This is a genomic window from Flavobacterium ginsengiterrae (assembly GCF_039539785.1).
In the GTDB taxonomy this organism is placed as follows: domain Bacteria; phylum Bacteroidota; class Bacteroidia; order Flavobacteriales; family Flavobacteriaceae; genus Flavobacterium; species Flavobacterium ginsengiterrae.
Genome location: NZ_BAABDU010000002.1, coordinates 57,672 through 114,178, shown reverse-complemented (window position 1 = coordinate 114,178; position 56,507 = coordinate 57,672). Strand labels below are relative to the sequence as shown.

Genomic DNA, 56,507 nt, shown 5'->3' with positions numbered 1-56,507 from the left:
GTTTGAATCTTAAATACGTATTTTTAATTCCTTTTATATTAGCGCTTAAAATTAATAATCTGGCACTATCTATTAAAGGCATTAAAGCGCGGGTTTTAATATCAAATTTATCTTTATGCGGACCTTCTTCTTCAACAATAAACTTTTTGAAGAAACTCAAAGGAGAATTTCTTTTTAAAGCATCATTTCCTAAGAAATCAAAAAATAAAGTATTGTTGACAGCATTTTTGAAAACTACATTTTCAATAACTTCTTCAATTTTTGGTTCGCCAATAACGATCTCATAATCAAAGAAAATACTGCTTAAGTCATTGCTGTTTTCACCTGGAGTATTCATCCAGCTGTTGTATTGTTTTGTCCAGTCACTCAATGACTTACACCAAAGCATATTGCTTCCCATGTGTCCGTTAGGACAGTATTCGTAACCCACTTTTTCCAGAATGGCAGTTGTTCTTTTTGCCAGTCTTAAAAAATAATCTTTTACTTCACGATATTTTTCAGGAGCAACATCTTCAAAAACTAAAATACTATCCTGATCAGTCAATAAAAGCTGTTCCTTACGCCCTTGACTTCCAATGCTTAACCATGCAAATCTGGCAGGAGGGGAGCCTAAATCTAAAATAGATAATTCGACAGCACGTTTAATGATAGCCAGATTAATTTCGCTGGCAATATTGCTGACGTGAGAGATTGGGATATTTTTCTGAATTGAATTTTGAATCAAATCAGATAAACGATCACGTATTTGTTTTAAGTCTTTTGGTAATTGCGAACGCTTAATTTCTTTAATTAAAACACCAGGGTTACTAGCTTGAGCCACAACAAGATCGTGTTCTGAAATAATTCCTTTTACAGATGACTTGCTTGTGCCGTCTTTAGTAACACAAAGGTGAGACACATTATGTTTTAGCATTAAAAGCTGCGCTTCGGCAAGTGAAACATTTTCTATTACAGTTACAACCGGAGAAGACATAATCTTATCTATAGTTTCAGTAATAGGATAACGTCCTGTAGCAATTTTAGAAGCTAAATCGGCATGAGTTACAATACCAATTGGATGATTTTTTTCGCAAACCACGATATTATCAACCATTGATTCAGTCATTAAAAGAGCAACGTCTTTTACAATATGATGTGATTCTGTCGTTAAAGGAGAATTATTATAGGTAAGCGACTGAATGAATTGTATTTCAGACTGTTGGTCAATAAATACATTATCTACATCTAATTTACCATTAGAACGTGCATTATCTTTTGTGTGTCTTGAATTTATGGCAAAACTTTCCAGTAAAAAGTTTAATACATCAGAATTATTGGCTACAAAAGGTCTAAAAACCGCGATAGGAATAGCATAGATAATACTTTCTTCACGAGCTTTAGCCGTCATCATATAGTTATTTTTGGCAAAAAACGGACGCAGACCAAAAATATCTCCTTCATGGCATTTATTAATAATCGTTTCCTCGGCATCGGCAATAGTAGTTAAATTAATAACACCAGAAGCCACAACATAAAAACTGTCGTGCAAAGGATCGTTATTTTGAAACAATACTGCATGTTTTTCTAAATTGATAACACGAATATTTGTAGCAATATCTGATAATTCCTGAAAGGTTAAATTATCAAACGGCGGGTATTCTTTTAAAAAATCAGCAATATGCTCAGCAATTGTATTCATATATGTGGATAATATTTTAAAAATATTCAATGTAAAAATAGTAAAATAATGTCTTACAATGAAAGCATCTTGATTAGAATCTGATTATTTTAAAGAAATGTTAAGAATTACTGAATTCAAGGCTTTAAAATGCTTTTTGAAGTTTTATTTTTGAATAATTATTTGATTTAGTTTAATTTACAAAATCAGTTTTACGAATTGATTTAATTCAAAATATTTATTCTCAAGAACATTCTTATCAGTTTTTTGATAAGAGAAGTATGAGTGTAATTTATTGCAGATTGATTTAGTGGAAGGGAAATTCTAATAATTTCTATTTTACATAATATAAATTATAGGTCAAAAGTGTGTATGTTATGATAGAGGTCGCCATGACGGATTATCCGTTTGTAAACGTTTAATTAGATCTTTCTCTTTCTTAATCGTATTGTTTCATATTTATCATAATTCAGAAAAATATTTTAATTTTTTAAATAACTAATTCTCATCTCTATTATCGCGTTTGCTTTTTTATAAAATTCAACTTATGTACGTTTGTTCAATTTTGCTGTATTTGAAAAAATAAAATTATTTTTCTCAAATATTGAATTTTCAGCTTACCAGTATATAACATAATTTTAATCTGAAATAATCTTAAGAATTTAAAATGATTCAAATTCCCATATTTGACCATTTGCTCATTTTGCCGTATTTGAAAAAATTAATTTATTTTTCTTGAATATTGAATTTTCAGCTTGGCCGTATATCAAACAATTATATTCTGAAATAATCTGAATCTTTATAGTGTGTCAAATTTCTCATATTTGAAAAAAAATAAAATAATTTTCAAATAACGGATTTTTGGCTTAGTGATATATTGGATGTTTTTGGTAGAATTAAATAAAAAATGAAAAAATATGTCTTAATTATTTTAAGTAAAAATCCTATATTTGACATTTATCATACATATCAATATGACAGACAAGAAAATACATCAAGGTCGAAATATAAAGCGATTCCGTGAAATGTTAGGAATTAAGCAAGAAGTACTTGCTTATGAATTAGGTGAAGATTGGAATCAGAAGAAAATTTCTCTTTTGGAGCAAAAAGAATTGATTGAAAATGATATTTTAGACCAAGTTGCTAAAATTCTTAAAGTGCCTGTTCAAGCTATTGAGAATTTTGATGAAGATTCTGCAATTAATATTATTGCAAGTACTTTTCACGATAGCGCTGTTGCAAATACTTTTAAAGATGGTGCACAAGCAAACTTCAATTGTACATTTAATCCTTTAGATAAAATGGTAGAACTTTATGAGCGAATGTTGCAGCAGCAACAGGAAATGATTGATAAGTTAGAAAAGCTTATTCAGGCAAAATAAAAACTTACTAAATAAAAAAAGCATCACAATAGTGATGCTTTAAATTTCTCATATTTGAAAAATTATTTTAATTTTTTCAAATAAACGGATTTTCCGTTAAGTGAAACTTCAATTTGATCTGTTTTTTCAGAAAACGTTGTTCGCAGAACATTTCCTTTAAAAATTGAAACGTCGCCGTAAACTTTTCCAGTTTCTGGAGATACGTATTCAAATAACAATTTTTTGTTTCCTGGTTCGATTCCTAATTTATAACTTGAAAATTTTGAACCAGATAAATCAAATTCCTGCTGAGAATCAATAATATTTCCGTCAGCATAAAAATTAGTTATCGTTTTGTTTAATGTAATGTCTGGATAAAGTTTGTTTACTTTTTCCAATAATTGATACTGCTCAACGCTAACGTCTTCTTTTTTTGATGTAATAGTTTGAGCAAATGAAACCGATGTAAAAATAAAGGCTAATAACAAAATACAATTCTTCATAATTTTTTAATTTTTAGATTAATTAAGTTCTGTTCTAGATATTAAATGTATTCAATACTATATCAAGGTACGAAATCTTTATCTTTGCAGAAAATTATAAGCCCATTTTTAAGAAAATGACAACAAAAAAATATATTAAACTTATTCTCATTTTAGGTTCATTAACCGCTCTTGGTCCATTTTCAATTGATATGTATCTGCCTGGTTTCTCTGGTATTGCAAAAGATTTGAATACTTCGGTTGCCAAAGTTTCGATGAGTTTATCAAGCTATTTTATCGGAATTTCTGCCGGTCAATTACTTTATGGCCCTTTATTAGATCGTTTTGGACGTAAAAAGCCTTTATTTATTGGATTACTGGTTTACATTTTAGCTTCTTTAGGTTGTGTATATGTAGTTGATATTGATATGTTTATCCTTTTAAGATTTATTCAGGCTATTGGAAGCTGTGCTGCCACAGTTGCTTCTGTAGCAATGGTTCGTGATTTATTTCCTGTAAAAGATATTCCAAAAGTGTTTTCGCTTTTAATGCTTGTTCTTGGGCTTTCGCCAATGCTGGCGCCAACTATTGGCGGTTATGTTACAGAAGATTATGGCTGGCATACTGTGTTCTTTATTTTAATGTGTATGGGAATTGCGATTTTATTAGCAGCTCAAATTGGTTTGCCAAATAGTTACAAACCAGATACTTCAATATCTTTAAAACCAAAACCAATTATTTCGAACTTTTTAAAGGTTCTTAAAGAGCCTCAGTTCTATACTTATGCATTTACAGGTGCAATTGCCTTTTCGGGATTATTTACTTATGTAGCGGCCTCTCCTATTATTTTTATGGATATTTACCATGTTGATGCTAAAACATACGGATGGATTTTTGCTTTTATGTCAGTTAGTTTTATAGGTTCGAGTCAGTTAAATTCAGTTTTACTAAAGAAATTTTCGAGTGAACAGATGATTTTTGGAGCATTGATTTTACAATCTGTTGTTGCTGTAATTTTCCTTGTGCTTTCATTAAATAATCTTTTAGGATTGTATGAAACTATCGCAATTCTTTTTGTGTTTTTAGGCTGTTTAGGAATTTCAAATCCAAATACTGCCGGACTTACAATGGCTCCATTTGCAAAAAATGCTGGAAGTGCTTCTGCGTTAATGGGTGCTATTCAGTTAGGATTAGGATCTTTGGCTTCATTTGCTGTTGGAATCTTTGTAAAGGATTCTGTTGCGCCAATGGTTTTTATTATGACTGTTACAACCATTATAGCTTTTATAGTTTTGAATATCGGGAAGAAATTCATTAAAAATAAAGTTGAAATATCTGATGATAGTGATAATGTCATTGCTCATTAATTGATTTTAAATTCCGATTTTTGAAATTCCAATTTTTGAAATTCCAATTTTTGAAATTCCAAATTCCAATAAAAAAGCCAGAATCTTTGATTCTGGCTTTTTTGTATTATCTCAATCCATCGGAATGGGAATTTGGAATTTAAATATTTTAGAATTTTTATTTCTCCTGAGATCTTTTATCTGGTCTAATGATCATTCTAAGAGATTGATCTCTTGCGAAATATGCGACCATCCAGTTCCAAAATGTGTTTAATCTGTTTCTGTATGTAATTAAGGAAATCAGGTGGATAAACAACCAGATAATCCATGCAAAAAATCCTTTGAAATGCCATTTCGGACTTGGTAAATCAACCACAGCTTTTGCTTTTCCAATAATAGCCATAGAACCTTTGTCTTTATACATAAATGGTGTTAAAGGCTTATTTTTTGTCATTGCTTTGAAATTCTTAGCCAGATTTAATCCTTGTTGTATTGCAACCTGTGCAACCTGCGGATGTCCGTTAGGGAAATTTTTATCTCCGGCTAAAATAGCGGTATCACCAATGGCGTAAACATTTTCGAGTCCGTTCACTTTATTGTATTGGTCTGTTGCCATTCTTCGGCCGCGACCGTAACTTTCCTGTGGAATTCCTTCGAAAATTTTAGCCGAAACTCCGGCAGCCCAAATTAAATTTTTGGTTTTAATGGTTTCTCCGCCTTCAAAAAATACAGTATCATCTACATAATCAACAACTTTGGTGTTTAGTTTTACTACAACTCCTAATTTTGTTAAAGCATCATACGTATCTTTTTGAGATTCTTTGCTCATTGGAGCCAAAAGTGCATCGCCTCCATCAACCAAATAAACGTTGCTGGCAGAAGTATCCAGTTCAGGATATTCTTTTAGCAGAATGCTTTTTCTCATTTCAGCAAACATTCCGGAAACTTCAACTCCAGTTGGACCTCCTCCGGCTACAACAATCGTAAGTAATTTGCGTCGTTTGCGCATATCTTTACAAATGGCGGCTTTTTCAAGATTTTTAAGTAATGTGTTACGCATTTCGATGGCATCATTTAAGGTCTTCATCGGAATGGCATTTTTCATTACGTTTTCCATACCAAAATAGCTTGTTTCTGCTCCTGTGGCAAAAACAAGATGGTCGTATGATAATTCGCCATTGTTTAAAACAATTTTATTTTCGGCAGGAATAACAGACTGAAGTTCGCCTAAACGAAACTGCAGATTTTTTTTGCCTGCGAAAAATTTTCTATAAGGATAACTGATGCTTGACGGCTCTAAAAAAGCGGTAGCAACCTGGTATATTAGCGGCGGAAAAAAGTTATAATTGTTCTTATCTACAAGCGTAACTTGTATATCTGGGTGGTTAACAAGCTCTTTTGCAAGATTTATTCCGGCAAAACCACCTCCTATTATGACTATGTTCATATATGTTGTTTATTAAGTAGGATTATGAAATAATTCCTTATAAATATACAACTTTAATATGCAATGACAATTGTCATTTTTATTTGTTTTTGAATTTTTTAACAGGTTTTTCAACTATATCGATTTTGTTTTGCAAAATATAATTTGCCAGCAATTTCTCGATTAGTTCATCTTTAGTTAAATGATGAAAGACTGTTTTTACTTTAGTTTTTAGATCATTTGAAACATCATGATTGGGTTTTGTTTTGAAGATTTGTTTGGCCCATAAAAGGGTGTTATTTTCTTCAATACTTAATGCAGAAGGTTTTTGGAACTTAGAAAATGTAAGTCCAAGTTCTCTTTCAAAATCGGCAATTTCAAAAACTTCTTCTTCTTGTAAAACAGTTAACGAAAGTCCTTTTGCTCCTGCTCTAGCTGTTCTTCCGCTCCTGTGAACATAAGTTTCGTAAGCGTCTGGTAAATGGTAGTTTACAACATACGAGATTTCTTTTACGTCGATTCCTCTTGCTGCTAAATCGGTTGCAACCAAAATATTAATATGACCTTCTCTAAACTGCTCCATAATTCTGTCGCGTATTCCCTGCGTTAAACTTCCATGAATTGCTCCGGATGAAAAACGGTTTATAGCCAGATTTTTAGCTAATTTGTTTACGGCAGCTTTTGTTTTACAGAAAATAATACCTCTTTCGCCTTCTCTTGAGTTTAAAAAATGCATTAAAACATCGAGCTTTTCAATAGGATCTACCACAATATATTCGTGGTCAATTCCTTGATTTCCTACCACTTCCATATTAGCACTTACCTGAACTACATTTTTATTCAAATAGTTTTGAACCAGTTGTTTTATAGTTCCGGGCAAAGTGGCTGAAAATAATAAAGTACGACGTTTTTTAGGAATTTCTGCTAGAATTTCATCCAGACTTTCTTTAAGAATTGAAACCATTTCATCTGCCTCGTCTAAAACTAAATATTGGGTCTGTTTTAAATCGACTGCATTTCTTTGAATCAAATCAACTAATCGTCCCGGAGTGGCAACAATAATATGTGTTGGCGAAGTAAGGCGTTCAATTTGAGGTTTTATCGGGATTCCGCCGCAGGTTGCTGCGATTGAAATATTGGGAATATATTTTGAAAAATCTTCTAAATTTCTAAAAATCTGATGTCCTAATTCTCTTGTTGGTACAAGAATAACGGCCTGTACTGCTGTTGATTTGGTATTAATTAACTGCAATAACGGAAGTCCGAAAGCGGCTGTTTTTCCGGTTCCGGTTTTGGCTAAACCTACAACATCATGTGATTCAGATAATAAAAGCGAAATTGTTTTTTGCTGAATTTCAGTAGGTTCAACAATATTTAATTCGCTTAAAGCTTTTAAAATTGGTTCTGAAAGTCCTAATGCTGCAAATTGTTTAGACATAGTTTTTGTTTTTTTGTTTGAGGTTTCATGTTTCAAGTTGCACAGAAACTCCATTAAGTTTAAAAGGAGAAATTACATTAGATTTAATTATTCTCAATGTAATTCCTCCTTGTAATTATATTATTCAGATTTCAATAACTTGAAACATGAAATCTGAAACTTTTAAACCTTTTTATCAATCTGGTTCGTTCATGATTTTTTCGCGGTACTTTTTACCTATTAATAAGGTTAGTCTTTGCTTATAATCATCTAAAAGCCATTCTCGATAGTTTTTACTGCATTGGCTTAAGCATTTTGCAAAACGTTTAATACGATCTTCAATATCGTCTTCAAGTTCTCTTGAAAGTGCTTTTGCTTCCGGCAGCAATTCGGCATTGTCAACGCACATTGCCGCATGCTGTTCTAATGATTTATCTAAAACAATTTTAGAACGTAAATTTTGTTTTATAGCCAGCTTGTGTTCTTCATCTACATCAAAAGTAACATCGGCAGTTTTACTGAATTTCGCTCGTAATTCTGGCGGCATGCTGTATTTAAAATACATTTCGATTTCGGTATCATCTCTAAGATTTTCAAGATAAAACTCAGGAGATTTAAAAATGTGCTGCCAGTTTACCGGATCGCTCCATAAACCAAAACGTGCGGCATTGTTACCTAAATCAATAACTGTAAACTCGTCTTTACCAGGTAATTTACGTGATCCACGACCAATCATCTGGAAATATAAAGTTAACGATTTTGTTGCTCTGTTTAAGATGATAGTCTCAACGGTAGGCTCATCAAAACCTGTCGTTAAGATTCCCACAGAAGTTAAAATTGCATCAGGCGTTTTCTTAAACCATTGCAAAATATCTTTACGCTCTTCAGAACTACTTGTGTTATCAAGGTGTCTGATATCGTAACCTGCTTCTCTAAACGTATCGTAAACGTATAACGACGTATGAATACCGTTATTAAAAATCAAGGTCTTTTTTCCTAAAGAACGTTCTGTGTATGCATGAAGCAGTTTTTCCTGCATCATGGTATTGGTATATAAATCATCTGAAGATTTAACAGTATAATCTCCATTGATACCTACTTTTAATGAAGTCAGACCAACATCATAACTATATGTTGTTGCTCTGGCCAAAAATCCTTTGTCTATTAATGAACCAATAGTATCTCCTACGATAAGTTCATCGTAACTCTGGTGCATTGGTAATTTGATATTAGAACTCAGCGGCGTTGCTGTAACTCCTAAAATGAAAGCATTTTTAAAAGAGTTCAATAATTTTCTGAATGAATTGTAATGCGCCTCATCAATAATCACTAAACCAATATTGTCCAGATGAAGTTTTTCATCATTAATACGGTTTTTTAAAGTCTCGACCATTGCCACAAAACAAGAATAATCGTTTTGATCAGGAAGTTCTTTTACCTTACTATTGATTATTTTATTGCTTACGCCAAAGCCTTTCAGCATTTTTGATGTTTGTTTGCAAAGCTCGATTCGGTGTGTTAAAACCACCACTTTTTTATCGTTATTTGATAAATAACGACGCACAATTTCTGAGAAAATTACAGTTTTCCCGCCACCAGTAGGTAATTGATACAATAAGTGATGTTTTTGAGGAGCATTGTCTAAGCGGTCAAAAATGGCATCAATATCGCCTTTTTGGTATGCATAAAGTTCTTTTTTCTCTTCTCTTTCTATTTCTAAAGTGTTTTGAGACATTGTTTGTTTTTGGATTTTTGCAAAAATACACACAAAAAACAGTTATTCATCGTAATTTAACCTAAAATAAATGTTTTTTTTAAAATAAGATTTTTTATAGGAAGTGTTTTTAAAAGTCTATTTTATCTAAAATTGCTTCAAAATCATACCTGTTTTTCCATTTTTGCTGCAAAGTCTGCTCATAAACTGCTTCAATTCTTGCTTTAAATTCAGTTAAAATTCCATTAGAAATGACAAAATTTACTGCTTGTTCAAACGAATTAAACATGCTTTTGTAGAATAATTCCTGCTTAATAAAGTTATTTGACGAATACGTTTGCGCTATTTCGATGTTATAAAACATCAAATCAGCAATAATAAACGAGTCAACACCTAAAGAAATAAAATGTTTAATGATTTTTTGCGCTACAGAACGACGCATTTTTGCTCTCGGACGCCATTTTGCATTGGGCTTTTTTACCGGAAAATATTCGTGCGAAATTTTCACTTTAGATTCCTGCAGCAGTTTGTCTTCTTTTGGGTTAAAAACAAAGTCATAATACACTTTTACAGGGCTGAATTTTTCGTACAGTTCAATAAGCTGTTCTTCGAGCTGTTCCTTACTTAATTGGGCCAAATATTTTTTTAAATCGCGTTTGCTCATTATCAAAGATTAAGAATACAAAAATAAATTACTTTCCTGACACATAACTTAAAAACCAACCATAATACTTAATTTTGCCGGCAATAATCTCAAAAATCATTTACATGCTTAAGATTTTCAAAGTTACCGCTATTTTAGAAGGAATTTCGTATTTAGTTTTATTTGCTAATATGCTTATTATTAAAACTAACAATCCTGAACTTTATCATACATTATTACGACCATTAGGAATGACACACGGGGTTCTTTTTATAGGTTATATTCTTTTGGCTTTTTTGCTTAAAAAATCTCAAAACTGGGATTTTAAAACTTTTGCTATCATACTAATTGCTTCTTTAATTCCGTTTGGAACTTTCTACATCGAGAAAAAGTATTTAGAAACTAAAGCAAATGCATAAACTTTTGGATAAAATATTTAATTTTTTATATCCGCTTTTTAGAGACTGGGGTATGAATCGCAATTTTGCGTCATACATCAGTCTTGTTATTAATATTGCCGTTATGCTGGTTTTGGCGTACGCAATTTATTATGTCGCTAAATTTGTTCTGGTTACGCTTACGGCAGTTTTTGCCCAGCGTACCAAAACTAAATTTGATGATTATTTAATTCACAACAAAACCACAAAATACACAGCCTATTTAATTCCGTTTTTCTTTATATATAAGGCCGTTCCGGTAATTCTTGATAAATATGAATACTGGGAATTACTCTTTGGAAAAATCGTAGGTATTTATATCGTCCTGATTAGTTTATGGATTATCAGAACCATTTTTAATGCTCTGCGTGATTATTTAAAACAAAAACCGGAATACAGCGATAAACCAATCGACAGTTTTGTTCAGGTTATTATGATCGTGCTCTGGATTTTTGGAGTAGCTATGATTATTTCAACTTTGTTCGGAATTAAAAAAGGCGAATTATTAACCATTTTAGGAACACTTTCGGCAATTATTATCTTGATTTTCAGAGATACTATTCTTGGATTTGTTTCGAGTGTTCAGGTTGCTATAAACGACATGGTGCGTATTGGCGACTGGATTACGATGGATAAATTTGGTGCCGATGGTGATGTAATAGAAATTAACCTTACGACGGTAAAAGTTCGAAATTTTGATAATACCATTACCACCATCCCTACTTATGCTTTAAGTTCTGATTCTTTTCAGAACTGGCGCGGTATGCAAAAATCAGACGGAAGACGTATTAAAAGACACGTTTTAATAAAAAGCAGCAGTATTCGTTTTCTGAACAATGATGATTTAAATCACATGAAAGGTATTCAATTGATTACTTCTTATATTGAAACTAGACAAGCGGAAATTGAGAAGTATAATGAAGTTCGGGGAATTGATAAATCGTTATTGCTTAACGGTCGTAATATGACCAATTTAGGTATGTTTAGAAAATACATTATGCAGTATTTATTAGATCATCCTGGATTAAATAAAAATATGCATATTATGTGCCGTCAGCTGCAGTCTACAGCACACGGAGTTCCGTTAGAAATTTATGTTTTCTCAAGCGATAAACGCTGGGCGAATTACGAATATATAATGTCGGATATTTTCGATCATGTTATGGCTTCTGTTATTTATTTCGATCTGGAAATATTCGAACTGCCATCGCAGATTGGGCGTTTTGACAGGTAAGTTTTTTTTGTTTCAAGTTTCAAGTTTCAGGTTTTTGAAGTACGCATAACCTGAAACTTGAAACCTGAAACGTGAAACAATTTTTTAAAACTACTTCGTTTCTTCAAAAACGAACTTTGGTTCTTTATAAGAAAGCGTGCCGGGAAGAAAACATGGCAGACTCATATAAGTACCTATAATACCGCTGCCCTGAATAAGCTTGTCATCTTTTTTTAGTAATGCTAATGGAATCCTTTTCCAGCTTCCTCCATTTGAAATATAATGAAAATCACCTCTTAAAGTGTCGCCTTTTATATCGCCGCGAACATCGCCGGAATCTTTCCCGAATTTATAATAAGAGATTTCATAACGTCCGTAAAAACGTTTATCGCTGATTTTTAAAGCTATAACAGCGGTGTCATTTCCATTTACAGCCTGATATTGTACTTCTTTATACGAATTATTCTCTTTTGAATTGCAGGAAATAATCAATATCAAAACAGTTAAAAGAAAAATAAAAGATAATTTGTTCATTTATAAGGTTTTAAAAATATGTAAAAGTCATAAGATAATCTGGTATTCAATTAATAGACTTATATAAGGTATATAGTTTAATTTTTTTTTGGATAGTAAAACAAAAATAGATTTTTTTCTATTTTATTTTTTCTTAAATTTAAATAAAAAACATGGCAGATAGAGACACTTTTTTAAAAGAATTCAGAGGCGAAACTTTAGGAACCGTAAGTGCTCAATCTTCCCCAGATGAGATCTTTCAAAATCAAACGATTAGACCTATATTAAAACTTCAAAATGATTTGTTTATTGCAGTTTTTATTAACTACGTAAGCAAAAATAAACCCGATTTTTATTTTTATTCAGTTGAAAAGAAACTTCAGACTATCGAAAATTCTATACAAAAGGATATTAAATTTAGAAATTCCCTAAAAGGAATCGTTATGGCACTTTTTACTGTAGAAGAATACAATATGTATATCAAAAAATCATCTGACTTAAATAAACGTATGATGAATTTATTGATTGAAAGATTGAAAAATCAGGTGCAGTTGTTTGAAAAGGAACTGAATTAAATTTATAAAAGTTAATAATTATAGTACAATGAAATTTGATCTCAATTTTACAACAGATTATGGACAATTTTATCTAAATGACAAAGATGAAGGAGATACAGGAACTGAAAACTTCTGGACTAATGAAGCTTTTAATGATAGACTGGCTGTAGAAAAAGGTATTTTAGGAATTTCTATTGCAAATAGCGAAGGAATGGTAAAATGTGAATTGGAGATTTTAAATTCTAAAAGTTTAATTACTGATTTTAGTATTTTTGATCATGTCGTAGAAGCAAGTTTAGAAATAAGAAATGGTTTTTTACAAATAAATGATTGTCCGTTTTCAAGTATTATTCTAGAAGAAAAAATTGAAAATGGAGATTATAGAGTTAGGGTATATTTTAATAATCTGAAATCTGCCTATTCTGAAAATCCAAAGGATTATTATAAAATTGAAATGTGGAAAGATATTTTTTCAGATAGAAATGTTTTGAAAAGATTCAATGAATTTTCTGAATGATAGATTAAATAAAAATGCTAAGGTTCTAAGCTAAAAAAAACTTAGAACCTTAGTATCTCAGTAACTTAGAATCTTTAATATTTCAAAAGCTCTAATAAAGTTTCTTCAAACCTGTCTCTAGGTAAAAACTGATCTTCAAGTGCTTTTGTAAACGGAATTGGCGAATCTAAACTTGCCACTCTTTTTACCGGAGCATCCAGATATTCAAAACAATTTTCCATAATTAAAGCCGAAATATCGCTGGCAATTCCGCCAAACATAGTATCTTCCTGATATATTATGGCTTTTCCTGTTTTTTTAACCGAAGCAAAAATTGTGTCGATATCAAGCGGCTGTAAAGTTCTTAAATCGATTAAGTCAGCCTCAATTTCAGGATGTTTTCCTAATGTGTCTAATGCCCAGTGAACTGGAGCTCCAAAAGCAATAATGGTAACATCTTTACCTTCTTTTATTAAAGCAGCTTTTCCAAACGGAATCGTGTAATAATCTGTTGGAACATCCTGATAAATACTTCTGTACAATAATTTATGTTCGAAAAATAACACCGGATTCGGGTCATTAACTGCTGTATTTAATAAACCTTTTGCATCATAAGGAAATGCCGGATAAACAACTTTTAATCCCGGAGTTTTGGTAAACCAGGCTTCGTTTGTCTGCGAATGGAAAGGTCCTGCTTGTGTACCGCCGCCACAAGGCATACGAACTACAACATCGGCATTTTCGCCCCAACGATAGTGTGATTTTGCCAATAAATTGACAATTGGATTAAAACCTGTTGAAACGAAATCAGCAAACTGCATTTCTACAATTGCTTTGTATCCGTTTATAGATAATCCCATTCCTGTCGAAACAACAGCGCTTTCGCAGATTGGTGTATTTCGTACTCTGCCTTTTCCAAAAGCATCTACAAAACCCTCAGTAATTTTAAAAGCACCGCCATATTCAGCAATATCCTGCCCCATAATTACCAGATTTTTATGACGCCACATAGATTGTTCTAAACCGTTGCGAATGGCATCAATAAATCGAATATTTTTTAAATCAGAATTATGTGTATATTCTTCATACTGAAATGGTTTGTAAACATCATCTAATTCACCGCTGTAAGTTGGTTCGATTTCTGGTTCGGCATTTGCCATTGCCCAGTTTTCATCGATTTCCTGTTTTATTTCAGAACGAAATTTCTCGTCAAGTTCTTCGGTAAGAATTCCAATTTCGGTTAAATATTTTTTGTAATTGGCAACAGGATCTCTAAGTTCCCACTGATCCATTAATTCCTGAGGAACGTATTTAGTACCGCTCGCCTCTTCGTGTCCGCGCATTCTGAATGTTTTAAATTCTAGTAAAACAGGATGCGGATCAGCAATCATTTCTTCTTTTAACTGAGATAATTTATTATAAACTTCTACAATATTATTTCCGTCTATAATCCAGCTTTCAATACCGTACCCAATTCCTTTATCTGCCAGATTTTCGCATAAATACTGCTCATTTGTTGGTGTAGAAAGTCCGTAGCCATTATTTTCAATAATAAACATTACCGGAAGTTTCCAAACAGCAGCAATATTCAGCGCTTCATGAAAATCACCTTCGCTGGTCGCTCCTTCTCCTGTAAAAACGGCTGTAACTTTTTTATTATCCTGTAATTTATCGGCTAAGGCAATTCCGTCAGCAATTCCTAACTGCGGACCCAAATGCGAAATCATACCAATAATATTGTACTCCTGAGTTCCAAAATGAAAACTTCTGTCGCGTCCTTTGGTAAAACCATTGGCTTTTCCCTGCCATTGCGAAAAAAGTCGGTGCAGTGGAATGTTTCTGGTCGTAAAAACGCCCAGGTTTCGGTGCATTGGCAATACATATTCAGAATCATCCAAAACAGAAGTAACGCCCACTGCAATGGCTTCCTGTCCTATTCCGGAGAACCATTTTGAAACTTTTCCCTGTCGAATTAAAATAAGCATTTTCTCTTCGATAAGGCGCGGTTTAAGTATCTTTTTATATAAGTCTAATAATTTTTCATCAGTAAGATTCTGTCTGTAAAAGATCATTGGTTAAGTGAGTTTAGTTTTTATCAAAGATAAAAAAATGAAACAATTTTGATAGTTTTAGTTTTATTTTTTCAATTTTCCTGTAAGATTTAAAATTCAAATCTAAAATATTATTTACCTTTGTTTTGAAGGGTTATACCTTTTTCTTAAATAAAAATGTAAAGTATGCAAAACATTCCTAGTGTAGACTTACGTGATTTCCTTTCGGACGACCCGAAACGTAAACAAAAATTTGTAAATGAAATCGGCAGTGCATTTGAAAACATTGGCTTCGTTGCCTTAAAAGGTCATTTCTTAGATGATCAGTTGGTAGACGAACTTTATGGTGAAATTAGAAAATTTTTCGCCTTGCCAATAGAAACTAAGCATAATTATGAAATTCCCGGAATTGGCGGACAAAGAGGTTATGTATCTTTTGGAAAAGAACATGCTAAAGGCCGTAAAGAGGGAGATTTAAAAGAATTCTGGCATTTTGGACAGTATGTTGACAAGGATTCAAAATGGGCTTCAGAATATCCTGATAACGTAGAAGTTAAAGAACTTCCTCGTTTTAATGCGGTTGGAAAAGAAGCTTATCAAATGCTTGAAAAAACCGGAGTTTATGTATTAAGAGCTTTGGCTTTACATCTAGGTTTAGATGAGTTTTATTTTGATGAATATGCAAAAGAAGGAAACTCAATTTTAAGACCAATTCACTACCCTCCTATTACTTCTGAACCAGAAAACGCAATTCGTGCAGCAGCACACGGCGATATCAATTTAATTACTTTATTGATGGGTGCTCAGGGTAAAGGTCTTCAGGTTCAAAACCATAACGGCGACTGGATTGATGCTATTGCAGCTGATGATGAATTAGTAATTAATGTTGGTGATATGTTATCCAGACATACTAACAACAAGCTTAAATCAACAATTCATCAGGTTGTAAACCCGCCAAGAGAATTATGGGGAACTTCTCGTTATTCGATTCCTTTTTTCATGCACCCTGTAAGCGATATGCGTTTAGACTGCCTTGAAAACTGTATTGATGAAGAAAATCCTAAAAAATATGAAGATATTTCGGCTGGAGAGTTTTTACATGAACGTTTAGTAGAATTAGGATTAATTAAAAAATAAATACTTAATTCTCAATTAATAAAAATTCCAAATTCCAAATAACTTAATTTTTGGGATTTGGAATTTAATTTTTATGTATTTTTAAATATTGGAATTTAATAAAAATATGGACTTAAAAGATCAATTAAAAAACTTGTTTCCTGATCATGAAGAATCAAATGAACCTGAGGAAATTCAGGAACAAGATCACGTTTTGTATGTACAGAAAGAACCTATGATCTGTAAATTTGAAAAACGAAAAGGAAAACCAACTACTATAATTGAAGGTTACGAAGGAAGCGACGAAGATTTTAAAGTTTTAGCCAAAGAAATAAAAACAAAACTAAGCGTTGGCGGTACTTTTAAAGATGATTCTATTATAATTCAGGGTGATTACCGTGATAAAATAATGGCTATTTTAAAAGAAAAAGGATTTAAAACCAAACGTGTAGGTGGATAAAAACTTAAAAATCAAGTTCTAAATTCCAATTTCCAATTTGGGATGTGAAAAACGTACAAAAAACTTTGAACCTTAGTTCCTTAGAAACTTAGCAACTTAAAAAAATGATAAAAGAATCAGAATTAATACTTAATCCGGATGGAAGTGTTTACCACTTAAACCTTCGTCCTGAACATATTGCACACGATATAATTTTTGTTGGAGACCAAAACAGAGTAGAAAAAATCACTCAGTTTTTTGATTCCATCGAATATTCGACACAAAAAAGAGAATTTAAAACCCAAACCGGAATTTACAAAGGCAAAAGAATCTCTGTAATGTCAACCGGAATTGGTCCTGACAATATTGATATTGTTATAAACGAATTAGATGCACTGGTAAATATTGATTTACAAACACGTCAGCCAAAAGAAAAATTAACTTCTCTAAACATTATCAGAATTGGAACTTCGGGCTCGCTTCAGGAAGATATTCCGGTAGACAGCTTTGTAATGTCAAAATTCGGACTTGGATTAGATAATATGCTTCGCTCCTATTTAATCGACAAAGTTTCGAATACTGCCCTTGAGGATGCTTTTGTAACGCACACAAACTGGGATATAAGAAAAGGAAAACCGTATGTAATTGCCTGCTCTGAAAAACTTGAAAAATTAATCGAATCCGATAAAATTTTTAAAGGAATTACTGCTACAGCCGGAGGATTTTACGGTCCGCAGGGACGTGTTTTACGATTAAACATTCAGGATGAAGAATTAAACAGCAAAATGGATAATTTTGATTTTAATGGTAATCGTATCACGAACTTAGAAATGGAAACAGCTGCTATTTACGGACTTTCATCCCTTTTAGGTCATAACGCATTGTCATTAAATGCCATTATTGCCAATCGTGCTTCCGGAACATTCAGTGAAGATCCTTATAAAGCCGTTGACGAATTAATAAGTTATACATTAAACAAACTGGCAGGTAATTAAGTAATGCAGGATTCTATTCTTAAATTTGAACAGTTAGTGAATGAAAATGCTTCTTCTATTCCAAAAATGAGTAAAGAAGCATTAGAATTTAAACCTTTGGGAAAATGGTCTAAAAAAGAGATTTTAGGACATTTAACAGATTCTGCCATTCATAATCTGGTTCGGTTTACAGAAATTCATTATCTTGAAAAACCCTATCATCACAGGCCGTATAATCAAATAGATTTAGTAAATTTAAATCAATATCAGCAAATGGATATTGAGCAGCTTACTCAGTTATGGTTTTCTGTAAATAAGCAGATTATGCGAATTATGGAATCTGTTGATGAGAAAGCTTTAGAATATAAAATCATTTTGAGTGATTCATCTGTAATAGAATTAAAATTTCTAATGACAGATTATGTAGAACATTTAGAGCATCATATCAACCAGATAAAATCCTAGATTATGTTTTTGAGAGTGGCACGACATACCGATGATTTAGAAAAAATAGAAGCCTTTTATGTCGATATTCTTGGTTTTGAACGATTGGGAGATTTTCAGAACCATAATAATTACGACGGCATATTTATTGGCAAATCAGGTTTAGACTGGCATTTTGAATTTACAAAATCAAATACAAAAGCGAATCATTCTTTTGACGAAGATGATGTAATTGTGCTTTACCCAAAATCAATTACAGATTATAATGAACTAATAAATAAGCTTATACATAAAAATATTTCAACCATAACTGCAGCCAATCCTTTTTGGAATGAAAACGGAAAAATGATTCAGGACCCTGACGGTTATCGTATAGTAATATCACCTTTAAAAGCAGTAATAAACGAAATAGAATAATGCAGGAAACACACAAAAAAATATTATTTAAATATTATAGCGATTATCTCGAAGAAACGGTTTCAGAAACCATGTGGGCAGAAATTGTAAACCTGGAAAAAGGGCTGTTTAAATTAGATAATATTCCGTTTTTTGGTCCCTTAATTGCCACAGATGATTTGTTTTATGCCGAATTTGATGAAGATGAAAAACGTTTGGTGTACAAAGAAACAATTGAAAATTCCGGAAATTCAATTGTTCAGGTCATCATATTAGAAAAAGGATTTGATAAAGAAATCATTAGAGAAAAACTAAAAGCAATTAACTGCTTATCTGAAGGCTTAAATGATAATTTTATTTCTGTAGAAGTGGTGCGCGATGTTGATTATTCGATTGTGCGAAGTGTTTTAAACGAATATGAAGCTCAGGAAATTATTCAATATGCAGAACCATGTTTGTCTGATAAACACCGGACAGATTTATTAAAAAACTAAACTTACAAACTTAAGAATACGCATACCAAACTTAACTTAAACTAAACTATAATGAAAACTGTAAAAATTGTGGGTGTTCCTGAACACTTCAATCTGCCATGGCATTTATGCATTGAAAATGGCGAATTTGAAGCAGAGAATATCGATTTGCAATGGAAAAATGTTCCTGAAGGCACCGGAAAAATGTGCCAGATGTTACGCAGCGGCGAAACAGATATGGCGGTTATTTTAACGGAAGGAATCGTAAAAGACATAACAGAAGGAAATCCCAGCAAAATTGTTCAGATTTACGTGCAGTCACCATTAATTTGGGGAATTCACGTTGCCGCAAAATCTAATTATGAAACCGTAAAAGACCTGCATAATACAAAAGCAGCTATTTCGCGCATTGGTTCGGGATCGCAGTTAATGGCTTATGTAAATGCAAACGAACAAGGCTGGAAAACAGATGATCTTCAGTTTGAAATTATTAATACGATTGACGGCGCTGTAGAAGCTTTGACAAACGGAACTGCAGATTATTTTATGTGGGAACGTTTTATGACAAAACCTCTTGTTGATCAGGGAATTTTCAGACGCATTGGCGACTGTCCTACTCCTTGGCCTTCATTTGTAATTGTAGTTCGCGATGAATTCCTGAAAAAGAATCCAAAAGTGATCGAAAAAGTATTAGAAGTTATTAATAAAACAACGCAGGATTTTGCGCAGATTCCTAATATCGATAAGACATTAGCGGAGCTTTTTAACCAAAAAGCCGAAGATATTAGAGAATGGCTTAAATTAACGCAATGGTCGCAAAAACATTTAAATGAAAAAGCATTTATCAAAATTCAAAATCAATTATTTGATCTGGGAATTATTGATAAAAAAAGTACTTTTGTTGAAACGGTAAAAGCGCTGTAAAAACTGCTTTTTGACTCTTATGATAAATTTTCCTAAAATTGACTTTCCACAATTAAAATCCAAATTACAGGTGAAATCGCCTTGGGATAGGATTATTATTTCTGTGTTGAGTCTTTTTATTACAATTCCAATATTTATCATACTGCATCAAAACCTGATTGATCTCGAATGGGCTTTTAATCTCGACAGAGTTATTATTTTCATTTTTGTATTTGCCGCAATTTTCTTTTTGTTAATGTACCTGCGAACCATAATTATTTTATGTGTTGCAGTATACTTATTAATATTATTTTACGGATCGGTTATTGGCAATTACGGCTTTAGTGAGATATCTGAAGATTATAATTCGATGATTTACACCATGTCAGACAATCCGTATCCGCAGGATATCATTGTGGCAAAACTGCTGCCTTTTCCTAACCGGTCAAAAATTATAAGCGCCATAGAATATCAAAACCCAAAAGTACGCAACTTTGCCATTATGGCTGCCAACAAGCATTTTAAAGGTATTAAAGGATATTCAGACTATAGAACTATTATTCAGTGTTTTGCAGTTTTTAAAGAAATTAACGGACGCTGGAATTACGTAAACGACCCAAAAGACGGTGATTATATTGCAACCGCCAGCGAATCATTAGAATATTTCTCTGGCGATTGCGACGATCACTCAATTTTGATGGCAGCCGCAATTCGTTCTATTGGTGGTACACCTCGATTAATACACACCAAAGGTCATATTTATCCCGAAATATTAATAGGTTCTATGATCGATCTGGAAAAAGTCAATTATTTAATTAAAAACGTTCTTTTTCAAAAAGAAAGTTATGGTAAAAAACTGCATTACCATATTGATGAGCGAGGTCAGGTTTGGATGAATCTCGATTATACCGCTAAATATCCGGGCGGACCTTTTATGTATGAAGAAATTTTAGGAGCGCTGACTCTTAATTAAAACAGGCTAATTTTAAGATTTTTATTTTGTAAGTCTAGTTTTATATTATTGATTTTAAAATATTAGAAATCAGATATTTTAAAATTTATTTTGTGTTAATAAAATGTTAGAGGTAAAACTTTTTTTTGTATCTTTTCCTATCTAATTTTTAATCACATAACCATGAAAAATTCTAAAGTATTTATCTTCGGGCTTGCATTGGCAGCAGTATTAATGATTTCATGTTCTAAGGGTAGAAATAAATTGATTAACTCTTGGAAAATAACTGGAGTAGAACCGAAAATCCCCATGTCGGATTCTTTAAAAACTGTTATTTTAACCGATGGAACTCTAACATTTACAAAAGACGGACATGTTACCGGATATTTAACAAGAGAGATAACAAACGGGACTTATGCATTGACAAAAGGTGGAAAAAGTTTAGTGATTAAAGATGAAGTAGGAACACCTTACCCTTGCGAAAGTACTATTACAAGCGATCAATTAATTTTAGACAGTAAAGAGGTAAAATTGACACTCAAGAAAATAGAATAAAATAAATATAAAAAAAGCCGCTTCTTTTAAGCGGTTTTTTTATGCATTGTAAAGACTGTTATTTGTCTTGTTTTTCAATTTCTTTTACAGCTTCAACAATTAATTCTGGTTCTTGAAGCGTTACATAATGACCACTTTTTTCGGCAAAAACCTGTTTGCTCTTATTCGAAAGCTGCAGTAAATCTTTCTGCAGTGTGTTATGAATAGCTAAATACTCATTTGTTAGTTTTGGATCTGGCATATTTTCAACGCCATTTGGATATTTTGCTGTAATCACGGTCAGTGCAATATCTCCAAAATCGTTTATCTGCTCAGCTTCTGCCATCAATTTATCGTCATTTTCCATTTCCTGCATCAGCCCGTCAAATATTTTATAAAAATAGTTTTGGACATTTTTATTAAAAATATGCTCTTTTGGAACTGACTTTGTAAACGGAACAAAAGTATATAAAAGCCGTATTATTCCAGTTTCATTAAAAAAACTTAAAACCTGGCGTGAAGGTGGTGTAACGGATTTTTTTAAATTTTCAGAAGATTTTTTTAATTGCAGCGGATGCGAAACATCAACAAAAACAATTCCTTGAATATCTTTTGAATTTTCTTTTATAAATGATCTTAATGTAATTCCTGCAAAGGAATGTCCAACTAAAATATAAGGTTTTGGACAATTTGTATGCTTTAAAACTGCACTTAAATCAGCAGCATATCTTTTTAAAGAAACATCTTCGGTTGGATCGCTCCACAAAATTCCTGCTTTATCATAACTCAATGTTGTATATTCTTTTGATAATCTATTTTGAAGTTCCTGCCAATGCAGATAATCACCGCCCAAACCAGATTCGAAAACTACAGTTCCTTTTGCACTGTTTCCTACTTTCTTAAAATGTATTTTTCGATTATTAACCGTAACATATTCACTTTCATGAGGCTGTTTTTTATTAAAATATACTCTTGAAATATGTTCGTAAACAAATCCTGCAAATAACAATAAGAATAGTACTGAAATCGAATATTTAGCGGTTTTTAAAAGTATATTTTTCATTTTAGAAATATTTTAAAGGCGTTTATATCCTTCAAAAATAGATTTTAGAAGTATAAAAACAAAACTATTTAAAATTATTCTAAATAATAATCTCTTTATGATTTTTTGGGTAGTTAAAAGATTTAAAATCAATAAAAATGTAAGTTATTTCTAGTATATATTCATTAAATTAGCTACTCTCAAAAACAAATAATCAATTTTTTAAATACCATATTATGAAATTAAAACAAAGATTATCAGCAATTTTAGTTTTCGTAAGTTCCAGTTTGTTTACTCCAGAAGCCTATTCCTGTACAAGAATTGTATATGAGGGTTTAAATGGCACCATTATAACGGCACGATCTATGGACTGGCGAGGTGAAATTCCGGCCAATTTATGGCTTTTTCCAAGAGGAATTGAACGATTTGGTGAAGCAGGAAATAATTCAGTAAATTGGAAATCAAAGTATGGCAGCGTAGTGACCAGTTCGTGGGATATAGCTTCTTCTGACGGAATGAACGAAAAAGGCCTTGTTGGCAATCTTTTGTGGCTGGTAGAATCTACATATCCAAAGTTTGTAAAGAATGGCACAGAAAAAGGTTTAGCTGTTTCATTGTGGCTGCAGTATGTTTTAGACAATTACGCCACAGTTGCCGAAGCGGTAAGTGCTTTAGAAAAAAAAGATTTTGTCGTAACATCATCACACATTCCCGGCACAGATATTTTTGCAACCGTACATTTGTCGTTATCTGATTCATCAGGTGATAATGCTATTTTTGAATATATAAATGGAAATCTGGTTATTCACCACGACAGAAAATACGTTGCAATGACCAACTCCCCTATTTTTGATCAACAATTGGCTATTAATACCTATTGGAAATCAATTCCGGGAACTATAATGCTTCCAGGCACAAACCGTGCTGCTGACCGCTTTGTAAGAGCATCGTATTATATAGATGCTATTCCTAAAACAGATAATACAAGAACAGCACTTTCAAGCGTTTTTGGTGTTATTAGAAACTGCTCTGTTCCGTTGGGAATTTCTTCAGAAACAGAACCTAATATTTCTTCTACAAGATGGCGAACCGTTGCAGACCACAAGAATCTGGTATATTATTTTGATAATGTATTGAATCCGAATGTAGTCTGGGTAGAATTTAGCAAACTGGATTTTAGCGAAAAAGCCAAAGTAAAAAAACTAAGTCTGGCCAACAACGAGAATTATTCCGGAGAATCATCTATGAATTTTAAACCAACGGCGTCTTTTAAATTCGCCGGATTAGATTAAAACGTAAATTTTCAAATAAAGAAGCTCTTTAAAAACCAGTTTTTAGAGAGCTTTTTTATTCTCTCAGGATTTTTTCCATTTTTCTTCCTTTAGCTAATTCATCGACTAATTTATCCATGTAGCGAATTTTCTGCATCAGCGGATCTTCTATTTCTTCAATTCGATAACCGCAGATCATTCCGGTAATTTTTGAAGCATTTGGATTTAGGTTTGGTGCTTCTGCAAAAAAAGTTTCAAGATCAGATTTCTTTTCGATCTGTTCTTTCAGCTGTTTTTTATTATAACCCGTCAGCCAAAGAATTACAGTGTCCAGCTCTTCTGCTGTACGCTCTTTTTTCTCTACTTTTTCTTTGTATAAGCGGTAAATGCTTGCAAATGAATACTGAAAAACCTTTTTATTTTCCATTGAATATTTTTTTAGATTCTTTAAAATTATAAAAAAAAGTTCAAAAAAGTATTGCGCAGTCAAATGGCTTCATTATATTTGCAGTCAAATAACTGCATAATGGAAATACGTAGAGATGTTTTTCAGGCTATTGCCGACCCAACGAGAAGAGCGATTTTAAATTTAGTAGCCATTCAGGCCATGACGCCCGGAATGATTGCTGAAAATTTTGATTCAGCGAGACAGACTATTTCAAAACACATTAAAATCCTTACCGAATGTGAACTGCTCGATCAACAGCAAAACGGAAGGGAAATTTATTATTACATCAATGCAAAAAAAATAAAAGAAGTTGCTGATTTTATTGAACCTTTCCGCAAAATGTGGGATGATCGTTTCAATAAATTAGAAGATATCATGAAAAATTATAAACCAAAAAACTAACTATTATGGAACGCAAAACAAAAGTAAATGCTGAACAAGAGCAGCAGGAAATTGTGATTACCAGAGAATTTGATCTTCCGCTGGAATTACTGTTTAAAGCCTATGCCGAAGCCGAAATTGTAGAACAATGGATGGGAACAAAAGTTTTAAAATTAGAAAACAAAAAGTATGGCGGCTGGCAGTTTGAAACCAAAGATCCTAACGGAAATGTTGTATTTAGTGCCAACGGTGTAATTCATGATTTTGTGCCAAATGAAAGAATTGTGAGAACATTTGAAATGGAAAATGCCAATTTTGCACCTCAATTAGAGTTTTTGGAATTTGAAAAACTTACAGATCAAACCAGCAAACTGACTATGCAGATTATTTATAAATCAGTAGAACACAGAGATCAGCAGTTAAAACTGCCTTTTGCAATGGGTATAAATATGGCACACAACCGCTTAGAAGAAATCGTTAATAAATTAAAATAAATCGTGATGAGTAAAAGAAACAAAATTATTTACTGGATTGCTACGCTTTGGTTAGCACTAGGAATGGCTTCAACAGGAATTGTACAAATACTTAAAATGAAAGAAGAAACAGAAATGATGGCACATTTAGGCTATCCGTTCTACTTCCTGACAATTCTTGGAATTTGGAAAATATTAGGCGTTATCGCCATTTTAATTCCAAAATATCCTTTACTAAAAGAATGGACATACGCTGGTTTCTTTTTTGCTATGAGCGGTGCTATTTTTTCGCATTTTGCAGTTGGCGATTCTGGAATTGCGTATTTTGGGCCTGCTTTATTATTAGTTCTAACAGTAATTTCATGGTATTTTAGACCTATTGAAAGAAAGCTTAAATCTAATTAATTTTTTTATTTTGTAATAAAAAAGCTATATTTTTGTCTCTTTAACAAAATTGCATCAATAAGAAATGATTAGAAAGTTAGAAGAATTACAACAAGAGATTTATAATTATGAATTAAAAATAAACGGTGAATATTTTTTAGATTATTCACCTAAAATTTCGTTCTTTAAAATTGGGGATTACTTTGATATTACCTATTATGGAGATGGTTATGATGATAATTTTCAAACTAAGGCAAAAGAATTTGATTATGAGACTAATTTTGCTTTTTGTAGTTTATTAGATTTACTAAGCGAACAATCGATTAGTGAAAAGATAATAAAATTAAGCTTTGAAGGTCCTGATCAAGGTGCAAATGGAACGAAAAGTTGGAATTTTGATCGTCTTTTAAATGAAAATACTTATTTCCAAATTTAGAAAGTTTTCATGTTCAATTGACTGATTTAGGAGATCATAATACTAGTATTATTCAAAGAAGTAATGAGTTTGACGAAAATGGAATTATTGGGGAACTTATTTCAAGAATGCCTAAGTTAAAGTCTCTAACATTGCCATCCGCGCCTGATAAATCATTCTTTAAAATAGGAAATCATCCGCTTAAGTCTCTAAAACTGCAAGCCGGTTATGATCATCAAAATTTTATAGAAAATTTTTCTGAAAGCAGCAATTACACTTTCCTCACTCAATTTGATTATACAGATTTAATTGATTTTAATGATATTCCTAAAGAAGATTATACATCTTTTGAAAGCTATATAAAGCTTTTCAAATCTAAAGCATTTTCAACAATTCAACATTTTAAATTAAGAAATGCAATGTTGAGTAAAGAGCAATTATTTCATCTGCAAAATATAAAAGATATTCAATTTTTAAATATAAAAGTACATGGCGGGAGATATATAAGTCATCTTATGAGAGAAAAATAATTATAGTTTGAGTATTCGGTCTCAGTTTGCAGTCCTAAAACTAAAAACTGAGACCGAATAATGAGACTTAATTTATAAATGTTTTTTCCATATACTAGGATAAACATCTGATGCTTAATTTTTTTTTGATTGTTATGGTATAGGTTTTTTGTTTATTATAAAGATCATCTTCTAAAAGTGAACTATTTTTAAGATAGGATTCAAACTTACTATTATTTATTCTTACCAAATTCCCTATCATTCCCCATTGCAAAGTATTTTTTAATTAAATATGAAAGGGAAATAAAATAAGTTAATTCTAAAACTGAGAATTAATATTTTCATCAAAAAAATCCAGCAGTAACTGAAGATTATTTTCATCATGCATAGCTTCAGTCTGCTGTAATGTTACTTCGGTAATTTCAGACGTTCTGGCAACCATTCTTTTCTCAAAAAAGGCAACTGCATCTTTCAGATTTACAAATAGTTTAGACATTAATACTTCATGTAATTCTAAAGCATCTGCAAGTGCCTGATTTGCGCCTTCACCCGCATACGGAGGCATACGGTGTGCAGCATCGCCAATCATGGTTAAATTAGAAAGCGGTTCCCAATATTGATCTAAAGGAAAATGATACATAGGACGCGGTATTATTGAAATCTCATCTGATTGAAAAAGTTCCTGCCATTCTGAATTCCAGTTTGAAAATTCTTCTTTGAACCATTCGGCTACAGAAGTTTTGTTTTTAAAATCAATACCAGAATCAGAAATCCACTCCTGTTCTGTTTTTGATCCAATTAAAACCGATAAAGTTCCGTCACCTTTCGCACTCAATAAAACTGTTTTTCCTTCTTCCAGGGCAAAGATTTTTCCGTCGTTTACAAAATTCCACAATTTAGGTGCATTCTTTGGGGCATTATAAATATTGATTTCAATTGCTGTTACTCCCGAAAATATCGGTTTTATATCTGTAATATATTTTCTAACACGCGAATTAGCTCCATCAGAAGCAATTACAAAATCAGCATAAGCGGTTGTTCCGTTTTCAAAAAAAATCTGCCAGCCCTCACCTTCCCGTTTCATTTCGGTAAATTTAGAATTCCAGACTATATTTTCTTCTTTTAAAGATGCTATAAGTAAATCACGCAGAGGACCACGGTCAATTTCAGGTCTAAAATGTTCATTTCCAAAATCTTCATTTGGTTTTTCGTCATGGTCGCTAAATACAACTTCCATATTGCGATTGGTAATTTTCATTTTATCCGCTCCCGGACGATATTTTTTTTTGAATTCGTCTAATAATCCAGCTTTAATAATGGCTTTTAGCCCCGTATCATCGTGTAAATCCAGTGTTGAACCTTGCTGGCGCACATTTCGATTTTCGTCTCTTTCATATACTTTTACATCTACACCGTCTTGCTGCAATAATCTAGCAAGAGTTAATCCGCCCGGACCGCCGCCAATAATGGCAACTTTTTTATTATCTAATAACATAATTTTCTTCTTTTTAAATTCATTTAAATTTTCATTACAAAATTATATTTACCTTTACAGATAAAATATTCAGATATGATATTAAAATAGTCGTAAATGAAAATTGAAGTTGTCGATAAAAACGGTTCAGGAATTCTGTATAAGCTTGCAGAAGCAATTGGCGCTTCTGTGCGGGGTCGTTTTGTAGATATTCCTAAAAAACTGGGAGAAGGTTATATGACCGGATTTACGTGGGGAAATGATCTGCGAATGATGATCAGAAATTATTATATTAAAGAAGAAATTGTACTGGAACGCAAAAACGAATTTCCGGAAGGAAAAGAAAATATTATCTTTTTTCTAAGCGGTATCTTTGATTCGTCTTTACAGCAGCAAGAACATTTAATGGCAGAGCAGCCAAGTGTTTCTATCTTTATGCAGTCGGTTTCATCTGTAATTGCAATGCCTCAAAATACATTTTTTAGAAGTATAACTATTGCGGCATCTAGAGAATATTTACAGGAAAGATTTGGAAGTTTAAAACATCCTGTAATTTCAAATATCCTTTCACCAAACGATACTTTTATTTATGAAACCGGAATTTCACAGGCCATAATTACAACAGCAAGCGAAATGATTCACCAGCCGGTTCCTGAAAGTCTGGAAAATCACTACAACAAACTAAAATGCGAAGAACTGCTGTGTCATATTTTTGCTTTGTTATTGCAACGCGAAGAAATACCGCCCGGCAGCATTCACATAAAAGATATAAAAGCCATTTATGCCATAAAATACCATTTGCAGGCTAATCTTGATAAAGCTCCGGATATCGCTTCGCTGGCGCAGGATGCGGGAATGAGCGAACCGAAACTGCGAAAATTATTTAAACAGACTTTTGGAAAAGGTGTTTTTGAATATTACCAATTTATGCGAATGCAGGAAGCGGCGAGGCTTTTAAAGGAAAATCATTTATCGGTTTCAGAAGTGGGTTATCAGCTTGGATTTACCAATTTAAGCCACTTTTCACGAGTTTTTGAGCAGTATATCGGCTTAAAGCCAAAGAAATATTCTACTTCTAATTTTTAACTTTGCTAAAAGATCAGAGAAAATGAGTTTAATAATTCAGTCGGCTTTACCAGATTCTTCTATTTCCCACTTGGTTCACAGCTTTTGGAAGCTTGAAAACAATACGGGAAAAGAAATTCCGTCGACAATTTTGCCAAACGGAATGGTCGATCTGGCTGTAATAAATATTGACAGTTCATGGCAGATATCGATTAGAGGTTTAGACACAATGCCAAGTGCGATTAATATTCCTGTAGGCACTAAAATGTATTCTGCAGGGTTTAAACTTCTGGCTGTAGAATATTTATTTGGTGATTCGATAAAAGATGTTTTAAATGGCGGCAGGATTCTTTCAGATGAAATCTGGAAGTTTTCAAATAATGATTTAAGTAGTTTTGAAATTTTTTGCAGCAGAATAACCCAAATCATCAAAAGCATTTCAATAGAAAATATCGACAACAGAAAGAAGAAATTATTTGAACTTATTTATGCTTCAGAAGGGTCAATAACTGTAAAAGAACTATCTGAAAATGTGTTTTGGAGCAGTCGTCAAATCAATCGATACTTTAATCAGCAATTTGGAATTTCTTTAAAAACATATTGCAATATTCTTCGTTTTGGATCTTCTTTTAAACACATAAGCGAAGGGCGTCTTTTTCCTGAACACAACTTTACAGACCAAAATCATTTTATTAAAGAAATCAAGAAATATTCCGGCGTTACCCCAAAAGAATTAAGTAAAAACAGCGATAATCGGTTTATGGATATTGTGGCTATTAAGAAAACGAATCCTAAAAACGGCTGATTTTTACTATTTTTCTCCTTCTCTCTTTTTCAATTTTGTAACCTAATTTAATATCAAAATTATGTTACTTAAAAACAAGAATATCGCCATTATTGGCGCGGGTCCGGTTGGTTTAACTATGGCCCGATTATTACAGCAAAACGGGATTAATGTTATGGTTTATGAAAGAGATAAAGATCCGCAGGCCAGAATTTGGGGCGGAACACTCGATCTGCATAAAGGTTCCGGACAGGATGCGATGCAGAAAGCTGGACTTCTCGATAAATATTATGAAAAAGCAATTCCTATGGGGCGAATTGTGGCGGATTCTAAGGGAAATATTTTATCTGTTAAAGAAACTACCGAAGAAGAAAAACACGACAATCCCGAAATTAATCGAAATGATTTAAGAACGCTCTTAATTAATAGTTTAGAAGACAAAACGGTTGTTTGGGATCGAAAATTAACGCATATCGAGGAACAAAACGGTAAATGGCTTCTGCATTTTGAAAACGATACTACAGCGCAGGCAGACTTTGTAATTGGTGCAAATGGAGGAATGACAACGCTTCGAAAATATATTACTGATGCTGAAGTAGAATTTACGGGAACATATATGATTCAAGGCGAAGTTTCTAACCCAAAAATAAACTGCCCTGATTTTTATGAATTATGTCATGATAAAATTTTGATGACTTCTAAAAATGGAAATTTATTAGTAGCAAACCCAAAGAATAACAAGGCATTAAGCTACAATGTAATTTTTAAAATGCCGGAGATTTTAGAAATAAATTTTGAAGATAAAGAAAATGTGGCTGCATTTCTTTTGAACAAGCTTTCTGACTGGGGAGAAATCTATCATAAATTATTTAGTGCTTCTTCATTATTTACTGGCCTGCCTACAAAAAAAATATCGGTTGAAAAACCATGGAAAAGCAATCGTCCGCTGCCAGTTACACTAATTGGCGATGCCGCGCACTTAATGCCTCCTTTTGCCGGACAAGGCGCAAATATTGGGCTTGTCGATGCTTTAATTTTATCTGAAAATCTCATAAACGGAGAATTCAAAACGATTGAAGATGCTGTTCTTGATTACGAACAAAAAATGTTTGTTTATGCAAATCAAGCCCAGCAAGACACAAGAGTTAATGAAATTGAAATGCTTAAAAATGATTTTTCGTTCCTGAAATTTGCTGATTAAAATTTTGTCGATGGTGAGGGAAATAATTTTATCTTAGTAACAGAAAAAACGAACCAATAACTTAAAGTAAAAACATGGAAAACTCACAAAACGAGCCAGATAACACAACTCCAAAAGTTACAGGAGTTGGCGGTATTTTCTTCTTTATGGAAAATCCGGCTGAAACAAAAGACTGGTATGCCAAAAATCTTGGACTGGAAATCAACGATTGGGGTTCGGCCAGTTTTGAATCCAGAAATATTGATAAACCAGACCAGATAGAATCAACGCAATGGTGCCCTTTTAAAAAAGATGATCCTTATTTTTCGCCTTCTAAAAAAGAATTTATGGTGAATTACCGTGTTCAGAATATTGAAGGTCTTTTAGAAAAACTAAAGGCAAACGGTGTTACTGTTCTGGATGATATTGAAACGTATGAATATGGTAAATTTGTTCATATTATGGATACTGAAGGTAATAAAATTGAACTTTGGGAACCTGTTTATTAATATTATAAAGATTGTATACCATGAAAACAAAAGTTCAATTATTGAGAGAAGAAAATCATCTTACTCAAACTGAACTTGCCGAGAAATCAGGACTTTCTCTGCGAACAATTCAGCGTATTGAAGCCGGAAATGTTCCAAAAGGGTTTACTTTAAAAGCATTGGCAAAATCATTCGAAGTAATTCCGGAAAGTCTAATTCTGAATTTGCAATATGATCCTGAAATAAAACGCGCCAAACTGATTAATTTTTCGGCTTTGTCTTCTTTAATTATTCCGTTTGGAAACATTATTTTTCCTTCGGTTTTAACCTATAAATCAAAAGAGCCGAGAGCAAAAGAATTAGGAAAAAGCATTTTGACAATTCAAATTATTTACACATTTATTTTAGGGACTTTAATGATTATAAGTCCTTTTATCCAAAAAGCGTTTTCTATGCAATTTCCGTTGTTTATAGTGTTTTTAGTTGTATTGAAAATAGTCAATCTGTTTATTATTTTTAAAAACGGATCTGATTTATCCCGAAAATCGGATTTATCTATAAAATTGAAATACAATATTTTATAAACAATGTCATGTAATTGACGTAAAATTGTCGCAGCGTTTTTAAGGATTAAATACATCACAATTCGCATTATTGCAAAAAAAATTGTGATGAAAATAATTAAGAAAATCGTTTTGGCTCTTTTAGTCCTTATTCTCCTGACAGTAACCACAGGCTATTTTTATTTTGATAAGAAATTTAGTCCGCCGGAAAATTATCTCAAAGTTTCCGGAATTGGTGAAAATATTCGATTAAAATGGGTTTCAGATAATGAAAACCAATATTCGGCGCTTTTACTTCCTGTTAAGCTTAGAGGCATTGAACAGACATTTTATATGCAGCTTGATTTTGGCTCGCCTGTAACCGTATTTTACAAAAAATCACTACAATCAATTCAGAATGAATTTCCGAATGAAATCAGCTTAAAACCGACTCAAAAAGAGATTTCATTAGATTTTAATATCAAAGGTTTAAATGTTTCTTCTTCAATTTTCGAGCTGCTGGATTATGGAGAAAATATCGATTCTAAAAGTCCGCAAGCTGTAAATAGTATTGGAACAATTGGAACCGATTTATTAGAGAAAAGAACCGTTGTACTGGATTTTGCGAATCATAATTGTTCATTTAATGAATTAAAATTGAACGATGCTTTTGATTTTGAGTTTAAAAAACGTAAAATATTATTTACCGCAAAAATTGATAATCAAAATCTAAAACTGCTTTATGATTCAGGAACAAGCGGTTACGAATTGATTGTAAATAAAGAAGAATGGCAGCGTTACAAACTTCAAAACAGTAAAATAAAAACCGAAAAAGGAAATTCGTGGGGAAATGTTTTAAAAGTAATTTCGGCTCAAGCCAATGAAAAAATGCAGTTTGGAAACCGCGAATTAAAGGTTTCTGAAGTAACCTACATTGAAGGCGTATCAAAACTGCAGACTTTTTTGATGAAACGTTCCGGAATGCAGGGTATGATTGGTAATAAACTGTTTTTAAATCATAAACTTTTCATTGATTGTAAAAACGAGAAATTTAAGCTTGAATAATTACTATATTAGTTGAACAAATCAATCTTAAAACGAAATGGCAGATCAATTAGAAAATGTAATTTATAAAGCGTATACCGCTTTTAATGAAAGAAATATCGACAATGCATTATCGACCATGCAGCCCGATGTACAATGGTCAAAAGCCTGGGAAGGCGGTTATATAAGCGGGCATGACGAAATAAAACAATACTGGACAAGACAATGGACTGAAATAAACCCAAAAGTTGAACCTGCAGGCTTTACCCAAAGAGGAAATGGAAGTCTGGAAGTTAAAGTGCATCAGGTTGTAAAAGATTTACAAGGAAATCTAATGTTTGACGGTTTTGTGAAACATATTTACACTTTTCAGGACGGATTAATCAAGACAATGGATATTGAATTGGTTTAAAAAATAAAACAGACAAAAACGCTGTATATCACTACGTTTTTGTCTGTTTTTTTTACATTCCAGGCCAGTATAAGAAATTAAATTTATGTCCGTCCGGATCTGTAAAACCAAAAGTATAACCGGCTTCAAAATTTTCAGGTTCAGAGAATATTTTTCCTCCGGCTGCTTTTACTTTTTCAAGCCAAAGATCTACTTCTTCCCTGCTGTCTGCAGATAATGAAAAAATAATTTCGTTTTCAGATTCTGTATTGGTGAGCTTTCCTTTTAAAGCCCATTCAAATCGTTTTGGCACAAAGAAATTAATAATGAAATTGCTTTCTGCAAAAGAAAAACTAACCAGTTCTTCTGTCTCTTTTCCGTTTTGTTTAAAGCCTAGATCTGTATAAAACTGAATTGTTTTCTGTAAGTCGCTCGAAACAAGATTGGCCCATATCATTCTGGTTTTCATAAACTTTAGTTTTATTGTTTAATTTTAAAGTTAAGGAATTAAAAGGATTTATAAGTTATTTCGCAAGGTTTTTCTATTTTAGCTTTTCAATATAAAATTTTATAAGATATAATTTTGTTATAAGTATTATCGTGGAAAATGAAAAGGAATTTAGATATGTTCTTGTCGGAAATATAATTGACAAGCATTTTTTTGGTGATAAAAAAGAGATAAAAAGCGGTACAAAACATTTTCGGGCTGGAGCTAAGGTGTATCTGTTTCCAGAATATGGAGGAATAGCGCATGAGAAAATACCCGTATATGGTCTTCCAAAAAAGAGTTTTAGAAGAATTACAATAGTCATTTCTTCCAACTTGATAAAGAATACCAGAGTAAAAAAAACATACGATCCTATATTGATTGATAAGATCGATCGTACTTTTTTTTATTCTGACCAAGGCAATGATGGTTTAGAAAATCTAAATCGGTTTGCCGAAACTTTTATTAAAAATAATATAGAATTGAAATAATTCTTAATCAATTATTATATGCAAAATCTTTAAAAAAAGAAGCCGTTTCAAATTGAAACGGCTTTCTGTATTTTATTTGATTATTTTTAAATAAGCACTGTAAACATTGTCTTTAATTGAAGTACGCATATAATACAAATCTTCGTCTTTGGTGCCTAAATCAAATTTAATTAAACCGGCATCGCAATAATAAAATATAGTATCATCAACAGGAAATTCAATATTAGATATAGGCTGCGTTGTTAGTTTAATTTCAAATGCTATTTCACCGTTTGTTATGTCAATCTGAAAAAGTTTTCCTTTTTTGGTATACCCCCAAATATTATCGTCGGCTTCAGTAATGTATTCGATATTATCACCTGCAAAGTCCCTTTTCCATAGCTGAGTTCCTGTTTTTGAATCAACCGCATATAAAGTAGAAACCGTTTCGCCCTGCGCCGCAAAATATACTTTTTTGTCTTTACAGAATATACGTTCTTTAACACTGTGCTGATTTTCATCTAATTTAAACTGCCATAAAATGTCAAGTTTATCTGGAGATAAAGCATAAAGTATGTCTTTGTCATTCGCGATAAATACATTTTCGCCATCTGCTACTGGTTTTCCAGACATAACTTCTTCAAAGTTTTTTTGGCTGATAACTTTTCCAGTACTGGCATCAAAGCTGTACAAATTGTTTGCACTTGGTATATAAACCTTGTTATTAAAAAATAGCGGCGTAACATCATTATTTACTGTATCGAGTTTGTAATTCCATGCTAAACTGCCGTCTTTTGTATCAAGAGCATAAATATTGCTGCTTCCGTTTTGATTTTGAGCCGTTATATATAGTTTACCATTATTTACAATTGGAGTCTGATCTTTTAAAACAATCTGGTCTGTAATGTTCCCTAATCTTGATTTCCAGAAAACATCGCCGCTTTGATTGTCAACGGCAATTATTTCGCCATTTACAAACGGAATGTACACTACTCCATTATTAAGAGTTACTTTATTGGCACACATTTCATTATGATTATCGGCTGGTTTTACAGTCCAGCCTATGGTTTCTGTTTCTAAATCATATGAAAAAAGAGCGCCGTCGTAATCATAAATTAGAATTGATGTTTCGTCTAACGGAATTTTTTTAATTGAGCTTACTACTTTATTAGAAACCATTTCTGCAGGCGGCAGCGTTTTATTATTTGTATTAGCTGTGGCAGGCTTTGTAGCAGCAGGCGTTTGAGCAAAAATATTTATAACAGTAAATACAAATAAAAAAGTTACTAGTTTTTGTTTCATTTTAAGATTTGGGATTTTAATGAATATTATAACTTGCTGAGTATATATAATTTGGATTTTCTTTTTTGAAATCAGAAAAAGCTTTTCGGTACCATTTTGATTCTGTTGGTTTATAATCTTCGGCTGTTTTTACATCGCAAAATTCATTATTCAGCCAGACTTCAATACCTAAAATTTCAATTCCGATTGTTTCAGTTCTTTCTATGATAATTTCAAAGTCAGATTCTGAATCAAAACCATCATTTTTATTTTGAAGACCAAAGTAAACATTTGTTTTTAAATAATTTGTTTTCTGATCATGAAGAATGTTATTGTTTTTTTTAAAATTAAACTCTTCAATTTCTTTTTTTGCCATTTTTGCCATTTTACTTTTTTCAACATAATAACTCCCGTTAAAACGGCAATAATGAATAAATATTTTTCTGTTAGTCTGATTAAAATGCAACAATTTAGAAAGCTATTTTAAGTCTAAGAATAATAAAGGCTCAATTATTATTTGAGCCTTATCTTTAATAAATTATCTCGAATTATTTATTTAATAATTTTTCTAAAACCTTAATTTGTTCATCTTTGGCTTTCAGAAGTTCTAAATTTAATCTTTTAATTTCTTCCAAAGCTTCTAACCATTTTTCTACTGGATTTACATTAAAAGTTGGATAATAATTATATCCATTAGATTGATCATTGAAAGTATTAGAAATAATATTTACCGCTTGTTCTTCATCAAAATTCTGAAACGCTTCTACAGGAATTTTTAATATGTTTGAAATTTGTCTCAGCATATCATCTTCAATTACATCTTTTTGCTCAAGCATAGAAATTTTCTTTTGATTCCAGTCGTTTCCTAAATCAAAAGCCAATGATTCTTGTTTAATACCAAGCATTTCTCTAAAACGTTTTACGTTTCTTCCCTGATGTATTTTCTGTTCCATATCGAAAATCAATTTTCTGAAGGCTCACATATAAAGCCATTTCTATTAAAAAGTGCGAGTTTCAAAGGTAAAAAAAAATATCTTGGAAAGTATTCACTTATCAGATAATATACCTTCATTTTGTACAGATTATTCTTTTTAAAAAATATAACATGATTAGTTTAGAGATCTGCTGATATTCTTTGAAATATTCTATATCTGTCTTCTTTGTAATTAATTATAATAACAAAAAAACTCCAAAATCTAATGACTTTGGAGTTTTTGGAATTTTGTGGGCGATGAGGGGTTCGAACCCCCGACCCCCTCGGTGTAAACGAGGTGCTCTGAACCAGCTGAGCTAATCGCCCTATTTTACTAGGTTGCTATCATTTGTGATTGCGAGTGCAAATATACAGCTAGATTTTGTATTTGCAAGCATATTTATAAAAAAAATGAAATAAAATTTAATGTTATTATTTACAAGCTTATTTTTCAGGATCTTAAAAAGTAAAGAAAATTTAGCTTTTTCTTATATTTTCGTTAAAAAGCTAAAACGAGAACTCTAATTCGTAATATTACTTTGTATTGATTTGCTATAGTCATACATTTGCATACCTAAAAATAGTATATTCTAATGGCACGATTTAAAGAAAATGATTTACCAAAATCAAAAATAACGGCTACTTCACTCAACAAAGCAAAAACCATATTTACATACGCAGGAAATCACAAATGGAAGTTTTTCATTGGATTAATTTTTCTGCTTTTAACAGGAGCTACTGCCCTAGCCTTTCCTAAATTAATGGGAATGCTTGTAGACTGCGTAAAAAACAAGGATAATGGCCAGGCAAATCAAATTGCTTTTGGATTAATTGGAATCTTGTTTTTACAATCCTTTTTCTCATTTTTCAGATTATCATTATTTGTAAATTTTACCGAAAATACACTGGCAAATCTTCGTTTGGCTTTATACACAAATTTAGTAAAGCTGCCAATGACTTTCTTTTCGCAAAAAAGAGTCGGCGAACTAAACAGCCGTATTAGTGCCGATATTACTCAGATTCAGGATACTTTAACAACAACCATTGCCGAATTTTTACGTCAGTTTATATTAATTATAGGCGGTGTAATATTACTGGCGACAGAAAGTTTCAAATTGACTTTATTAATGCTTTCTGTAGTGCCTTTAGTAGCTGTAGCAGCTGTCGTTTTTGGAAGATTCATTAGAAAATATTCTAAAAAAGTACAAGATCAGGTTGCAGAAAGTCAGGTTATTGTTGAAGAAACCATGCAGGGAATCAGTATTGTAAAAGCTTTTGCTAACGAATGGTACGAAATCGCCCGTTATAAAGGGAAAATCAGCGATGTTGTAAAACTGGCTATTAAAGGCGGGCAGTATCGTGGTTATTTTGCTTCATTTATTATTTTCTGTTTATTTGGCGCTATTGTAGCGGTAGTTTGGTTTGGCGTGCGTTTAAGTATTGCCGGAGAAATGAGTGTAGGACAATTAATTTCATTTGTATTATATTCTACTTTCGTTGGAGCTTCTTTTGGTGGTATTGCCGAATTATATGCTCAAATCCAAAAGGCAATTGGAGCAACAGAAAGAGTTTTTGAATTATTAGATGAAAACCCGGAGAAAATCAATTCAGATTCAAATAATAGCAAAGAAAAAATAAAAGGAAACGTAACCTTTACGAATGTTGCTTTTAGTTATCCAACACGTCAGGAAATTCAGGTTTTAAAAGACGTTAATTTTAAAGCTGAGTTTGGACAGAAAATAGCGATTGTTGGACCTAGCGGTGCCGGAAAATCAACAATATCATCTCTTTTATTACGTTTTTACGATATAACTTCGGGAGAAATTACGGTTGATGGAAAAAACATTTACGATTATGATCTTGAAGATCTTCGCGGTAATATGAGTATCGTTCCTCAGGATGTTATTTTATTTGGAGGAACTATTAGAGAAAATATTGCTTATGGTAAACCAGATGCTACAGATGAAGAAATTATTCAGGCAGCGAAACAGGCAAATGCTTTTAATTTTGTTGATGGTTTCCCAGAGAAATTCGAAACTTTGGTTGGAGAACGCGGCGTAAAATTATCAGGCGGACAGCGTCAGCGTATTGCCATTGCAAGAGCTTTGCTTAAAAATCCAAGTATTTTAATTTTAGACGAAGCTACTTCATCATTAGACAGCGAAAGCGAAAAACTGGTTCAGGAGGCTTTAGAAGTTTTAATGGAAGGAAGAACGAGTATTATTATCGCACACCGACTTTCGACGATTAGAAATGCTGATAAGATTCTGGTTCTTGACAATGGAAGAATCTCAGAAGAAGGAACGCACCAGGAATTAATAAACCTTGAAAACGGAATCTACAAAAACTTAAGTAATCTGCAGTTTAGTAATTCTTGAGATTAAATTCCAAAAAATAAAATCCAAATTCCAATAAAAAAAGCTCCGATAAAATCGGAGCTTTTTTTATATACAATCAGACTGAACATTAAAACTGCTCACTGAACACTAAAATTATTTTCCTTTTCTGCGTTTACGTTCAGCTTTAATCATCGATAATTCTCGGCTTGTCTGTCCTGCAACCGAAGTGTTTTCTTCTGCACGACGAATTAAGTACGGCATAACATCTTTTACAGGTCCAAATGGAAGATATTTAGCTACGTTGTAACCGTTTTCGGCTAAGTTATAGCTGATGTTATCGCTCATTCCGTATAACTGCCCAAACCAGATTCTGTTATCGTTTTTTGCAATTCCTTTTTGAGCCATCATTTCCAAAAGTTTATAAGAACTTAATTCGTTATGAGTACCCGCAAAAATTGACATAGTTTCTAAATGATCTAACATGTAATTTACAGCTGCATCATAGTTATCGTCAGTAGCTTGTTTAGAAACGCAGATTGGAGAAACATATCCTTTTTCTTCCGCACGTTTGTTTTCTTTTTCCATATATGCGCCGCGAACTAATTTCATACCAATATAGAAACCTTCTTTCTTAGCCACTTCATGAAGACCTTTTAGGTAATCTAAACGATCCCAACGATACATTTGTAAAGTATTAAATATAATCGCTTTTTCTTTGTTGTATTTACGCATCATATCGGTAACTAAATCATCAGCAGCATCCTGCATCCAGCTTTCTTCACCATCAATTAACAAAGCAACATCTTTTTTATGAGCCTCGCTGCAAACCTGATCAAAACGAGCCACAACTCTATTCCACTCTTCTTGTTCAGCTGGGCTTAAAGTTTGTTTTTCTCCTAATTTCTCATATAATTCAAAACGTCCTAAACCAGTTGGCTTAAATACTGCAAACGGAATCGCAAGGCGTTCTTTTGCAAATTCAATAGTTTTTAAGGTCATTTCTAAGGCAGCATCAAACTGTTCCTCTTCTTCTTTTCCTTCAACTGAATAATCTAATACAGATGAAACGCCTTTGGTAAACATTTTATCAACTACCGTTAAACAGTCATTTTCGTTAACTCCTCCGCAAAAATGATCAAATACAGTGGCACGAATCAAGCCTTCTACAGGAAGATGCGCTTTAATAGCAAAATTGGTTACAGCAGTACCAATTCTTACTAATGGTTCACTGTCAATCATTTTAAAAAGAAAATAAGCTCTGTCAAGTTCCGTATCACTTTTAAGTGAAAAAGCAACTTGCGTGTTATCGAATATTTTTTCCATTAAGTTTAGTTTTTATGCAAAGATATAGAGTGATTTGAATATTCTTCACGAAATCGTATGAAATTTTTACAAATTATCAATATCGGGGTTTAAAATGTTAAATTATGAAGTAAAATTTTACCGCTTATTTGCGAGATCATTCAAAATCTGGAAATTAGATAATCAAATGTTATTTGAAGCTAATTTAGAATCATTCATTTTAAAACAAATTAGAACCAAAATTTGAATATTATTTAGCTTAAAATGCCTTATTTTGCGCTTTCAATTAACTAAAGAATTATGCAGTCTATACAAGCAAATAATTATCTCGTGCATTTCAACCAAAATGCTTACGAAGCTTTAAATAACCATTTAAGAGAAAATAAATACTCTAATATCTTTATTATAGTAGATACAGAAACAAATGAGCACTGTCTTCCTAAACTTCTTCCTATTATAGAAACGGATTTAAATATCGAAATTATCGAATTTGAAGCCGGAGAAGCTAATAAGAATATTGAAACTTGTATTCAGATCTGGCATGTTTTAACAGAGCTTGGCGCTGATAGAAAATCACTTATTATTAATCTTGGCGGCGGGGTCGTTACAGATTTAGGCGGTTTTGTGGCTTCTACCTTTAAAAGAGGAGTTGATTTTATAAATATTCCAACAACCTTATTATCTATGGTTGATGCATCTGTGGGTGGAAAAACCGGAGTTGATTTAGGAAATCTTAAAAACCAGATTGGTGTTATTAATGTACCGCAAATGGTTTTAATCGACACCCAATATCTTGAGACTTTACCACAAACCGAAATGCGTTCCGGACTGGCTGAAATGCTTAAACATGGTTTAATTTACGATGCCGCATACTGGAGAGAATTTCTTGATATAACTTCTATTGATTATAACGGGCTTGATGAATTAATTTATCGTTCTGTTGAAATTAAAAACGAAATCGTAATTCAGGATCCAACTGAGAAAAACATTCGTAAAGCTTTAAATTTCGGGCATACTTTAGGACACGCTATTGAAAGTTATTTTCTGGAAAGCGAAGAAAAAACAACGCTGCTCCATGGAGAAGCAATCGCTGTAGGAATGATCCTGGAAAGCTACATTTCGCTGCATAAAAATTTAATTTCAAAAGAAGAATATATCGAGATTAAAACCGCTATTCAGTCAATTTACGATCAGGTAATTTTTGAAGAAAATGATATCGATCCTATTCTTGAACTGCTTGTTCACGATAAAAAAAATGAATACGGCTTAATTCAATTTGCATTAATTGAAGGAATCGGAAAAATAAAAATTAACCAATCGGTTGAAAATAAATTGATTCTGGAAGCGTTTCAAGATTATAAATCTTAATTTTTTTTTAATCAAAACCATTGCTTTTGGTATATTTTATTTTTTACATTTGCCACGATGAAAACAAACAATAAACAAAGAGAATTCAGCTCTTACAGAAACAGACTCAACAGTTCTTTACTAAGAATGTTGAACCGTTTTTACAATAGCAAAAGTCCGTTTTGTTTTGATGTTTTCCAATGCTCAAAAGCCGAACACGAAAAACTGCAGATTGTATTTGCCAATATTAGAGTTTGAATTTTAGATTTAGAACCTTTTTTACTAAATTTAAATAACAAATATAAAATATTGAAAACTAAATGAATACAAAATATTCTGATCTTATAAATCAAACATACTATTTTCCACAAGAGGAATTTAAACTAAACAAAGACAATCTTCAATTTCACAACATCGATTTGATGAAATTGGTTGAACAATACGGAACGCCTTTAAAGTTTACTTATCTTCCTCAGATTTCTGAAAACATCAACAAAGCAAAAGCATGGTTCAGAAAATCAATGGAAAAGAACAAATACGACGCAAAATATTACTACTGTTATTGCACAAAAAGCTCTCATTTTGAATACATTATGAATGAAGCTTTCAAGAATAACATTCACATCGAAACTTCATCTGCTTTTGATGTTAATATTGTTGAGAATTTATTAGAAAATGGTAAAATCAACAAAAGTACTTATGTAATCTGCAACGGTTTTAAAAGAGACGAATATATTTCTAACATTGCAAGATTAATTAATAACGGACATAAAAATACTATTCCGATTATTGATAATTACGAAGAGTTAGATTTGCTTCAAGCAGAAATTAAAGGAAAATTCAAAATTGGAATCCGTATTGCTGCCGAAGAAGAACCTAAATTTGAGTTTTATACATCAAGATTAGGAATTGGTTACAAAAACATTGTTTCGTTCTATAAAAAACAAATTCAGGAAAATGATAAATTAGAGCTTAAAATGCTTCACTTTTTCATTAATACCGGAATCAACGATACTTCATACTACTGGAATGAGCTTGTAAAATGTATTAAAGTATACATTGCACTTAAAAAGGAATGCCCTACTCTTGATGGATTGAACATTGGAGGTGGTTTCCCAATTAAAAACTCATTAGCATTTGAATATGATTATCAATATATGATTGATGAAATTATCAATCAGATTAAAATTGCCTGCGATGAAGCGGAAGTTGATGTACCAAATATTTTTACAGAATTTGGTTCGTTTACTGTAGGAGAAAGCGGTGGTGCAATTTATCAGATCTTGTATCAAAAACAGCAAAATGACAGAGAAAAATGGAATATGATCGATTCATCTTTCATTACTACTCTTCCTGATACCTGGGCTATTAACAAACGTTTTATTATGCTGGCAATTAATCGCTGGAATGATACATACGAGCGGGTTTTGTTAGGAGGCTTAACTTGCGACAGCGATGATTATTACAACTCAGAGCAGAATATGAACGCGATTTACCTGCCTAAATACAATAAAGAAAAACCATTATATATTGGTTTCTTTAATACAGGAGCATATCAGGAAACAATTGGAGGATACGGAGGTTTGCACCACTGTTTAATTCCGCAGCCAAAACATATTTTAATTGATCGCGATGAAAATGGAATATTGGCAACAGAAGTTTTCTCTGAGCAGCAGACATCTGATGATGTTTTAAAGATTTTAGGTTACAAGAAAAAATTGTAAAAAAAACTGCAAATTAAAAAGTTATTTCCTATAAAATTCTTAATTTGCATATACAGTAAAAAGGTTAAAAACTTTTAATTCAAAAAAAAAAACAAAAAACAAAACAAAATGAAAGGACCAATCAGTCAGTTTATTGAAAAACATTATTTGCACTTTAATTCTGCTTCTCTTGTAGATGCAGCCAAAGAATACGAACAACAACTAGCTAATGGTTCTAAAATGTTGGTAAGTATGGCTGGAGCAATGAGTACAGCCGAAATAGGTAAAATTTTTGCTGAAATAATTAGACAAGATAAAGTACAAATTATTTCATGTACTGGAGCCAATCTAGAAGAAGACATCATGAACTTAGTAGCTCATTCTCACTACGAAAGAGTTCCTAACTACCGTGATTTAACTCCAGAAGACGAATGGGCTTTATTGGAAAGAGGATTAAACCGTGTTACTGATACTTGTATCCCAGAGCACGAGGCTTTTAGAAGATTACAAAAACACATCTATAAAATCTGGAAAGATGCTGATGATAAGGGAGAAAGATATTTTCCGCATGAATTCATGTACAAAATGTTATTATCCGGCGTTCTTGAAGAATATTACGAAATTGACTTAAAAGACAGCTGGATGTATGCTGCTGCTGAGAAAAACTTACCTATTATTGTTCCTGGATGGGAAGATAGTACAATGGGTAACATTTTTGCATCATACGTTATTAAAGGCGACCTGAAAGCATCTACAATGAAATCAGGTATTGAATATATGACTTTCCTTGCAGACTGGTATTCTAAAAACAGTTCAAACGGAATTGGATTCTTCCAAATTGGTGGTGGTATCGCTGGAGACTTCCCTATTTGCGTTGTTCCAATGTTGTATCAGGATATGGAAATGCATGATGTTCCATTCTGGAGCTATTTCTGCCAAATTTCAGATTCAACAACTAGTTATGGTTCTTACTCCGGAGCAGTTCCAAATGAAAAAATCACTTGGGGTAAATTAGATATTAAAACCCCTAAATTTATTATTGAGTCGGATGCTACAATCGTTGCACCGTTAATTTTTGCATATTTATTAGATTTATAGGATATTTTTATGAAAAGAGTTATAGTAGACTACGCCAAATTGACCAACGAAATTTTAAACCTTTTGGTTGAAAAATTTCCTGACGGTTATGACGATTCGGATGTTATCCGTTTCAGAAACGCCAAAAACGAATTAGTAGAAGCTGTTGAAGTTCGTACTGAAGACACTATTTATTTAGTAAAAATTAGTACTAAGCTTGCTGACAGAATCGAAAATTACGAAGATGACGATGATATGGATTTAGATGTTGACACAATCGAACCAGTAAAAGGTCTTGATCTTGATGATGAAGCTGACGACGATGACGATGATGACAATCAGGATAAACCAGATACTGACGGAGGTGACGATGACGATGATGAAGATAGAGACAGTGATGATATTGCTGATGATGACGATGATGAAGACGACGAAGATTAATTTTTCGTTTTAATTATAAAAATTAAGGAACTCATTTAGAGTTCCTTTTTTTTATCAAATTGGCATTGAAAATCATATTATAAAATTATAAGAAAAATACTATATTTATATTTTTAAACCATAATGCTAAAATATAAATATTCGCCGTATGAATTCAGAACTACTACACGCCAAACTAAAGGAGAATTTTGGATTTGAAAAATTCAGACCCAATCAGGAAACTATTATAACGAATGTTCTATCCGGACAGGATACGCTTGCCATTATGCCAACCGGAGGTGGTAAGTCGATCTGTTTTCAACTGCCTGCACTTGTGCTGCCGGGAATTACAATTGTAATCTCGCCGCTAATTGCGCTTATGAAAGATCAAGTCGACAGTTTAAAAACAAATGGAATTTCGGCATGTTATATAAATAGCAGTCAATCATCTGAAGAACAGCAGTTTTATATAGATAATTTAAGAACAAACACTTTCAAATTAGTATATATTGCTCCCGAAAGTTTATCTTATTTAGATACAATTTTCAATGAACTGACAATCAGTTTAATTGCTATTGATGAAGCACATTGTATTTCTTCCTGGGGTCATGACTTCCGGCCAGCTTATACAAATTTAGGATATCTCAAAAACCGCTTCCCTTCTACTCCGGTTCTCGCATTAACGGCAACCGCAGATAAAGCTACACGAGTTGATATAACAAAACAGCTTAATTTAAAGAACCCAAAAACTTTTGTAGCTTCTTTTGACAGAAAAAATTTAAGCCTTGAAGTTCGTCCCGCATTAGATCGTGTAAAACAAATTATAGATTTCGTTGAAAATAAACCCAATGAATCTGGCATCATTTATTGTTTAAGCAGAAAAACAACCGAAGAACTTGCTGAGAAATTATCAAAAAACGGAATTTCTGCAAAAGCTTATCACGCAGGTTTAGACAATACAACTCGTGCCAAAACTCAGGATGAATTTATAAATGATGACTGTCAGGTTGTATGTGCCACAATTGCATTTGGAATGGGAATTGACAAATCGAATGTACGCTGGGTAATTCATTACAATCTTCCTAAAAATATTGAAGGTTATTATCAGGAAATTGGGCGCGCCGGGCGTGACGGAATGCCGGCTGAAACTATTTTGTTTGAAAGTTATGCCGATGTTATTCAGCTTCAAAAATTCGCATCGGATGGATTAAATGCTGATGTGCAGCTTGCCAAACTAGATCGTATGAAACAATATGCCGATGCTGTAAGCTGCAGGAGAAAAATTCTGCTCTCGTATTTCGGTGAATTGGTAACAGAGAATTGCGGTAACTGCGATATTTGCAAAAATCCGCCAACTTTTTTCGATGGTACGATTCTCGCGCAAAAAGCGTTGTCGGCTATTACACGTTTACAGCAATCTGAGCCTTTAGCCGTAATTGTTGATTTTTTGCGCGGCTCGAGAAACGCATATATCTACGAAAAAAATTATCAAGAGCTAAAAACGTACGGAATTGGTGCCGATGTTTCATGGTACGACTGGAATCAATATTTAATTCAGCTTATAAATTTAGGATACTGCGAAATTGCTTTTCATCAGCATAATAAAATTTTACTGACTCCTTTTGCAAAAAAAGTTTTGTTTGAAGGAGAAAAGGTAAAACTGACGACTGTTGTGAAGAAAGTAATTGACAAAAACGAAGTAAAAGTAGAAAAAGCAAAAGCAGCTAAAAATTCTCTTTTTGAAACACTTCGAAAATTACGCTATGAAATTGCTAAGGAAGAAGAAGTTCCGGCTTATGTTATTTTCAGTGATGCATCATTACGTCAAATGGAAATTTTAAGACCAATGAGCGATGAGGAATTCCTTGCTGTAGAAGGAGTTGGAAAAGCAAAACTGGAAAAATATGGTGCCGATTTTATAAATGCCATTATTGAATTTCAAAGAAATAAATCAGTTGTTAAAAAAGAGAAAAAAGAAAGTACATACGCTAAAACCCTGGAATTATTTCAAAATGGATTTTCTGTAGAAGAAATTGCAGGAAAAAGAAATCTGGGAGAAACAACCATTATTTCTCATTTAGCAAAATTATATGTCGACGGCCATGATTTAGATTTAAGCCCGTTTGTTTCTGATTCAGAAATTGCTCAAATCGAAAAAGCACAAATTGAATTAGAAAATCCAAATGCCTTAAAACCGTATTTTGATTATTTTGAAGAAAAAATATCTTACGATAAAATTCGTTTTGCTTTAGCATCTATTGAGAGAAAGCATCAAAAAATTCAGTAATGGTAATTTCTCCTTTGAGTTGAAATGACAAAATCTAAAAACAAAAAATCCTGTGAAAAAACTTCACAGGATTTTTTTATAAAATTTTAAACTTACAAATATCTTTCTTTAAAAACTTTTTGATGATGCTTAGCATGACCAATGATTACAAAACCTAGGGCACGAGCCGAAATTGGATTGTTTGATGCCGTTCCAATTCTTTTAAGCTGTTCTTCAGATAAGCTTTTGTAAAACAATAAATTTGAATGTCTTACGGCAGAAAATTCAGTTAACAAATCCTGAATGCTTCTTTTATTAGAATCCGTATTATCTGCATAATCATTTTCTTCAAAACCAGGCAGAGACGTTTTATCATTTCTGGAAAATCTCAAAGCTCTGTAGGCAAAAATACGTTCAGTATCGATTACGTGCTGAATAATTTCTTTAATTGTCCACTTTCCTTCCGCATAACGATAATCAAATTTATCCATTGGAATATCCTGAACAAACCTGATAAATTCATGAAGCGAAATTTCTAATTCTTCAATTAAAATTCCATCACCGGCCTCTTTGATATATGTACCAAAATGACCTGAATATTCATTATCTAATAATTCTGCTGCTCTCATTTTTTTATATTAAGCTGAATTTCTACTTGCGTTTGTATTTCCGAAAAGAGATCTTGTTACAATTTTTTCATATACTTTGATAAGCTCTTCATTTGTAGAATTTTCTTTATTAAGCTCATTAATTCTCAATAAAGCATATTGTTGTATTGTTAACAATGGCAATACAATACGCTCTCTTATTTGAATTGAAGCTATACCATCAGGATAATTTTCCATCAGCGTTTTGTGACCAGCTATTTTCAATAAAAGACGTTTTGTTTCTGAAAACTCATCGTAAATAATCTGCCAGAATTCTCCAAATTCAGGATCATTTTTCATGTATGCTGTTAATGGTAAAAATGATTTTGCCAATGACATCATACTGTTTTCAAGCAGAGTTTTAAAGAATAATGAATTGTGGTACAAATCACTTACTTTATCCCATTGACCGCTTTCTTCAAAATGTTTCAATGCCGATCCTACTCCAAAGAAACCTGGAACGTTTTGTTTTAACTGACTCCAGGAACCCACAAAAGGAATAGCTCTTAAATCAGCAAAATCTAATGATTCTGATTTGCTTCTTTTTGAAGGACGGCTTCCAATGTTTGTTTTTGAGTAATATTTTAACGTACTCATTTTTTCCAAATACGGAATAAACTTTGGATGATTCTTAAAACTCAAATATTTTTCATAACCTAAATCAGCCAGCTGTGTTAAGATTTGAGTTTCTTCAGGAGATAATTCGTTTTTCTCCTTTCCAAATACCTGATTGGTTACACCAGCTGTCAATAAGTTTTCAATATTGTAACGGCAAGAATCCAAAGTTCCAAAATTAGAACTAATTGTTTGTCCCTGAACTGTTATTTGAATTTCTTTATTTTCAATTTTTGGACCTAAAGAAGCATAGAATTTATGAGTTTTCCCGCCACCACGTGCAGGAGGTCCGCCGCGTCCGTCAAAGAAAATAGCTTTAATTCCGTATTGTCTTGAAATTTCAGTCAACGAAATTTTTGCCTGATAAATACTCCAGTTGGCCATTAAATAACCACCGTCTTTAGTTCCGTCAGAGAAACCAAGCATAATCGTCTGCTCATTTCCTCTTGATTTTAAATGCTTCGCATATTCAGGATTCGTATACAACTGTTCCATAATCTGATGCGCATTTTGTAAATCATCAACAGATTCAAAAAGCGGAATAATATCAACCGTTGGATTCTCCCAATTATTTAAACGGATCATCGCAAAAGTTTCCATTACATTCAGTGCACTTTCGTTATTACTGATAATGTAACGGTTCGCTCCTTCTTCACCATTATTTTGCTGAATGGTTTTAATTGCCTGAACAGATTCTAAAGTCGATCTTGTAATTTCATTTTCAAAATCAGCAGGATTTAAATTTCCTTTTATTTTAGATAAAACAACGATTTTTTCATCTTCCGTTAAATCATAATAATTTTTAGGAAAAATATCCGAACCTGAGTTCAAATAATAATTTACAACATCTTTGAATACCACATTATGAATTTTGCTGTTCTGACGAATATCTAAAGTTGCAAAATGGAATCCAAATAAATTGATTTTTACCAATAGAGCTTCCAGTTCATCTAAATATAATGACTGATGTTTCTCGATAATAATCGTTCTGATTTTATTTAACTGCGTCAATAATTCATCTAAAGTAATGAAGATTTCGCCTTTAGAATAAAATACTGAACGATAAAGTTTATGTTCAAGATCAGCTACCAAAGTATCTACATCTGAGAAAGTTAACTTACGTTTTAAATTTCTCATTTCAACATAATAACACTTTAAAATTGAAGTTCTTAAACGATCTGCAACTTTTAAAGTAATCTCTGTTGTAACGAATGGATTTCCGTCGCGGTCACCTCCCGGCCAGAAACCAAGTTTTATTAATTGGTTTTGAATAGCATTTCCTTCAAGAATGTTTTTTTGAAGATAATGCACAATTTCTCCAGCAGTTGCGTAAAACACATTCTCAAGATACCAAATTAAACTTACCGCTTCATCGTAAGGATTTGGTTTTTCATGTTGTATAAAAGGTGTTTTTCCTAACTGAGCAAGTAATTGTTTAATCTGTAATAAATCATTTTGACGAATTGCTTCTGTCAAATCGTTTATAATTCCTAATACGGGACCAGGATAAAACTGAGTTGGGTGTGCTGTTAAAACGGTGCGTACATTGAAGTTTTCAATAAACTCAATTAACTCATCATCTTTTTCTTTTGCATCTGATTTTTCTTTAATGTCGCGTAAAGATCCGCGTCCTTCCATGTTGTTAACTTCCGGAAAAGCAGCATCTTCAATCGCATCAAACAATACAATCTGACGTTCTATATATTGAATAAATCGAAACATTAAATCGATTTTTTCTGTTTCTGAAGCATTGTTTAGAAACTTATTCGAAAAGAAATCAAAGATCTCTTTTGGTGTTTCTTGTTTTTTAAATCCCGTTTCGCAAGTTTCTGTAAATAAAGGCAGTAAAACTCCTGTATTATCTATAGAATCAAATGGTAATGTTATGAAAACACTATTGTATATGTGGTATTTCGAGAGAACGTCTTTGTTAAAACGTTCTATTTTCGGCAGCGTGTACATAAAATCCTATTATAGTTGTGGTTGGTTAATTAGTCATAAAAAAACCCCAAGAATAAACTTGAGGTATATTTTAATATAGCATTCAAGAAAAGTTCTTACATATTTTTGAAAATAGTATGCATCAAACGCTTCTTATCGTTAATACTTTCTTCTAATGAAATCATTGTTTCAGTTCTGTAAACACCATCGATGTCATCAATCATGAAAATAACTTCTTTTGCGTGTTTTGTATCTTTTGCTCTGATTTTACAAAAGATATTGAATTTTCCTGTCGTTACAGAAGCAACTGTTACGAATGGAATTTGATTGATACGCTCTAGTACAAATTTAGTTTGTGATGTATTGTTAAGGAAAACCCCAACATAAGCAATAAATGAATAGCCTAATTTATCGTAATCTAAGGCTAATGAAGACCCCATGATGATACCGGCATCCTCCATCTTCTTTACTCTAACGTGTACTGTACCAGCAGAAATCAATAGTTTTTTTGCAATGTCAGTAAACGGTACTCTCGTATTGTCTATTAACATGTCTAAAATCTGGTGATCTACTTCATCTAAACGAAATTTACTCATAATTCTTTAATTAATATTACTAATTGCTATTACAAAGTATAAAAATATATATAAAAAATAACAAATTCACATAAAAATTAACTTTTTATCAACCCGTTAACAAATTTAATGTTTTTATTTAAATAAAAATCTGCTTTTTGGTTCATTTTCGGAATATTAGAATAATCATCAGAATAAACAGCTCCTCTTCCATCGTATTCGTAATGACCAAAATAATTTTCCAATTCGCCTGCTTCTACTATATAAGCATTAAAATGAATCTTATTTTCAATCAATTCTTCTTTGTATTGTGCGACAAAATTCGTAATAATTTCGATACCATCATAATTTATTTTGATATTTTTATACATAAAATCATAAAAAACCACTTTATTTTGTGAAATATTCAAATAATCGGAATTTCTATTGACAACTAAATCGTTTTCGCTTATTAGCTTAAAGCTTGAAATTAGTGAGAAAAATATGTATTTTCGGGTGATTTCTCTATTGTAATCATTAGGGTAATGTCCTGCTTCAAATAAGATAGTCGGAACCCCTAAAAACTGAAAAGTATCTCCTATACAGTTTATATTAAACGAATCGTCAAATCTTCCCACTTGTCCGGGAATATATTTTTGTAATTCATCGTTAATTCCCGCAATTAAATTAATGGCTTTTTGTCGGTTTTCATTTACATCACGTTCTTCATTATAAGAAGGAGCCAAAAAAGAAACCGTTGCAGGCTTTCCTGTATCGCCCGCACCAAAAATTGTACGCTGATCGTGCAGGTTAAAGCAAAAATCCGGCTTAAATGTTTCAAAAACCTCTCGTAAAACATTACTTTCAGGCTGAGTCAGGTTTTGAGAATCACGATTTAAATCTACTTTGTTAGCATTTTCACGTGTATAAAGTCTTGCACCGTCAGGATTTAAAATAGGAATAGCATAAAAAGTAAATGTATTAAGCATTTTTTCGGCAAAATCAGATTTGCTGTTTAATACATTAATAAAGTCAAAAAGGGCTTTAGTGGTTGTACTTTCGTTACCATGCATTTGAGACCACAAATAAATTTTGGTTTTTCCGGTTCCAAATTCATAACTATATATAGGTTCTCCTAAAACAGATTTTCCAATTACCTTTACCTGATTATTGGTATTTAGATTATCTAATAAAGGAGTAATATGATCTAAAGTTAAATATCTTCCTTGGATTGACTGCTCTTTGTGCTGGTTAAATAATTCTTCTAAATTCATTGTGTTTTGATTAGTTTACAAAAGTAAACATCTTTATTTTTACAATTGTAAACAAGAAAAAATTAGCAAAATTTAGAAATGTAAACAATTTTTTAGACTGATTTTAAAGTTTAAAACAAAACGCAGTTAACAATTGTCATTACTTTAAGTAAAAAACATCATATAATTGTATTTCAATTAGTTATATTTGTTTATATAAAGTAATAGTAATGGTATTTAATACCTTTTTTAATCATTTACAGTTGTAAAATTGTATTATACAATCTTTTTAATTACATTTGTAAACAAGTTAAATCATAACAATAATTTACAATGGTAAACATCGATGATTTTGTAAAAAGGCTGGAAATTATACTCGATTATTACGGACTAAATGCTTCTTCTTTTGCTGATAAAATTGGTGTACAGCGCTCCAGTATGTCTCACCTTTTGTCTGGCAGAAACAAACCAAGTCTTGATTTTGTCATGAAAATTTTAGATGTTTTTCCGGAAGTTGACTTGTATTGGATTTTAATTGGGAAAGGCAATTTTCCTAAATCAGAAAACGAAACTTTAGAATTTGAGCCAAAATCTGATTTAAAAACAGAAGACTCCCCTGCTTCATTCAATCAAAATTATTCTGGAGTTGATTTATTTTCGCAGTTAAATTATGAAGAAGAAAAACCTGTGATTAAAAATTCCATCGAAACCAAAAAGCAAAATATAACTTTTGAAGAAGACGAAATTGAGAAAATAGTAATTTTCTATAAAAACGGAACTTTTAAGGCATACAAACCTTAAGCCGAAATTTTCGCATATTTGAGACTTAGTCCAGAAAATTTTCAAATACGCGATTCTCACGCGTTTGAAAAAATCCTCATTTTTTAGACTTGAATACCGTTTTCAGGAATTTTTCCTAAAACTCCTTTATAATGCTGCTTCAATACTTCCCAGTCAGCGTCGTAATTTCCGGTTGGGTAAAACGGTTTTCCTAAATTAACTTCTTTCTTACCCCAGTCAAAAGCAACAGGAACTATTGGTACATTCGCTTTAAGCGCTATATAATAAAAACCAGTTTTAATTTCTGTTACACCTTTTCTGGTTCCTTCGGGAGCAACAGCAAGGCGAAAAACTTCTTTACGATCAAAAATTGCAGCAATAGAATCTACTTTATTTAACCCGCCCGTTCGGTCAAGCGGTTCACCTCCTACGTTTCTAAAATAATAACCAAACGGAAAACGAAATAATTCCTTCTTTCCTACCCAATTCATCTGCAAACCAGAGATGCCTCGAGTAAATAATCCAATATAAAAATCGTGATTACTGGTATGAGGCATAACCATCAATATACATTTTTTCACTTCAGCATTCTCCATTCCCACTATTTTCCAGCCCATTAGCTTAAAAAAGATGAATTTGTATAATCGTTTCTTCATTAAAATTTGATATTTCTTGCAAAATAAAAGATTTAAAATGGTATTTTTGAGTAAAAGCATTACAAAAATGATTCAAAAGTTAGTCAGTTATCTATATCCGGTTAAAATCTTCAAAAAAAAATCAGCCCGCAGTAAAGTCATCGAAGTTACCTGGGCAAACGGAGAGCTGGTTTTAGATTCTGAAAATACAAATTACTCTTACGGCAGCCTGCAGCGTATATTAAGATACGGACTTAGAAATATTGGTTATGATAAAGTTCTGGAAATGGATCATATTCTGGTGTTAGGTGTCGCGGGCGGAAGCGTTATAAAGACTCTTGTCGACGAAATAAAATATAACGGTAAAATTACAGGTGTAGAAATTGACACTGATATGATTCAGATTGCAAATCAATATTTTGGGCTTAATGAAATTAAACAGCTTGAAATTGTTATAGATGATGCTTTTGAATTTGTTTTAAAAACAAAAGACAAATACGATTTAATAATTATTGATATTTTTGAAGATACCAATATGCCAAACTTTTTGTTTGAAAAGTTTTTTAGCGAACGTATTTGTTTTCTGTTAAAAGATCACGGATTTATTTTATTTAATACCATGATCTTAGATGAAGCTCATAATGTACGCAACAGAAAATATATCTCTGAAATAAATCCTAAATTATTTACTTCAAAAATGCTGCCCCGCATAGAAGTTCATAATGAATTAATTATAATCGAAAAGCAGTCTTAAATTTTACACTTTATGAAATCCCTTGAATCTATATTAAAAGCTTTGCCACCTACTAAAATCATTGATGCTTCTATCGATTTTTCAAAATACCTTCCTTTGGATTTATCTGTAACCAATACAGATTTAGTCGAAAGTAAGCCTGAAACTTCAGAAGATTTTGAACGTTTTATTTTTGGATATTTAGCAGATAATAATGCTAAAGTTGCTTATGGTGGTTATATAGAAGGAAGAAATTTATATAAAAGAAGTACTATTTTTAAAAACGATTCTGTTCCGGAAAGAAACATTCATATTGGTCTGGATTTATGGGCAAAAGCCGGAACTCCGGTTTTAGCACCGCTTGACGGAAAAGTGCATAGTTTTCAAAACAATAAAGGCTTAGGCGATTATGGCCCAACTATAATATTAGAGCACGAAGCCGAAACTGAAAAATTTTATACTTTATACGGACATTTGTCGTTAGAAAGTATAGAAAACCTTACCGTTGGGACAATTTTCAAAAAAGGAGATCAAATTGCATCCTTAGGAAATTCAACTGTTAACGGCGATTACGCACCTCATGTCCACTTTCAGATTATAAAAAACATGGAAGATAAATGGGGCGATTATCCCGGAGTCTGCAACACAAATGATTTGAATTTCTATATCGAAAATTGTCCCGACCCTAACTTATTATTAAAAATAACTTAAATGATTATGAAGAAAGCGGGATTGATTATATGTTTGCTATTATTAATTGGATGTAAATCGAAAACTGTAAGCCGAGATACTGAAGATTTAAAAATTAAGAAAGTTTCTAATGCCGAAATCAGCTCTGAGCAGCAGCGAAAAGCGTATGAATTAGGAAAACGAGTTTTAGAAACCTGTAACACATCAAAGTTTAAACCTTTTAATGAAACTGAAGTCACACAATCTGTACGTGAAAACACGACCGAAGAACGATTGACTAAAACCTGTACAAGATTTAGACAATACTACGGAAGTTTTATTGATTTGAAATTAGACGGTGTTTATAAAACTAAAAATGAAGTAATTTACCGCTACCATGCTTTGTATACTAAAAAGGTAGCCAATAAAGAACTTAGAGTTTTTGTAAACGAAGAAAATTTAATATCAGCCATTAAATCAATGGATTGGGATGAAAAGTTTGATGCAAAATTAGCCGAACAATAAAGTTAAAATATATGAAATTAAAAATGCCACTGCTTTTATTACTGTTTATTTCAACCTTTGTAAATGCACAGCAAACGATGAGTGTAAAAGGTTCTCAGCCATTTCCGGCCACACAGGATTATACATTTATCTGCGAAAAATATGCTTTTACGGGCGAAACCAATATTCAAATTGCAAAAACAGATAAAGGTGGCATTTTAAAAATCACAATTGCAACATCAAATGATAAAGCAAGAATTGCCGGCGGACTTTATGTAGATCTGGCTAATGCGGATGTTATTGCCTGTGTAGATAAAAACATAAAAGAATCTGCAGATGGAAAAACAACTTCTTACTATTATTTTACTCCTGCTGAATTTGCAAAATTGAAAAAAACTGACATCTACGCTGTCCGATTTATCTTAAACGGCGGAACTAATACTTTTGGAACACAAACGGGTTATTTTACAACTTACAACAAAAAGAATTATTTTTCAACCGCTTACGATAATTCAAAAAAGAGTTACGATACGGCAAAAGAAATTAGTGTTTTATAAATAAAATATTTTATAAAATAAGCCTTATATTTATGTTTTAATTTCAAATTTATGAGTCCAAACGAAGCTTTAATAACAAAATTCTATACTGCCTTTTCTAATTCTGATGCTAAAACAATGGCTGAATGTTATCATCCAAAAGTTCATTTTATTGATCCGGCTTTTGGTTTATTAAAAGAAGAACAGGTTTCTAAAATGTGGGAAATGCTTTTATCAAGAAGCAAAGGAAATATTAAAATTGAATTCTTTGATGTTAAAGCAGATGAATCTACAGGATCTGCAAAATGGGTTGCTGTTTATAATTTCAGCAAGACAAACCGTGAGGTTATAAATCGCATTTCGGCAGAATTTGTTTTTCAGGACGGCTTAATTATTAAGCATACCGATAGCTTTGATGTCTGGAAATGGTCAAAGCAAGCTTTTGGAACCATGGGATACTTATTAGGATGGACAGGTTTCTTTCATAAAAAAATCCAGCAGCAGGCTCTGCAGTCTCTTAAAAAATTTCAGGAAAAGAAT

At 32.2% G+C, this 56,507-nt stretch carries 63 protein-coding genes and 1 tRNA gene (2 of these 64 cut by a window edge); 42 read left to right on the top strand and 22 right to left on the bottom strand.

All coding sequences use genetic code 11. From position 1 onward, the window contains the following. On the bottom strand, positions 1-1,678 hold the 5' portion of the coding sequence (locus ABD859_RS01265; protein WP_345139150.1) for a DUF294 nucleotidyltransferase-like domain-containing protein. It extends 236 nt beyond the left edge of the window; the window shows 1,678 of its 1,914 coding nt (coding positions 1-1,678); the start codon lies at positions 1,676-1,678; its stop codon lies off the left edge, out of view. A gap of 953 nt (positions 1,679-2,631) precedes the next feature. On the opposite strand from ABD859_RS01265, the gene ABD859_RS01260 reads away from it, so the two are divergent. Further along, entirely contained in the window at positions 2,632-3,039 is a 408-nt protein-coding gene (locus ABD859_RS01260; RefSeq protein WP_345139147.1) for a helix-turn-helix domain-containing protein, read from the top strand. 62 nt (positions 3,040-3,101) lie between these two features. Here the strand turns inward: ABD859_RS01260 and ABD859_RS01255 are convergent, their stop codons facing one another. After that, entirely contained in the window at positions 3,102-3,521 is a 420-nt protein-coding gene (locus tag ABD859_RS01255; RefSeq protein ID WP_345139144.1) for a hypothetical protein, read from the bottom strand. Between the two features lie 116 nt (positions 3,522-3,637). Here ABD859_RS01255 and ABD859_RS01250 point away from each other — a divergent pair, with 116 nt between their 5' ends. Continuing rightward, complete coding sequence (locus tag ABD859_RS01250; RefSeq protein ID WP_345139142.1) at positions 3,638-4,867, top strand: multidrug effflux MFS transporter; 1,230 nt, start codon at positions 3,638-3,640, stop codon at positions 4,865-4,867. Between the two features lie 157 nt (positions 4,868-5,024). Here ABD859_RS01250 and ABD859_RS01245 read toward each other — a convergent pair whose 3' ends face one another. From ABD859_RS01245 to ABD859_RS01230, 4 genes are all read right to left on the bottom strand, one after another. Then, a complete protein-coding gene (locus ABD859_RS01245) occupies positions 5,025-6,293 on the bottom strand; it encodes an NAD(P)/FAD-dependent oxidoreductase (protein WP_345139139.1) in 1,269 nt (422 codons plus the stop codon). 79 nt (positions 6,294-6,372) lie between these two features. After that, the gene (locus ABD859_RS01240; RefSeq protein ID WP_345139136.1) at positions 6,373-7,710 is read right to left on the bottom strand and encodes a DEAD/DEAH box helicase; all 1,338 of its coding nucleotides are present in this window, start codon (positions 7,708-7,710) and stop codon (positions 6,373-6,375) included. Positions 7,711-7,885: 175 nt separating this feature from the next. Next, positions 7,886-9,424 (bottom strand): DEAD/DEAH box helicase, encoded by a 1,539-nt coding sequence (locus tag ABD859_RS01235; protein ID WP_345139134.1) that lies wholly within the window; start codon positions 9,422-9,424, stop codon positions 7,886-7,888. A gap of 109 nt (positions 9,425-9,533) precedes the next feature. Then, positions 9,534-10,067 (bottom strand): DUF6155 family protein, encoded by a 534-nt coding sequence (locus ABD859_RS01230; protein ID WP_345139131.1) that lies wholly within the window; start codon positions 10,065-10,067, stop codon positions 9,534-9,536. 104 nt (positions 10,068-10,171) lie between these two features. Here ABD859_RS01230 and ABD859_RS01225 point away from each other — a divergent pair, with 104 nt between their 5' ends. Continuing rightward, positions 10,172-10,465 carry a DUF3817 domain-containing protein gene (locus ABD859_RS01225; RefSeq protein WP_345139128.1) on the top strand — a complete coding sequence of 98 codons (294 nt, stop codon included), beginning with the start codon at positions 10,172-10,174 and terminating at the stop codon, positions 10,463-10,465. Next, complete coding sequence (locus ABD859_RS01220) at positions 10,458-11,717, top strand: mechanosensitive ion channel family protein (RefSeq protein ID WP_345139125.1); 1,260 nt, start codon at positions 10,458-10,460, stop codon at positions 11,715-11,717. Before ABD859_RS01225 ends, ABD859_RS01220 begins: the two co-directional genes overlap by 8 nt. A gap of 90 nt (positions 11,718-11,807) precedes the next feature. On the opposite strand, the gene ABD859_RS01215 is transcribed toward ABD859_RS01220, so the two are convergent. Next, positions 11,808-12,230, bottom strand: coding sequence for a hypothetical protein (locus ABD859_RS01215; protein WP_345139122.1), 423 nt, complete (start codon positions 12,228-12,230; stop codon positions 11,808-11,810). A gap of 152 nt (positions 12,231-12,382) precedes the next feature. Here ABD859_RS01215 and ABD859_RS01210 point away from each other — a divergent pair, with 152 nt between their 5' ends. Next, complete coding sequence (locus tag ABD859_RS01210; RefSeq protein WP_345139120.1) at positions 12,383-12,784, top strand: glyoxalase; 402 nt, start codon at positions 12,383-12,385, stop codon at positions 12,782-12,784. Positions 12,785-12,812: 28 nt separating this feature from the next. Next, complete coding sequence (locus ABD859_RS01205; protein ID WP_345139117.1) at positions 12,813-13,283, top strand: hypothetical protein; 471 nt, start codon at positions 12,813-12,815, stop codon at positions 13,281-13,283. A gap of 74 nt (positions 13,284-13,357) precedes the next feature. Here the strand turns inward: ABD859_RS01205 and ABD859_RS01200 are convergent, their stop codons facing one another. Next, positions 13,358-15,334, bottom strand: coding sequence for an alpha-ketoacid dehydrogenase subunit alpha/beta (locus ABD859_RS01200; protein WP_345139114.1), 1,977 nt, complete (start codon positions 15,332-15,334; stop codon positions 13,358-13,360). A gap of 165 nt (positions 15,335-15,499) precedes the next feature. Between ABD859_RS01200 and ABD859_RS01195 the strand changes: the two genes are divergently transcribed. The 9 genes from ABD859_RS01195 to ABD859_RS01155 all read left to right on the top strand — a co-directional run bounded on the left by ABD859_RS01195 (position 15,500) and on the right by ABD859_RS01155 (position 21,565). Next, positions 15,500-16,450, top strand: coding sequence for an isopenicillin N synthase family dioxygenase (locus tag ABD859_RS01195; protein ID WP_345139111.1), 951 nt, complete (start codon positions 15,500-15,502; stop codon positions 16,448-16,450). A gap of 106 nt (positions 16,451-16,556) precedes the next feature. Then, positions 16,557-16,889: a translation initiation factor gene (locus tag ABD859_RS01190; RefSeq protein ID WP_180861779.1), complete on the top strand. Its 333-nt coding sequence runs from the start codon at positions 16,557-16,559 to the stop codon at positions 16,887-16,889. 104 nt (positions 16,890-16,993) lie between these two features. Next, positions 16,994-17,863, top strand: a complete 870-nt coding sequence (locus tag ABD859_RS01185) for a nucleoside phosphorylase (protein ID WP_345139106.1) — start codon at positions 16,994-16,996, stop codon at positions 17,861-17,863. A gap of 3 nt (positions 17,864-17,866) precedes the next feature. Further along, complete coding sequence (locus tag ABD859_RS01180; protein ID WP_345139103.1) at positions 17,867-18,307, top strand: DinB family protein; 441 nt, start codon at positions 17,867-17,869, stop codon at positions 18,305-18,307. 3 nt (positions 18,308-18,310) lie between these two features. After that, positions 18,311-18,703 (top strand): VOC family protein, encoded by a 393-nt coding sequence (locus ABD859_RS01175; protein WP_345139100.1) that lies wholly within the window; start codon positions 18,311-18,313, stop codon positions 18,701-18,703. Beyond that, the gene (locus ABD859_RS01170) at positions 18,703-19,176 is read left to right on the top strand and encodes a DUF4265 domain-containing protein (RefSeq protein ID WP_345139097.1); all 474 of its coding nucleotides are present in this window, start codon (positions 18,703-18,705) and stop codon (positions 19,174-19,176) included. Before ABD859_RS01175 ends, ABD859_RS01170 begins: the two co-directional genes overlap by 1 nt. Before the next feature lie 51 nt (positions 19,177-19,227). Further along, a complete protein-coding gene (locus ABD859_RS01165) occupies positions 19,228-20,079 on the top strand; it encodes a substrate-binding domain-containing protein (protein WP_345139095.1) in 852 nt (283 codons plus the stop codon). 19 nt (positions 20,080-20,098) lie between these two features. Beyond that, positions 20,099-21,031 carry a transglutaminase-like domain-containing protein gene (locus ABD859_RS01160; RefSeq protein ID WP_345139092.1) on the top strand — a complete coding sequence of 311 codons (933 nt, stop codon included), beginning with the start codon at positions 20,099-20,101 and terminating at the stop codon, positions 21,029-21,031. 162 nt (positions 21,032-21,193) lie between these two features. Next, positions 21,194-21,565: a hypothetical protein gene (locus ABD859_RS01155; RefSeq protein ID WP_345139089.1), complete on the top strand. Its 372-nt coding sequence runs from the start codon at positions 21,194-21,196 to the stop codon at positions 21,563-21,565. A gap of 58 nt (positions 21,566-21,623) precedes the next feature. Here the strand turns inward: ABD859_RS01155 and ABD859_RS01150 are convergent, their stop codons facing one another. Then, positions 21,624-22,607, bottom strand: coding sequence for an alpha/beta fold hydrolase (locus ABD859_RS01150; protein ID WP_345139087.1), 984 nt, complete (start codon positions 22,605-22,607; stop codon positions 21,624-21,626). 215 nt (positions 22,608-22,822) lie between these two features. Here ABD859_RS01150 and ABD859_RS01145 point away from each other — a divergent pair, with 215 nt between their 5' ends. Further along, the gene (locus tag ABD859_RS01145) at positions 22,823-23,878 is read left to right on the top strand and encodes a linear amide C-N hydrolase (protein ID WP_345139085.1); all 1,056 of its coding nucleotides are present in this window, start codon (positions 22,823-22,825) and stop codon (positions 23,876-23,878) included. 55 nt (positions 23,879-23,933) lie between these two features. Here the strand turns inward: ABD859_RS01145 and ABD859_RS01140 are convergent, their stop codons facing one another. Then, the gene (locus ABD859_RS01140; protein WP_345139082.1) at positions 23,934-24,284 is read right to left on the bottom strand and encodes a DUF2200 domain-containing protein; all 351 of its coding nucleotides are present in this window, start codon (positions 24,282-24,284) and stop codon (positions 23,934-23,936) included. Positions 24,285-24,383: 99 nt separating this feature from the next. On the opposite strand from ABD859_RS01140, the gene ABD859_RS01135 reads away from it, so the two are divergent. The 5 genes from ABD859_RS01135 (at position 24,384) to ABD859_RS01115 (ending at position 26,488) form a co-directional block, all read left to right on the top strand. Further along, positions 24,384-24,707: an ArsR/SmtB family transcription factor gene (locus tag ABD859_RS01135; RefSeq protein WP_345139079.1), complete on the top strand. Its 324-nt coding sequence runs from the start codon at positions 24,384-24,386 to the stop codon at positions 24,705-24,707. A 5-nt stretch (positions 24,708-24,712) separates the two neighbouring features. Further along, positions 24,713-25,180, top strand: a complete 468-nt coding sequence (locus ABD859_RS01130; protein WP_345139076.1) for an SRPBCC domain-containing protein — start codon at positions 24,713-24,715, stop codon at positions 25,178-25,180. 6 nt (positions 25,181-25,186) lie between these two features. Then, a complete protein-coding gene (locus tag ABD859_RS01125; RefSeq protein ID WP_345139073.1) occupies positions 25,187-25,564 on the top strand; it encodes a DoxX family protein in 378 nt (125 codons plus the stop codon). A 64-nt stretch (positions 25,565-25,628) separates the two neighbouring features. Further along, complete coding sequence (locus ABD859_RS01120; protein ID WP_345139070.1) at positions 25,629-25,979, top strand: hypothetical protein; 351 nt, start codon at positions 25,629-25,631, stop codon at positions 25,977-25,979. A 17-nt stretch (positions 25,980-25,996) separates the two neighbouring features. Then, positions 25,997-26,488 carry a hypothetical protein gene (locus tag ABD859_RS01115; protein ID WP_345139067.1) on the top strand — a complete coding sequence of 164 codons (492 nt, stop codon included), beginning with the start codon at positions 25,997-25,999 and terminating at the stop codon, positions 26,486-26,488. 298 nt (positions 26,489-26,786) lie between these two features. Here ABD859_RS01115 and ABD859_RS01110 read toward each other — a convergent pair whose 3' ends face one another. Next, on the bottom strand, positions 26,787-27,962 hold the full coding sequence (locus ABD859_RS01110; protein ID WP_345139064.1) for an FAD-dependent oxidoreductase: 1,176 nt from the start codon (positions 27,960-27,962) through the stop codon (positions 26,787-26,789). A 96-nt stretch (positions 27,963-28,058) separates the two neighbouring features. On the opposite strand from ABD859_RS01110, the gene ABD859_RS01105 reads away from it, so the two are divergent. The 7 genes from ABD859_RS01105 to ABD859_RS01075 all read left to right on the top strand — a co-directional run bounded on the left by ABD859_RS01105 (position 28,059) and on the right by ABD859_RS01075 (position 33,456). Further along, positions 28,059-29,027 (top strand): helix-turn-helix transcriptional regulator, encoded by a 969-nt coding sequence (locus tag ABD859_RS01105; protein WP_345139062.1) that lies wholly within the window; start codon positions 28,059-28,061, stop codon positions 29,025-29,027. 22 nt (positions 29,028-29,049) lie between these two features. Beyond that, the gene (locus tag ABD859_RS01100; protein ID WP_345139058.1) at positions 29,050-29,811 is read left to right on the top strand and encodes an AraC family transcriptional regulator; all 762 of its coding nucleotides are present in this window, start codon (positions 29,050-29,052) and stop codon (positions 29,809-29,811) included. Between the two features lie 61 nt (positions 29,812-29,872). Continuing rightward, the gene (locus ABD859_RS01095) at positions 29,873-30,991 is read left to right on the top strand and encodes an FAD-dependent oxidoreductase (RefSeq protein WP_345139055.1); all 1,119 of its coding nucleotides are present in this window, start codon (positions 29,873-29,875) and stop codon (positions 30,989-30,991) included. Between the two features lie 74 nt (positions 30,992-31,065). Beyond that, positions 31,066-31,479, top strand: coding sequence for a VOC family protein (locus tag ABD859_RS01090; RefSeq protein ID WP_345139052.1), 414 nt, complete (start codon positions 31,066-31,068; stop codon positions 31,477-31,479). Positions 31,480-31,499: 20 nt separating this feature from the next. Next, complete coding sequence (locus tag ABD859_RS01085; RefSeq protein ID WP_345139049.1) at positions 31,500-32,042, top strand: helix-turn-helix domain-containing protein; 543 nt, start codon at positions 31,500-31,502, stop codon at positions 32,040-32,042. Between the two features lie 87 nt (positions 32,043-32,129). After that, positions 32,130-33,065: a hypothetical protein gene (locus ABD859_RS01080; protein WP_345139046.1), complete on the top strand. Its 936-nt coding sequence runs from the start codon at positions 32,130-32,132 to the stop codon at positions 33,063-33,065. Positions 33,066-33,102: 37 nt separating this feature from the next. Next, the gene (locus ABD859_RS01075) at positions 33,103-33,456 is read left to right on the top strand and encodes a nuclear transport factor 2 family protein (protein WP_345139043.1); all 354 of its coding nucleotides are present in this window, start codon (positions 33,103-33,105) and stop codon (positions 33,454-33,456) included. Between the two features lie 52 nt (positions 33,457-33,508). Here the strand turns inward: ABD859_RS01075 and ABD859_RS01070 are convergent, their stop codons facing one another. Further along, entirely contained in the window at positions 33,509-33,904 is a 396-nt protein-coding gene (locus ABD859_RS01070; protein WP_345139041.1) for a VOC family protein, read from the bottom strand. 131 nt (positions 33,905-34,035) lie between these two features. Between ABD859_RS01070 and ABD859_RS01065 the strand changes: the two genes are divergently transcribed. Continuing rightward, positions 34,036-34,413 (top strand): hypothetical protein, encoded by a 378-nt coding sequence (locus ABD859_RS01065; protein WP_345139038.1) that lies wholly within the window; start codon positions 34,036-34,038, stop codon positions 34,411-34,413. A gap of 72 nt (positions 34,414-34,485) precedes the next feature. Here the strand turns inward: ABD859_RS01065 and ABD859_RS01060 are convergent, their stop codons facing one another. The 4 genes from ABD859_RS01060 to ABD859_RS01045 form a co-directional block, all read right to left on the bottom strand. Continuing rightward, a complete protein-coding gene (locus tag ABD859_RS01060) occupies positions 34,486-35,694 on the bottom strand; it encodes a PQQ-binding-like beta-propeller repeat protein (protein ID WP_345139036.1) in 1,209 nt (402 codons plus the stop codon). 16 nt (positions 35,695-35,710) lie between these two features. Further along, positions 35,711-36,049, bottom strand: coding sequence for a hypothetical protein (locus ABD859_RS01055; protein WP_345139033.1), 339 nt, complete (start codon positions 36,047-36,049; stop codon positions 35,711-35,713). 172 nt (positions 36,050-36,221) lie between these two features. Then, positions 36,222-36,626, bottom strand: a complete 405-nt coding sequence (locus tag ABD859_RS01050; RefSeq protein WP_345139031.1) for a helix-turn-helix domain-containing protein — start codon at positions 36,624-36,626, stop codon at positions 36,222-36,224. A 272-nt stretch (positions 36,627-36,898) separates the two neighbouring features. Beyond that, a tRNA-Val gene (locus ABD859_RS01045) sits at positions 36,899-36,973 on the bottom strand. Positions 36,974-37,239: 266 nt separating this feature from the next. On the opposite strand from ABD859_RS01045, the gene ABD859_RS01040 reads away from it, so the two are divergent. Then, positions 37,240-39,024: an ABC transporter ATP-binding protein gene (locus ABD859_RS01040; protein ID WP_345139028.1), complete on the top strand. Its 1,785-nt coding sequence runs from the start codon at positions 37,240-37,242 to the stop codon at positions 39,022-39,024. A 114-nt stretch (positions 39,025-39,138) separates the two neighbouring features. Here the strand turns inward: ABD859_RS01040 and ABD859_RS01035 are convergent, their stop codons facing one another. Next, entirely contained in the window at positions 39,139-40,308 is a 1,170-nt protein-coding gene (locus tag ABD859_RS01035; RefSeq protein WP_345139025.1) for a proline dehydrogenase family protein, read from the bottom strand. 279 nt (positions 40,309-40,587) lie between these two features. Here ABD859_RS01035 and aroB point away from each other — a divergent pair, with 279 nt between their 5' ends. The 6 genes from aroB (at position 40,588) to recQ (ending at position 47,121) form a co-directional block, all read left to right on the top strand. Next, positions 40,588-41,655, top strand: a complete 1,068-nt coding sequence (gene aroB, locus ABD859_RS01030) for a 3-dehydroquinate synthase (RefSeq protein WP_345139022.1) — start codon at positions 40,588-40,590, stop codon at positions 41,653-41,655. Positions 41,656-41,712: 57 nt separating this feature from the next. Beyond that, positions 41,713-41,892: a hypothetical protein gene (locus ABD859_RS01025; RefSeq protein WP_345139019.1), complete on the top strand. Its 180-nt coding sequence runs from the start codon at positions 41,713-41,715 to the stop codon at positions 41,890-41,892. A 62-nt stretch (positions 41,893-41,954) separates the two neighbouring features. After that, entirely contained in the window at positions 41,955-43,358 is a 1,404-nt protein-coding gene (locus ABD859_RS01020) for a type III PLP-dependent enzyme domain-containing protein (protein WP_345139016.1), read from the top strand. Positions 43,359-43,466: 108 nt separating this feature from the next. After that, positions 43,467-44,435 carry a deoxyhypusine synthase family protein gene (locus ABD859_RS01015; RefSeq protein WP_073411146.1) on the top strand — a complete coding sequence of 323 codons (969 nt, stop codon included), beginning with the start codon at positions 43,467-43,469 and terminating at the stop codon, positions 44,433-44,435. A gap of 9 nt (positions 44,436-44,444) precedes the next feature. Continuing rightward, a complete protein-coding gene (locus tag ABD859_RS01010) occupies positions 44,445-44,855 on the top strand; it encodes a DNA primase (RefSeq protein WP_345139012.1) in 411 nt (136 codons plus the stop codon). Between the two features lie 148 nt (positions 44,856-45,003). After that, positions 45,004-47,121: a DNA helicase RecQ gene (gene recQ / locus ABD859_RS01005; RefSeq protein WP_345139010.1), complete on the top strand. Its 2,118-nt coding sequence runs from the start codon at positions 45,004-45,006 to the stop codon at positions 47,119-47,121. A gap of 92 nt (positions 47,122-47,213) precedes the next feature. Here recQ and ABD859_RS01000 read toward each other — a convergent pair whose 3' ends face one another. From ABD859_RS01000 to ABD859_RS00985, 4 genes are all read right to left on the bottom strand, one after another. After that, a complete protein-coding gene (locus tag ABD859_RS01000; protein WP_345139007.1) occupies positions 47,214-47,729 on the bottom strand; it encodes a DinB family protein in 516 nt (171 codons plus the stop codon). A 9-nt stretch (positions 47,730-47,738) separates the two neighbouring features. Continuing rightward, positions 47,739-50,324, bottom strand: a complete 2,586-nt coding sequence (locus ABD859_RS00995) for a phosphoenolpyruvate carboxylase (RefSeq protein ID WP_345139004.1) — start codon at positions 50,322-50,324, stop codon at positions 47,739-47,741. Positions 50,325-50,419: 95 nt separating this feature from the next. Then, entirely contained in the window at positions 50,420-50,899 is a 480-nt protein-coding gene (locus ABD859_RS00990) for an Lrp/AsnC family transcriptional regulator (protein ID WP_008468989.1), read from the bottom strand. Positions 50,900-50,976: 77 nt separating this feature from the next. Then, positions 50,977-52,131, bottom strand: a complete 1,155-nt coding sequence (locus tag ABD859_RS00985; protein WP_345139001.1) for a M14 family metallopeptidase — start codon at positions 52,129-52,131, stop codon at positions 50,977-50,979. Between the two features lie 312 nt (positions 52,132-52,443). Between ABD859_RS00985 and ABD859_RS00980 the strand changes: the two genes are divergently transcribed. Further along, positions 52,444-52,911 (top strand): helix-turn-helix domain-containing protein, encoded by a 468-nt coding sequence (locus tag ABD859_RS00980; protein WP_345138998.1) that lies wholly within the window; start codon positions 52,444-52,446, stop codon positions 52,909-52,911. An 83-nt stretch (positions 52,912-52,994) separates the two neighbouring features. Here ABD859_RS00980 and ABD859_RS00975 read toward each other — a convergent pair whose 3' ends face one another. Beyond that, positions 52,995-53,546 carry a 1-acyl-sn-glycerol-3-phosphate acyltransferase gene (locus tag ABD859_RS00975; RefSeq protein WP_345138994.1) on the bottom strand — a complete coding sequence of 184 codons (552 nt, stop codon included), beginning with the start codon at positions 53,544-53,546 and terminating at the stop codon, positions 52,995-52,997. 67 nt (positions 53,547-53,613) lie between these two features. On the opposite strand from ABD859_RS00975, the gene ABD859_RS00970 reads away from it, so the two are divergent. The 5 genes in view from ABD859_RS00970 to ABD859_RS00950 are tightly spaced (at most 51 nt apart) and all read left to right on the top strand, a layout consistent with a single transcriptional unit that may run on beyond the window. Beyond that, on the top strand, positions 53,614-54,279 hold the full coding sequence (locus tag ABD859_RS00970) for a spermidine synthase (RefSeq protein ID WP_345138991.1): 666 nt from the start codon (positions 53,614-53,616) through the stop codon (positions 54,277-54,279). Positions 54,280-54,291: 12 nt separating this feature from the next. Beyond that, entirely contained in the window at positions 54,292-54,969 is a 678-nt protein-coding gene (locus ABD859_RS00965; protein WP_345138988.1) for a peptidoglycan DD-metalloendopeptidase family protein, read from the top strand. 6 nt (positions 54,970-54,975) lie between these two features. After that, positions 54,976-55,452: a hypothetical protein gene (locus ABD859_RS00960; RefSeq protein WP_345139986.1), complete on the top strand. Its 477-nt coding sequence runs from the start codon at positions 54,976-54,978 to the stop codon at positions 55,450-55,452. An 11-nt stretch (positions 55,453-55,463) separates the two neighbouring features. Further along, positions 55,464-55,988, top strand: a complete 525-nt coding sequence (locus ABD859_RS00955; RefSeq protein WP_345138985.1) for a hypothetical protein — start codon at positions 55,464-55,466, stop codon at positions 55,986-55,988. 51 nt (positions 55,989-56,039) lie between these two features. Further along, positions 56,040-56,507, top strand: partial view of a nuclear transport factor 2 family protein gene (locus tag ABD859_RS00950; RefSeq protein WP_345138982.1) — the 5' portion only. The gene runs 3 nt beyond the window's last position; only the first 468 of its 471 coding nucleotides appear in the window; the start codon lies at positions 56,040-56,042; the stop codon falls past the right edge of the window.

Excerpts from the sequence above, each read along its gene's own strand:
- ABD859_RS01260 (WP_345139147.1), top strand. The coding sequence starts at position 2,632 with ATGACAGACAAGAAAATACATCAAGGTCGAAATATAAAGCGATTCCGT.
- ABD859_RS01255 (WP_345139144.1), bottom strand. The coding sequence starts at position 3,521 with ATGAAGAATTGTATTTTGTTATTAGCCTTTATTTTTACATCGGTTTCA.
- ABD859_RS01250 (WP_345139142.1), top strand. The coding sequence starts at position 3,638 with ATGACAACAAAAAAATATATTAAACTTATTCTCATTTTAGGTTCATTA.
- ABD859_RS01245 (WP_345139139.1), bottom strand. The coding sequence starts at position 6,293 with ATGAACATAGTCATAATAGGAGGTGGTTTTGCCGGAATAAATCTTGCA.
- ABD859_RS01240 (WP_345139136.1), bottom strand. The coding sequence starts at position 7,710 with ATGTCTAAACAATTTGCAGCATTAGGACTTTCAGAACCAATTTTAAAA.
- ABD859_RS01235 (WP_345139134.1), bottom strand. The coding sequence starts at position 9,424 with ATGTCTCAAAACACTTTAGAAATAGAAAGAGAAGAGAAAAAAGAACTT.
- ABD859_RS01230 (WP_345139131.1), bottom strand. The coding sequence starts at position 10,067 with ATGAGCAAACGCGATTTAAAAAAATATTTGGCCCAATTAAGTAAGGAA.
- ABD859_RS01225 (WP_345139128.1), top strand. The coding sequence starts at position 10,172 with ATGCTTAAGATTTTCAAAGTTACCGCTATTTTAGAAGGAATTTCGTAT.
- ABD859_RS01220 (WP_345139125.1), top strand. The coding sequence starts at position 10,458 with ATGCATAAACTTTTGGATAAAATATTTAATTTTTTATATCCGCTTTTT.
- ABD859_RS01215 (WP_345139122.1), bottom strand. The coding sequence starts at position 12,230 with ATGAACAAATTATCTTTTATTTTTCTTTTAACTGTTTTGATATTGATT.
- ABD859_RS01210 (WP_345139120.1), top strand. The coding sequence starts at position 12,383 with ATGGCAGATAGAGACACTTTTTTAAAAGAATTCAGAGGCGAAACTTTA.
- ABD859_RS01205 (WP_345139117.1), top strand. The coding sequence starts at position 12,813 with ATGAAATTTGATCTCAATTTTACAACAGATTATGGACAATTTTATCTA.
- ABD859_RS01200 (WP_345139114.1), bottom strand. The coding sequence starts at position 15,334 with ATGATCTTTTACAGACAGAATCTTACTGATGAAAAATTATTAGACTTA.
- ABD859_RS01195 (WP_345139111.1), top strand. The coding sequence starts at position 15,500 with ATGCAAAACATTCCTAGTGTAGACTTACGTGATTTCCTTTCGGACGAC.
- ABD859_RS01190 (WP_180861779.1), top strand. The coding sequence starts at position 16,557 with ATGGACTTAAAAGATCAATTAAAAAACTTGTTTCCTGATCATGAAGAA.
- ABD859_RS01185 (WP_345139106.1), top strand. The coding sequence starts at position 16,994 with ATGATAAAAGAATCAGAATTAATACTTAATCCGGATGGAAGTGTTTAC.
- ABD859_RS01180 (WP_345139103.1), top strand. The coding sequence starts at position 17,867 with ATGCAGGATTCTATTCTTAAATTTGAACAGTTAGTGAATGAAAATGCT.
- ABD859_RS01175 (WP_345139100.1), top strand. The coding sequence starts at position 18,311 with ATGTTTTTGAGAGTGGCACGACATACCGATGATTTAGAAAAAATAGAA.
- ABD859_RS01170 (WP_345139097.1), top strand. The coding sequence starts at position 18,703 with ATGCAGGAAACACACAAAAAAATATTATTTAAATATTATAGCGATTAT.
- ABD859_RS01165 (WP_345139095.1), top strand. The coding sequence starts at position 19,228 with ATGAAAACTGTAAAAATTGTGGGTGTTCCTGAACACTTCAATCTGCCA.
- ABD859_RS01160 (WP_345139092.1), top strand. The coding sequence starts at position 20,099 with ATGATAAATTTTCCTAAAATTGACTTTCCACAATTAAAATCCAAATTA.
- ABD859_RS01155 (WP_345139089.1), top strand. The coding sequence starts at position 21,194 with ATGAAAAATTCTAAAGTATTTATCTTCGGGCTTGCATTGGCAGCAGTA.
- ABD859_RS01150 (WP_345139087.1), bottom strand. The coding sequence starts at position 22,607 with ATGAAAAATATACTTTTAAAAACCGCTAAATATTCGATTTCAGTACTA.
- ABD859_RS01145 (WP_345139085.1), top strand. The coding sequence starts at position 22,823 with ATGAAATTAAAACAAAGATTATCAGCAATTTTAGTTTTCGTAAGTTCC.
- ABD859_RS01140 (WP_345139082.1), bottom strand. The coding sequence starts at position 24,284 with ATGGAAAATAAAAAGGTTTTTCAGTATTCATTTGCAAGCATTTACCGC.
- ABD859_RS01135 (WP_345139079.1), top strand. The coding sequence starts at position 24,384 with ATGGAAATACGTAGAGATGTTTTTCAGGCTATTGCCGACCCAACGAGA.
- ABD859_RS01130 (WP_345139076.1), top strand. The coding sequence starts at position 24,713 with ATGGAACGCAAAACAAAAGTAAATGCTGAACAAGAGCAGCAGGAAATT.
- ABD859_RS01125 (WP_345139073.1), top strand. The coding sequence starts at position 25,187 with ATGAGTAAAAGAAACAAAATTATTTACTGGATTGCTACGCTTTGGTTA.
- ABD859_RS01120 (WP_345139070.1), top strand. The coding sequence starts at position 25,629 with ATGATTAGAAAGTTAGAAGAATTACAACAAGAGATTTATAATTATGAA.
- ABD859_RS01110 (WP_345139064.1), bottom strand. The coding sequence starts at position 27,962 with ATGTTATTAGATAATAAAAAAGTTGCCATTATTGGCGGCGGTCCGGGC.
- ABD859_RS01105 (WP_345139062.1), top strand. The coding sequence starts at position 28,059 with ATGAAAATTGAAGTTGTCGATAAAAACGGTTCAGGAATTCTGTATAAG.
- ABD859_RS01100 (WP_345139058.1), top strand. The coding sequence starts at position 29,050 with ATGAGTTTAATAATTCAGTCGGCTTTACCAGATTCTTCTATTTCCCAC.
- ABD859_RS01095 (WP_345139055.1), top strand. The coding sequence starts at position 29,873 with ATGTTACTTAAAAACAAGAATATCGCCATTATTGGCGCGGGTCCGGTT.
- ABD859_RS01090 (WP_345139052.1), top strand. The coding sequence starts at position 31,066 with ATGGAAAACTCACAAAACGAGCCAGATAACACAACTCCAAAAGTTACA.
- ABD859_RS01085 (WP_345139049.1), top strand. The coding sequence starts at position 31,500 with ATGAAAACAAAAGTTCAATTATTGAGAGAAGAAAATCATCTTACTCAA.
- ABD859_RS01080 (WP_345139046.1), top strand. The coding sequence starts at position 32,130 with ATGAAAATAATTAAGAAAATCGTTTTGGCTCTTTTAGTCCTTATTCTC.
- ABD859_RS01075 (WP_345139043.1), top strand. The coding sequence starts at position 33,103 with ATGGCAGATCAATTAGAAAATGTAATTTATAAAGCGTATACCGCTTTT.
- ABD859_RS01070 (WP_345139041.1), bottom strand. The coding sequence starts at position 33,904 with ATGAAAACCAGAATGATATGGGCCAATCTTGTTTCGAGCGACTTACAG.
- ABD859_RS01060 (WP_345139036.1), bottom strand. The coding sequence starts at position 35,694 with ATGAAACAAAAACTAGTAACTTTTTTATTTGTATTTACTGTTATAAAT.
- ABD859_RS01055 (WP_345139033.1), bottom strand. The coding sequence starts at position 36,049 with ATGGCAAAAAAAGAAATTGAAGAGTTTAATTTTAAAAAAAACAATAAC.
- ABD859_RS01050 (WP_345139031.1), bottom strand. The coding sequence starts at position 36,626 with ATGGAACAGAAAATACATCAGGGAAGAAACGTAAAACGTTTTAGAGAA.
- ABD859_RS01040 (WP_345139028.1), top strand. The coding sequence starts at position 37,240 with ATGGCACGATTTAAAGAAAATGATTTACCAAAATCAAAAATAACGGCT.
- ABD859_RS01035 (WP_345139025.1), bottom strand. The coding sequence starts at position 40,308 with ATGGAAAAAATATTCGATAACACGCAAGTTGCTTTTTCACTTAAAAGT.
- aroB (WP_345139022.1), top strand. The coding sequence starts at position 40,588 with ATGCAGTCTATACAAGCAAATAATTATCTCGTGCATTTCAACCAAAAT.
- ABD859_RS01025 (WP_345139019.1), top strand. The coding sequence starts at position 41,713 with ATGAAAACAAACAATAAACAAAGAGAATTCAGCTCTTACAGAAACAGA.
- ABD859_RS01020 (WP_345139016.1), top strand. The coding sequence starts at position 41,955 with ATGAATACAAAATATTCTGATCTTATAAATCAAACATACTATTTTCCA.
- ABD859_RS01015 (WP_073411146.1), top strand. The coding sequence starts at position 43,467 with ATGAAAGGACCAATCAGTCAGTTTATTGAAAAACATTATTTGCACTTT.
- ABD859_RS01010 (WP_345139012.1), top strand. The coding sequence starts at position 44,445 with ATGAAAAGAGTTATAGTAGACTACGCCAAATTGACCAACGAAATTTTA.
- recQ (WP_345139010.1), top strand. The coding sequence starts at position 45,004 with ATGAATTCAGAACTACTACACGCCAAACTAAAGGAGAATTTTGGATTT.
- ABD859_RS01000 (WP_345139007.1), bottom strand. The coding sequence starts at position 47,729 with ATGAGAGCAGCAGAATTATTAGATAATGAATATTCAGGTCATTTTGGT.
- ABD859_RS00995 (WP_345139004.1), bottom strand. The coding sequence starts at position 50,324 with ATGTACACGCTGCCGAAAATAGAACGTTTTAACAAAGACGTTCTCTCG.
- ABD859_RS00990 (WP_008468989.1), bottom strand. The coding sequence starts at position 50,899 with ATGAGTAAATTTCGTTTAGATGAAGTAGATCACCAGATTTTAGACATG.
- ABD859_RS00985 (WP_345139001.1), bottom strand. The coding sequence starts at position 52,131 with ATGAATTTAGAAGAATTATTTAACCAGCACAAAGAGCAGTCAATCCAA.
- ABD859_RS00980 (WP_345138998.1), top strand. The coding sequence starts at position 52,444 with ATGGTAAACATCGATGATTTTGTAAAAAGGCTGGAAATTATACTCGAT.
- ABD859_RS00975 (WP_345138994.1), bottom strand. The coding sequence starts at position 53,546 with ATGAAGAAACGATTATACAAATTCATCTTTTTTAAGCTAATGGGCTGG.
- ABD859_RS00970 (WP_345138991.1), top strand. The coding sequence starts at position 53,614 with ATGATTCAAAAGTTAGTCAGTTATCTATATCCGGTTAAAATCTTCAAA.
- ABD859_RS00965 (WP_345138988.1), top strand. The coding sequence starts at position 54,292 with ATGAAATCCCTTGAATCTATATTAAAAGCTTTGCCACCTACTAAAATC.
- ABD859_RS00960 (WP_345139986.1), top strand. The coding sequence starts at position 54,976 with ATGAAGAAAGCGGGATTGATTATATGTTTGCTATTATTAATTGGATGT.
- ABD859_RS00955 (WP_345138985.1), top strand. The coding sequence starts at position 55,464 with ATGAAATTAAAAATGCCACTGCTTTTATTACTGTTTATTTCAACCTTT.